The sequence below is a fragment of the Synechococcus sp. PCC 7335 genome (assembly GCF_000155595.1).
In the GTDB taxonomy this organism is placed as follows: Bacteria; Cyanobacteriota; Cyanobacteriia; order Phormidesmidales; family Phormidesmidaceae; genus Phormidesmis.
This window is the reverse complement of record NZ_DS989904.1, coordinates 3,911,799-3,969,469: the sequence shown is the minus strand read 5'-3', so window position 1 is coordinate 3,969,469 and position 57,671 is coordinate 3,911,799. Positions and strand designations below refer to the sequence as shown.

Annotated in this window: 52 protein-coding genes (2 of these 52 cut by a window edge); 20 read left to right on the top strand and 32 right to left on the bottom strand. The window is 48.1% G+C overall.

The features are described from left to right. Together S7335_RS26125 and S7335_RS16700 are read right to left on the bottom strand one after the other, a co-directional pair. On the bottom strand, positions 1-1,802 hold the start of the coding sequence (locus S7335_RS26125) for a leucine-rich repeat domain-containing protein (RefSeq protein WP_006456809.1). The gene continues 1,981 nt to the left of window position 1, outside the view; the window shows 1,802 of its 3,783 coding nt (coding positions 1-1,802); the start codon lies at positions 1,800-1,802; the stop codon falls past the left edge of the window. 66 nt (positions 1,803-1,868) lie between these two features. Further along, positions 1,869-2,111, bottom strand: coding sequence for a hypothetical protein (locus S7335_RS16700; protein WP_006456294.1), 243 nt, complete (start codon positions 2,109-2,111; stop codon positions 1,869-1,871). 151 nt (positions 2,112-2,262) lie between these two features. Here S7335_RS16700 and S7335_RS16695 point away from each other — a divergent pair, with 151 nt between their 5' ends. Further along, on the top strand, positions 2,263-6,234 hold the full coding sequence (locus tag S7335_RS16695) for a DUF2157 domain-containing protein (protein ID WP_006456665.1): 3,972 nt from the start codon (positions 2,263-2,265) through the stop codon (positions 6,232-6,234). 103 nt (positions 6,235-6,337) lie between these two features. Here the strand turns inward: S7335_RS16695 and S7335_RS16690 are convergent, their stop codons facing one another. The 4 genes from S7335_RS16690 to proS all read right to left on the bottom strand — a co-directional run bounded on the left by S7335_RS16690 (position 6,338) and on the right by proS (position 12,384). Next, the gene (locus tag S7335_RS16690) at positions 6,338-7,606 is read right to left on the bottom strand and encodes a PQQ-dependent sugar dehydrogenase (protein ID WP_006456659.1); all 1,269 of its coding nucleotides are present in this window, start codon (positions 7,604-7,606) and stop codon (positions 6,338-6,340) included. 214 nt (positions 7,607-7,820) lie between these two features. Further along, on the bottom strand, positions 7,821-9,566 hold the full coding sequence (locus S7335_RS16685; RefSeq protein WP_006456632.1) for an ABC transporter ATP-binding protein: 1,746 nt from the start codon (positions 9,564-9,566) through the stop codon (positions 7,821-7,823). A gap of 166 nt (positions 9,567-9,732) precedes the next feature. Further along, positions 9,733-10,563 (bottom strand): DUF2993 domain-containing protein, encoded by an 831-nt coding sequence (locus S7335_RS16680; protein ID WP_006455141.1) that lies wholly within the window; start codon positions 10,561-10,563, stop codon positions 9,733-9,735. A 12-nt stretch (positions 10,564-10,575) separates the two neighbouring features. Then, positions 10,576-12,384, bottom strand: coding sequence for a proline--tRNA ligase (proS, locus tag S7335_RS16675; RefSeq protein ID WP_038016437.1), 1,809 nt, complete (start codon positions 12,382-12,384; stop codon positions 10,576-10,578). A gap of 1,038 nt (positions 12,385-13,422) precedes the next feature. Here proS and S7335_RS16670 point away from each other — a divergent pair. Further along, on the top strand, positions 13,423-14,154 hold the full coding sequence (locus S7335_RS16670; RefSeq protein WP_006457632.1) for a response regulator: 732 nt from the start codon (positions 13,423-13,425) through the stop codon (positions 14,152-14,154). Between the two features lie 176 nt (positions 14,155-14,330). Here the strand turns inward: S7335_RS16670 and ybaK are convergent, their stop codons facing one another. From ybaK to S7335_RS16635, 7 genes are all read right to left on the bottom strand, one after another. Next, entirely contained in the window at positions 14,331-14,822 is a 492-nt protein-coding gene (gene ybaK / locus S7335_RS16665; protein ID WP_006453749.1) for a Cys-tRNA(Pro) deacylase, read from the bottom strand. Between the two features lie 206 nt (positions 14,823-15,028). After that, entirely contained in the window at positions 15,029-16,672 is a 1,644-nt protein-coding gene (locus S7335_RS26120) for a diguanylate cyclase domain-containing protein (RefSeq protein ID WP_006454458.1), read from the bottom strand. A gap of 287 nt (positions 16,673-16,959) precedes the next feature. Then, complete coding sequence (locus tag S7335_RS16655; RefSeq protein ID WP_006454794.1) at positions 16,960-18,228, bottom strand: SufS family cysteine desulfurase; 1,269 nt, start codon at positions 18,226-18,228, stop codon at positions 16,960-16,962. 31 nt (positions 18,229-18,259) lie between these two features. Further along, positions 18,260-19,648 (bottom strand): Fe-S cluster assembly protein SufD, encoded by a 1,389-nt coding sequence (sufD, locus tag S7335_RS16650; RefSeq protein ID WP_006455024.1) that lies wholly within the window; start codon positions 19,646-19,648, stop codon positions 18,260-18,262. Continuing rightward, on the bottom strand, positions 19,645-20,430 hold the full coding sequence (gene sufC / locus S7335_RS16645) for a Fe-S cluster assembly ATPase SufC (protein ID WP_006456876.1): 786 nt from the start codon (positions 20,428-20,430) through the stop codon (positions 19,645-19,647). The genes sufD and sufC overlap by 4 nt, the downstream gene beginning before the upstream one ends. Positions 20,431-20,454: 24 nt before the next feature. After that, on the bottom strand, positions 20,455-21,894 hold the full coding sequence (gene sufB / locus S7335_RS16640) for a Fe-S cluster assembly protein SufB (protein ID WP_006456920.1): 1,440 nt from the start codon (positions 21,892-21,894) through the stop codon (positions 20,455-20,457). A 63-nt stretch (positions 21,895-21,957) separates the two neighbouring features. After that, the gene (locus S7335_RS16635; RefSeq protein ID WP_038016434.1) at positions 21,958-22,314 is read right to left on the bottom strand and encodes a ferredoxin-thioredoxin reductase catalytic domain-containing protein; all 357 of its coding nucleotides are present in this window, start codon (positions 22,312-22,314) and stop codon (positions 21,958-21,960) included. A gap of 324 nt (positions 22,315-22,638) precedes the next feature. On the opposite strand from S7335_RS16635, the gene sufR reads away from it, so the two are divergent. The 3 genes from sufR to S7335_RS16620 all read left to right on the top strand — a co-directional run bounded on the left by sufR (position 22,639) and on the right by S7335_RS16620 (position 24,358). Beyond that, complete coding sequence (sufR, locus tag S7335_RS16630; protein ID WP_038018800.1) at positions 22,639-23,268, top strand: iron-sulfur cluster biosynthesis transcriptional regulator SufR; 630 nt, start codon at positions 22,639-22,641, stop codon at positions 23,266-23,268. Between the two features lie 25 nt (positions 23,269-23,293). Then, complete coding sequence (locus tag S7335_RS16625) at positions 23,294-23,566, top strand: hypothetical protein (protein ID WP_006455894.1); 273 nt, start codon at positions 23,294-23,296, stop codon at positions 23,564-23,566. Between the two features lie 282 nt (positions 23,567-23,848). Continuing rightward, positions 23,849-24,358 carry a hypothetical protein gene (locus tag S7335_RS16620; protein ID WP_006457200.1) on the top strand — a complete coding sequence of 170 codons (510 nt, stop codon included), beginning with the start codon at positions 23,849-23,851 and terminating at the stop codon, positions 24,356-24,358. Between the two features lie 138 nt (positions 24,359-24,496). Here the strand turns inward: S7335_RS16620 and S7335_RS16615 are convergent, their stop codons facing one another. From S7335_RS16615 to S7335_RS16605, 3 genes are all read right to left on the bottom strand, one after another. After that, positions 24,497-24,991, bottom strand: coding sequence for a DUF427 domain-containing protein (locus tag S7335_RS16615; protein ID WP_038016432.1), 495 nt, complete (start codon positions 24,989-24,991; stop codon positions 24,497-24,499). Between the two features lie 278 nt (positions 24,992-25,269). Next, positions 25,270-26,091, bottom strand: a complete 822-nt coding sequence (locus tag S7335_RS16610) for a PolC-type DNA polymerase III (protein WP_006457641.1) — start codon at positions 26,089-26,091, stop codon at positions 25,270-25,272. A 126-nt stretch (positions 26,092-26,217) separates the two neighbouring features. Further along, the gene (locus S7335_RS16605) at positions 26,218-27,399 is read right to left on the bottom strand and encodes an aldo/keto reductase (protein ID WP_006456925.1); all 1,182 of its coding nucleotides are present in this window, start codon (positions 27,397-27,399) and stop codon (positions 26,218-26,220) included. Positions 27,400-27,548: 149 nt separating this feature from the next. Here S7335_RS16605 and S7335_RS16600 point away from each other — a divergent pair, with 149 nt between their 5' ends. The 3 genes from S7335_RS16600 (at position 27,549) to S7335_RS16590 (ending at position 29,182) form a co-directional block, all read left to right on the top strand. After that, positions 27,549-28,124, top strand: coding sequence for a thioredoxin domain-containing protein (locus S7335_RS16600; RefSeq protein WP_006455483.1), 576 nt, complete (start codon positions 27,549-27,551; stop codon positions 28,122-28,124). 197 nt (positions 28,125-28,321) lie between these two features. Further along, positions 28,322-28,555 (top strand): DUF4327 family protein, encoded by a 234-nt coding sequence (locus S7335_RS16595; RefSeq protein WP_006456734.1) that lies wholly within the window; start codon positions 28,322-28,324, stop codon positions 28,553-28,555. 81 nt (positions 28,556-28,636) lie between these two features. Next, the gene (locus S7335_RS16590; protein ID WP_006453991.1) at positions 28,637-29,182 is read left to right on the top strand and encodes a universal stress protein; all 546 of its coding nucleotides are present in this window, start codon (positions 28,637-28,639) and stop codon (positions 29,180-29,182) included. Between the two features lie 625 nt (positions 29,183-29,807). On the opposite strand, the gene S7335_RS16585 is transcribed toward S7335_RS16590, so the two are convergent. The 3 genes from S7335_RS16585 to S7335_RS16575 form a co-directional block, all read right to left on the bottom strand. Further along, positions 29,808-31,547, bottom strand: a complete 1,740-nt coding sequence (locus S7335_RS16585) for a Ppx/GppA phosphatase family protein (RefSeq protein WP_006455005.1) — start codon at positions 31,545-31,547, stop codon at positions 29,808-29,810. An 80-nt stretch (positions 31,548-31,627) separates the two neighbouring features. Next, positions 31,628-32,038, bottom strand: coding sequence for a DUF1499 domain-containing protein (locus tag S7335_RS16580; RefSeq protein WP_006457522.1), 411 nt, complete (start codon positions 32,036-32,038; stop codon positions 31,628-31,630). 75 nt (positions 32,039-32,113) lie between these two features. Further along, positions 32,114-32,854 (bottom strand): fatty acid desaturase, encoded by a 741-nt coding sequence (locus S7335_RS16575; protein WP_050765910.1) that lies wholly within the window; start codon positions 32,852-32,854, stop codon positions 32,114-32,116. Between the two features lie 383 nt (positions 32,855-33,237). On the opposite strand from S7335_RS16575, the gene S7335_RS16570 reads away from it, so the two are divergent. Continuing rightward, positions 33,238-33,735: a HugZ family protein gene (locus S7335_RS16570; protein ID WP_006457016.1), complete on the top strand. Its 498-nt coding sequence runs from the start codon at positions 33,238-33,240 to the stop codon at positions 33,733-33,735. 21 nt (positions 33,736-33,756) lie between these two features. Here S7335_RS16570 and S7335_RS16565 read toward each other — a convergent pair whose 3' ends face one another. Beyond that, entirely contained in the window at positions 33,757-34,041 is a 285-nt protein-coding gene (locus S7335_RS16565) for a DUF4327 family protein (RefSeq protein WP_227500016.1), read from the bottom strand. A 973-nt stretch (positions 34,042-35,014) separates the two neighbouring features. On the opposite strand from S7335_RS16565, the gene thrS reads away from it, so the two are divergent. Further along, positions 35,015-36,871 (top strand): threonine--tRNA ligase, encoded by a 1,857-nt coding sequence (gene thrS, locus S7335_RS16560; RefSeq protein ID WP_006455201.1) that lies wholly within the window; start codon positions 35,015-35,017, stop codon positions 36,869-36,871. Positions 36,872-37,020: 149 nt separating this feature from the next. Then, entirely contained in the window at positions 37,021-37,950 is a 930-nt protein-coding gene (gene thrB / locus S7335_RS16555; protein ID WP_006456870.1) for a homoserine kinase, read from the top strand. Positions 37,951-38,459: 509 nt separating this feature from the next. Here thrB and S7335_RS28910 read toward each other — a convergent pair. The 5 genes from S7335_RS28910 to S7335_RS16535 form a co-directional block, all read right to left on the bottom strand. Then, a complete protein-coding gene (locus S7335_RS28910) occupies positions 38,460-38,633 on the bottom strand; it encodes a hypothetical protein (protein WP_006455635.1) in 174 nt (57 codons plus the stop codon). Between the two features lie 36 nt (positions 38,634-38,669). Next, positions 38,670-39,098, bottom strand: coding sequence for a hypothetical protein (locus S7335_RS16550; protein WP_006453478.1), 429 nt, complete (start codon positions 39,096-39,098; stop codon positions 38,670-38,672). Between the two features lie 160 nt (positions 39,099-39,258). Beyond that, on the bottom strand, positions 39,259-39,795 hold the full coding sequence (locus S7335_RS16545; RefSeq protein ID WP_006454365.1) for a cupredoxin domain-containing protein: 537 nt from the start codon (positions 39,793-39,795) through the stop codon (positions 39,259-39,261). A 28-nt stretch (positions 39,796-39,823) separates the two neighbouring features. Next, entirely contained in the window at positions 39,824-42,094 is a 2,271-nt protein-coding gene (locus S7335_RS16540; RefSeq protein ID WP_006455493.1) for a heavy metal translocating P-type ATPase, read from the bottom strand. 389 nt (positions 42,095-42,483) lie between these two features. Continuing rightward, positions 42,484-42,999, bottom strand: coding sequence for a DUF411 domain-containing protein (locus S7335_RS16535; RefSeq protein WP_227500015.1), 516 nt, complete (start codon positions 42,997-42,999; stop codon positions 42,484-42,486). 230 nt (positions 43,000-43,229) lie between these two features. Between S7335_RS16535 and S7335_RS16530 the strand changes: the two genes are divergently transcribed. The 3 genes from S7335_RS16530 (at position 43,230) to S7335_RS16520 (ending at position 45,898) form a co-directional block, all read left to right on the top strand. Beyond that, on the top strand, positions 43,230-43,652 hold the full coding sequence (locus S7335_RS16530; protein ID WP_006453555.1) for a heavy metal-responsive transcriptional regulator: 423 nt from the start codon (positions 43,230-43,232) through the stop codon (positions 43,650-43,652). 420 nt (positions 43,653-44,072) lie between these two features. Beyond that, on the top strand, positions 44,073-44,216 hold the full coding sequence (locus tag S7335_RS28905; protein ID WP_227500070.1) for a helix-turn-helix domain-containing protein: 144 nt from the start codon (positions 44,073-44,075) through the stop codon (positions 44,214-44,216). Positions 44,217-44,440: 224 nt separating this feature from the next. Then, positions 44,441-45,898, top strand: coding sequence for a multicopper oxidase family protein (locus S7335_RS16520; protein WP_006456383.1), 1,458 nt, complete (start codon positions 44,441-44,443; stop codon positions 45,896-45,898). A gap of 52 nt (positions 45,899-45,950) precedes the next feature. Here S7335_RS16520 and S7335_RS16515 read toward each other — a convergent pair whose 3' ends face one another. Then, positions 45,951-46,574: a TetR/AcrR family transcriptional regulator gene (locus S7335_RS16515; RefSeq protein WP_006456465.1), complete on the bottom strand. Its 624-nt coding sequence runs from the start codon at positions 46,572-46,574 to the stop codon at positions 45,951-45,953. A gap of 335 nt (positions 46,575-46,909) precedes the next feature. Here S7335_RS16515 and S7335_RS16510 point away from each other — a divergent pair, with 335 nt between their 5' ends. Then, on the top strand, positions 46,910-48,553 hold the full coding sequence (locus S7335_RS16510; protein ID WP_006455827.1) for a glutaredoxin domain-containing protein: 1,644 nt from the start codon (positions 46,910-46,912) through the stop codon (positions 48,551-48,553). Positions 48,554-48,650: 97 nt separating this feature from the next. Beyond that, positions 48,651-48,899 carry a hypothetical protein gene (locus S7335_RS16505; RefSeq protein ID WP_006457190.1) on the top strand — a complete coding sequence of 83 codons (249 nt, stop codon included), beginning with the start codon at positions 48,651-48,653 and terminating at the stop codon, positions 48,897-48,899. 14 nt (positions 48,900-48,913) lie between these two features. Here S7335_RS16505 and S7335_RS16500 read toward each other — a convergent pair whose 3' ends face one another. Then, positions 48,914-49,726 carry a TlyA family RNA methyltransferase gene (locus tag S7335_RS16500; protein WP_038018787.1) on the bottom strand — a complete coding sequence of 271 codons (813 nt, stop codon included), beginning with the start codon at positions 49,724-49,726 and terminating at the stop codon, positions 48,914-48,916. Between the two features lie 126 nt (positions 49,727-49,852). Further along, the gene (locus tag S7335_RS16495) at positions 49,853-51,403 is read right to left on the bottom strand and encodes a DEAD/DEAH box helicase (RefSeq protein ID WP_006456330.1); all 1,551 of its coding nucleotides are present in this window, start codon (positions 51,401-51,403) and stop codon (positions 49,853-49,855) included. A gap of 362 nt (positions 51,404-51,765) precedes the next feature. On the opposite strand from S7335_RS16495, the gene S7335_RS16490 reads away from it, so the two are divergent. Continuing rightward, the gene (locus S7335_RS16490; protein ID WP_006455982.1) at positions 51,766-53,181 is read left to right on the top strand and encodes an aspartate ammonia-lyase; all 1,416 of its coding nucleotides are present in this window, start codon (positions 51,766-51,768) and stop codon (positions 53,179-53,181) included. Positions 53,182-53,198: 17 nt separating this feature from the next. Here S7335_RS16490 and S7335_RS29225 read toward each other — a convergent pair whose 3' ends face one another. Continuing rightward, entirely contained in the window at positions 53,199-53,321 is a 123-nt protein-coding gene (locus S7335_RS29225) for a hypothetical protein (protein WP_006456512.1), read from the bottom strand. 222 nt (positions 53,322-53,543) lie between these two features. Here S7335_RS29225 and S7335_RS16485 point away from each other — a divergent pair, with 222 nt between their 5' ends. After that, positions 53,544-54,380, top strand: a complete 837-nt coding sequence (locus S7335_RS16485; protein ID WP_006453521.1) for an SWIM zinc finger family protein — start codon at positions 53,544-53,546, stop codon at positions 54,378-54,380. A gap of 27 nt (positions 54,381-54,407) precedes the next feature. Here S7335_RS16485 and S7335_RS16480 read toward each other — a convergent pair whose 3' ends face one another. The 3 genes from S7335_RS16480 to S7335_RS29220 form a co-directional block, all read right to left on the bottom strand. Continuing rightward, complete coding sequence (locus tag S7335_RS16480; RefSeq protein WP_006456869.1) at positions 54,408-55,199, bottom strand: HpsJ family protein; 792 nt, start codon at positions 55,197-55,199, stop codon at positions 54,408-54,410. A 138-nt stretch (positions 55,200-55,337) separates the two neighbouring features. Then, entirely contained in the window at positions 55,338-56,084 is a 747-nt protein-coding gene (locus tag S7335_RS16475; RefSeq protein ID WP_006456947.1) for a glycosyltransferase, read from the bottom strand. Between the two features lie 151 nt (positions 56,085-56,235). Next, positions 56,236-56,361, bottom strand: coding sequence for a hypothetical protein (locus S7335_RS29220; protein WP_255346465.1), 126 nt, complete (start codon positions 56,359-56,361; stop codon positions 56,236-56,238). Here S7335_RS29220 and pgl point away from each other — a divergent pair. Beyond that, positions 56,360-57,091, top strand: a complete 732-nt coding sequence (pgl, locus tag S7335_RS16470) for a 6-phosphogluconolactonase (protein WP_006453682.1) — start codon at positions 56,360-56,362, stop codon at positions 57,089-57,091. The two genes, S7335_RS29220 and pgl, sit on opposite strands and share 2 nt — an antisense overlap. Positions 57,092-57,290: 199 nt before the next feature. Next, positions 57,291-57,671, top strand: partial view of an FHA domain-containing protein gene (locus S7335_RS16465; protein WP_006454535.1) — the 5' end (the start) only. Its footprint extends 510 nt past the window's final position; 381 of the gene's 891 nt are visible here — the first part of the coding sequence; it begins with the start codon at positions 57,291-57,293; its stop codon lies beyond the right edge, outside the window.

Here is a 57,671-nt window from a genome sequence, read left to right as displayed (position 1 = left end):
AGGGTGTCTAGTTGACATATCTGACGTGGTAACTCACTCAACTGGTTATCACTTAGATCGAGCGAAGTCAAGCTTTGTAGCTGACCAATGACTTCTGGCAAAGTGCTCAGCTGATTAGAACGCAGGTAGAGCGAAGTCAAACTTTGTAGCTGACCGACGACTTCTGGCAAAGTGCTTAGCTGATTGGAACTCAGATCGAGCGAAGTCAAGCTTTGTAGCTGACCGACAACTTCTGGCAAAGTGCTTAGCTGATTGGAACGCAGGTCGAGCGAAGTCAAACTTTGTAGCTGACCAACAACTTCTGGCAAAGTGCTTAGCTGATTAGAACTCAGGTCGAGTGAAGTCAAGCTTTGTAGCTGACCGACAGCTTCTGGCAAAGTGCTCAGTTGATTGGAACGCAGGTTGAGCGAAGTCAAACTTTGTAGCTGACCAACAACTTCTGGCAAAGTGCTTAGCTGATTAGAACTCAGGTCGAGTGAAGTCAAGCTTTGTAGCTGACCGACAGCTTCTGGCAAAGTGCTTAGCTGATTGGAACGCAGGTAGAGCGAAGTCAAGCTTTGTAGCTGACCGACCACTTCTGGCAAAGTGCTCAGCTGATTAGAACTCAGGTCGAGCGAAGTCAAGCTTTGTAGCTGACCGACAACTTCTGGCAAAGTGCTCAGCTGATTAGAACTCAGGTTGAGCGAAGTCAAACTTTGTAGCTGACCAACAGCTTCTGGCAAAGTGCTCAGTTGATTGGAACTCAGGTAGAGCGAAGTCAAACTTTGTAGCTGACCGACCACTTCTGGCAAAGTGCTCAGTTGATTGGAACGCAGGTTGAGCGAAGTCAAACTTTGTAGCTGACCAACAACTTCTGGCAAAGTGCTTAGCTGATTAGAACTCAGGTCGAGTGAAGTCAAGCTTTGTAGCTGACCGACAGCTTCTGGCAAAGTGCTTAGCTGATTGGAACGCAGGTAGAGCGAAGTCAAGCTTTGTAGCTGACCGACCACTTCTGGCAAAGTGCTCAGCTGATTAGAACTCAGGTCGAGCGAAGTCAAGCTTTGTAGCTGACCGACCACTTCTGGCAAAGTGCTCAGCTGATTAGAACTCAGGTTGAGCGAAGTCAAACTTTGTAGCTGACCGACCACTTCTGGCAAAGTGCTCAGTTGATTGAAACTCAGGTCGAGTGAAGTCAAACTTTGTAGCTGACCGACGACTTCTGGCAAAGTGCTCAGTTGATTGGAACTCAGATCGAGTGAAGTCAAGCTTTGTAGCTGACCGACCACTTCTGGCAAAGTGCTCAGTTGATTGGAACGCAGGTTGAGCGAAGTCAAACTTTGCTGACCGACCACTTCTGGCAAAGTGCTTAGCTGATTGGAACTCAGGTCGAGTGAAGTCAAGCTTTGTAGCTGACCGACCACTTCTGGCAAAGTGCTTAGCTGATTGGAACGCAGGTAGAGCGAAGTCAAGCTTTGTAGCTGACCGACCACTTCTGGCAAAGTGCTCAGCTGATTGGAACTCAGGTTGAGCGATCGCAACTTCCTCAACCTACCAACAACCTCCGGTATCTCTTCAAACTGGTTGTAGGCAAGAAAGAGTGATCGCAACTCTGTCAACCGCCCAATCTCATCCGGCAAAGTCTGTAAGTTGTTTCCACGACGTCTCCGCTGCTTATCCCACAGTCCTAGTACTAAAGTTTTCAACTTCGTCAGCTTACCAATCTCCGGCGGCAGCTCATCAATTCCCATCCCTGCCAAATCCAGCGTCGACCGTCCATCCGCCGCCGCCTCGTCAATTAGCCTGAGCAATTCGTCTTTCGTCACCGCAGTTCGCCATCGTCGCTGCGGTTAGCATAGCGTAGTCAGCAAGCTAGTCTTACTACTGCAATACTACGCTGTCTCTCCATCTGCGAGCTGAGGTATTGAGGTGATCAACGCCCTCAGCACCTTATTAACCGACTCCGGTGTCGTGAATATCTGGGCGACATCTTCGTCTAGAATAACAACCCTTTTCCCTAGCGTTTTATCTTGTTTAGCAAAGCGGTTAGGCTTCGCTTGAGCGTAATCAAATCGGTATTCAAGAAGCAATTCGTCGTTGAGATTCTCCATTTTTCCAGAAGGCGTTTTTATCATGGTCATAGCTTTCTGGGCGAAAAGAATGGTAGCCGTTCTGAAATCTGGCTCTGTTTGCCTAAGATCGCGGCAAAATGTCCCTATGCTGCTGATTATGTAGTCAGCGCTACAGGCTAACGCTGCTTCAGACCCACGCTATAGAGATGTAACCATGCGGCTCAATATTCGGCTAGATTTGACCTCGCCACAAGTCAGCGGTCGGCTGCTAGAGGGGCTAGATGATTGGGTGAAACTAGGACTGCTCTCTGACGCGCAGGTACGAGAAATCGCGTCGACGATGAGCGAGCCGTTGCCGTTGGTGTACAAGCCCTTGGGTGGCGAAGCTACTGAAGCATTAAGTGAGCTAGACCCTACGACAACAGAAGAGAGTCAGCCGCTAAGTGTGCGATCGCCTAACCGAATTGCTCAAGCGGCGGCAGCGTTAGTCGAAGAAATTAGCGTTATCTGGCTGCTGTTTTTAGGTGTCTTTTTAGTTGTTGTTTCGTCGGGTGTGCTGGCAGCAAGCCAGTGGGAGTCGTTCTCACCAGTCGGACAATACTGTGTGCTGTTTGCCTATACGCTGGCGTTTTGGGGGGCGAGTCTTTGGGCGCAAAGGCAGGACAACTTGCAAAGTACTGGGCGAATGCTAGCACTAGCGACGATGCTGCTGATTCCGGTGAATTTCTGGATGATGGATCGCTTTGGTGCTCTAAGTGGTGCGATTGGCGTAGCCGTCTGTAGCGTGGCAGCGATCGCCCTCACCCTACTCCCCTTAAGTTTTTCGAATGAACTGATGCCTCGGCGCACCAATCAGATCAACCTAGTTGGACTGAGCTGGCTGCATTGGGGATGGAGCTTTGCAGCCTGGCCAGTACTCGCTACCTATATTGGCGCTATCTCAACAGCGGCTAATTTAATCTATCAAGACCGCCATGCTGCTGAAGTCGCTGATAGGTCAGCACCTGCTCCGATAGATCCAACTGTTACTTCTGATACTGTTACTTCTGCTCCGATAGATCCAACTGTCACCTCAACTACCAATACAACAATCGATACAACAGAGCTACCGAATGACTCAACTGCGAACCTAGATGGCTCATTAAATAGCGGACTGTCGTTCGATGTGTTGGCGGTCATGCTCTCTGGTGTCGTTCTGTTAGTTCGTAGCTTATTGGTTGCACAGGTGCCGCCCTATCAACTGGGATTAGCAGCGGGCATTTGTGGTTGGCTATTGATATGGCTAACTCGGCAAAAGGCAAGTCGGGTTGTCTGGGAACGCGCTGGGTTTGGTCTTCTGTTGTTGGGTTGGATAATCACAGCCGGGCAAGTACCGCCTTTACAGGCGATCGCAATCAGTGTGCTAGCGATCAACCTAATCTGGTCAAAACTGCATCGGTCTTGGACAAGAGACTACCTGCTGGCGGTCCTAGGCATTTCGCTACAGACCTACGCGCTCTTGTGGAAGGTACTACCAGCGATCTGGCGCGATCGCCTGCTGACGCTTTTATCAACTTGGTTTGATGTAGGCAACATTGAGGCTGTGGACTGGGCTAGTCTTGGCTTTTTTCCTTTTTTGCTGGGCGTGCTGGCATTCACTGTGTATCTTCGCCGCCAAGAACAGCAAAAGTTAGCGCAGCAAACAGAACAGATAGCGCTGTGGGGCGGTCTATTTCTAGCACTATTGAGTTTAGGCAACAGCTTTACCGCCGCTATCAACCTCACTTTATCGACAGCTACTTTGGCCTGGGTATTGACCCACCGACGCACGTTCTCCGACCATCTGCTGACGCTAACGCACGGGTTGGGCTTAGCCGCAGTAGCTAGCTGGATCTACTACATTGCGCTGAACCTGAGTACCTCAATTTGGGGCTGTATTGCATTAGCCGCGATGACTATAGAACTTCTTTGTCATCCGTACCTACGCAGTCAGCGACTACAGCTAAATACTTGGGGAGCAGGTCTTGGTCTAGCTGCTATCGGCTACGGTCTGCTGCTGTCGGGCTGGGCGGATACGCCCCCCTGGCTATGGCTATGGGTGCCCGCTGTGCTGACTGTAGTTGCCAACCATCGTCATACCCTGAAGCCTAGAACTACTGCAAAGGTAGCTACTCTCGGCTTTTTGATGCAGGTACCCTGGCTAATCAACTGGCCGGTTACTCTTTTTAGCTTTGCGATCGCTACTCTCTGCACGGGAATCAACAGCCGTATCTGGCGAAGTCTGTGGGCCGCTCAGTTTACCGTTGGCTTTGCGCTGCTACTAACGACTAGCCTTGTTTGGCGAGGTCTGCTAGAGCGAATGGAACATAGCGCTGGCAGGCTGACGGTTTTTTGGGCGATCACAATCTGGGCGCTGTGGTTGATACGCAGAAGACTGGCAGGGCGAACTGAAGGTGAACTAAGGCAGCTCTTTACCAAAGCCGTGCGCAACTGGGCCATGGGATTGCTGCTGATGCTATTAGCGTGGGGAACGCTTGCCACAGCAATCGCACTATTCGATTCTCAAATTGCCACTTCCAGTGAAGTTGTCTACTTCAACTATCTGCTAGCCAGCTTCATTCTGCTGATGGCTGCTTTGGCTGAACGTCTGCGTCACCGCGCCACCAACTGGCAGTATTACACTCTAGCCTGGGCTATCGAAATTGTGGTTGCCTTAGCCTTGATGCTTCAGATCCCGCCAGAAATCGAGGTTGCCTATACGCTGACGCTGCTAGGAGTCGCAACGCTATCAATAGGATTGGCTACCCAGATTGCTGGTGATGTCTGGACGCTAAAACGTCCTTCCTATCGCACTAGCTGGCATGTTATTCCCGTTCTCTACGCCGCTTTGGGACTATGGCTAGGACATGCAACTTTCACAGCAGGAACAGGCTGGCTGACTGTAGTAGCGGGCCTCGTTTTAATCGGGGTAGGCCGTAGAAGAGCTTGGGGTCAACGCAATTCCGACTTGCTGAGCTGTCTCGGACTCTTGGGCTTTTCGATAGGCGCTTATGAGCTGCTGGTCTACCGATTACTGCAACTAAGCGGTGGTCAGGTGGGTGATGGCCTGACGTTGATGGCGGTGTTAGCCCTGCTACTGACTGCGCTATACCGAGTCGCTGGGCACTGGCTAGCGAAATATTCAAAGCTTCCTTTTCGGCTAATCACGCTAGCAAATCACGGCCATTGGGTAGTAGCAGGGGTGCTCTGTGTGATCGCGCCAGTTCAAGAACTTAGTCAGCCACAGGGCATCTTGCTTTGGACGGTAACAGCGCTACTCACTTCTAGCTATGCGGTGGTCGTGGGTAATCGCCTATGGACACCGCATCCATTAATCGCTAATCATACTACTTGGACAAGACTAGGCCTTTTGGGAGGATTACTGTGCGTAGCCTACGACCGATTCGCATGGTTTCCTAACCAAACCGGATTGTTGGTCTGGGGAGGGGCGATCGCCTGCGGTATCGGTTCTGTGCTCTATGTCATATCGTGGGAGCGACTGGGCTGGAGAGATGAAATTCGATTGCTTGGCCTTTGGCTGCCGCTACTGACCCTTAGCATCACGCTGCTAGAGGTTCAAACTCTAGGATTGTTGATCATCGCTGCCTTTTATGCGTGGATGGCAAACCGAACCGATAGGATCAGACTAAGCTACATCGGTATGGCTTTATTTGATCTCACGCTGCTGGACTACTTGAACGGTAGAGAATGGCTCACTGCTGTGACCTTTAGTCTAATCGTCTCACTTTCAATTTTATACATAACCGAAGTAGAGCCGTATCTTCGCAACGGCTCGAAACGACAGCAAAAGCACTGGATCAGGATACTTGCAAGTGGGATAGTTGGTGTCAGCGCTCTATATCAAACAGAAGTTTCCGAGGCGCTGCTGGTGTTTGCGGCTGTAGCGATCGCAATTGGAATTCTGTTCATCTTTGCAGGACTTATTTTGAAAGTTAGAGCCTTTTTGTACGTCGGTACGGCTACTTTTGTCCTACAGATTTTGCGGGTGCTGTGGCTGTTCATCAGCGCAAACTCCCTATTGCTGTGGGCGGTAGGTATTGTGTTGGGGTTAGTCTTTATCTGGGTAGCGGCGACCTTTGAGTCTAGGCGATCGCAAGTCTCTAGTCGACTGTCTTCTTGGACTGCAGCGTTAGAAACCTGGGAGTAGCACCAAAGCAGACAAAGTACTTGTTAGAGCATAGCTCGCCTGCGCTTTCGTTTCCCCAGTAGCTACTCTTAGCTTGAGCAGGTTTACTGAGCAGAGTTGTCTTCTAACTAGGTTCTAATCGTATCAAGCGGCCGCTAGGTTCGTCTGTCAGAACATAGATCTGTCCGTCTGGGCCTTGAGCAACGTCTCGCACCCTTTGTCCAATGTCGATAGGCGTTTGGCCAAGTATAGTGCCTGAGTCATCTAGCTGAATGTGTTGAACAGATTGCGAGACAAGCCCACCGGCGAACAAATCACCCTGCCATTGGGGAACCAGTTCGCCTCTATATACCATCAGACCAGAAGGTGCGATCGCAGGCGTCCAAACAACTAAAGGATCGATCATACCGGGACGCGATCGCTCTGATGAAATTTCTCCACCCGAATACTCACGGCTATGGGTGACAACCGGCCAGCCATAGTTCTCTCCAGGTGCTACCTGATTCAGCTCATCTCCGCCTCTAGAGCCGTGCTCTGTAGCCCATACCTGGCCTGTCGCGCTGTCTATGGCCACCCCCTGGATGTTGCGATGGCCATAGCTCCAAATAGCTGGATCAGCTTCAGACGTATCCACGAAGGGATTGTCGGCAGGAATTGAGCCATCGTCATTAATCCGCACTATTGAACCTAGATGAGAGCTGAGATTTTGGGCTTGATTACGAATCAACTCCCCTTCTAGCGATACCGGTGGATTACCTCCATCACCGATCGAAACCAGCAGTGTGTTGTCCGGTAGCCAAGCTAGACGAGAGCCAAAGTGCTGAGTCCCTTCTTTGGTCCGGTTTGTCTCAAAAATGACCTGCCACTCAGAAAGAGTACGCCCATCAAAACGAGCACGCGCAACCCGCATACGGTTAGCCGAGCCGGTACCATCGGCGTAGGTAAAATATACCCATTGATTTTCTGCAAACTGAGGGTGGACAGAGACATCCATCAAGCCGCCCTGCCCTCTATTGAATACTGTCGGTAGACCATCTACAGGCGTTGGATCAAGTACTCCATCTTTAAAGATTCGTAGTCGCCCTGGTCTTTCGGTTAACAGCGTGGTCCCGTCAGGTAACCAAGCTATACCCCACGGATGCTCTAACGAATCTACTAGGGTAACTAGCTGTGGCGTAGGGGACTGGGCAAGTAGTTCCGCTGATCCACTAACTGATGCGTCTGCTGATTCATCAGGTGCGATCGCAGAAGATGTCTGATCTACTTGATCCAAAGGTGCGGTTTGCTCCAAAGGTGAGGTAGCAGGCGAGGCACATCCAGCTATCATCCAGCCTGCGGCTAAAGCCCTAGCTAAATTAGCTAAATAGAAAAAATAGTTTCTAGCACTTGCCATAATTTGGACCAAATCGACGTTGGGTTGAAGCCAAAATCACCTTCATCACAGGCTCAATAGATCATCAGATAGACCATATACCCGTCTTCTCCACACCCATTCTATTTGCTTTGCATAGAGTCATTGAAGAGCAATACATTGTTTTGATTAGATTAATAGATGGCATAGAAGCCAGATGCCATGAAAACCTCTAATTCAGATCATTAGGTGAAAGCTATTGCAAAACTTCTTTTAGCTTATGTTGGTTCCATAGCTCTTGGTACAGACCAGACTGGCTAATAAGCGCATCATGGGTGCCAGATTGAACAATTTGGCCTTGATTCATAACTAGAATGCGATCGCAAGCTGCTGCTGCTGACATCTGATGCGACACAAAGATCACTGTCTTCTTTCGAGTATCACTCGATAGGCTAGCCAAAATCCGAGTAGCTGTCTGGTTATCTACGCTAGAGAGCGCATCGTCTAGAACTAGGATTGGTGCATCGACTAGCAGCGCTCTTCCCAAGGCGGAGCGCTGACGTTGACCGCCTGATAGAGTAATGCCACGCTCACCAACGATCGTTTCGTACTGCTGAGGAAAGGTAAGGATCTCACTGTGCAGTTGGGCTTCTTTTGCAGCGGATTTGACCTCGGGTGTGCCAGTAGCTGGGTCGCCGTAGCGGAGGTTGTTTTGAATAGTTGTGCTAAAGAGGAAGCTGTCTTGGGGGACAAAGGCGATCGCGCCGCGTAAATCACTCAGCCTAATCTGCGTCACATCATAGTCATCTAAAAAAAGCTGCTGAGGATCAATTTCTAGCAGTCGAGGTAAGGCCATGGCTAACGTAGACTTGCCAGCGCCTATGGGACCTACAATAGCCACCGTCTGTCCTGGTTCGATCTGAAAACTAACATTATCTAAGGCAGGGCTTTTTGAACCTGGGTAGCTAAAGGTCAGTCCTTGGGCACGAAGATGTCCGATGGGGTTTGGTAAAGCAACAGCGGTTGAAGCATCACGAATCCGAGGTTGTGCTTCAAAGATAGCTTCAATTCGATCTAGGCTAACCTCACCCCTTTGATAGGCTGTGATGGTGAAGCCCAAAAGCGCCGTTGGAAAAACAAGCTGCTGAATATACAGAATAACCGCGACAAAATCTCCAGGCGTCAGCCTACCTCGAATAATTGCCTGAGAACCAATTGCCAAAGCAATCACCAGACTCAGGCTAGCAAAGCCACCTAATAGCGGGAATAGGGTATTTCGCGTTTTTGCCAATGCAAGGTTTGCACTCAAAAGATCTTGGTTGTGGCGAGCAAAAGCGCGACGTTCATTCTCTTCTTGAGCGTATATTTTAATGAGAGAAATGCCACCCATATCCTCTTGAATCAAATCGCTCAGGTCAGAGATCTCTTCTTGAACATCTAGCTGCTGTCGGCGTAGACGATTGCCAAACACGGCTACCACACCAAACATAACTGGATAGACTGCCAAAGAGAAAAGCGCTACGCTGCCATCTAAGCTCACCATTGTTGGCACGATCATCACATAGGCAAACAGCGTATTTGCCATACTAAGGACGGCAAAGCCCAACAGGCGACGGATATTATCAACATCGCTAGTCGCTCGGTTGATCAGATCGCCAATCGTGTTGCGACCAAAGTAAGCCGGCTCGAGCTTTAGTAAATGGTCGAAAATACGCTGCTTTAAATCGAACTCGACCTGCCGACCAGCGCCAAACAAGAAGATCCGCGAAGCCATGCGAATTACCCACATGACGCTAGCAAGTACTAGTACTAAAAGCACATAGAGGGCCAATCGATTGAACGTAAATGAAACTGATAGCTCATCGACGATGTAGCCGATAATTAGTGGAATCGTTACGCCTAGCGCATTGACAATTAATAGCGATAGTAGACCCAAGCTCACCGGTTTCCAATGAGGCCTAAGATAGCCGACTAGGCGCATGAATTTAGAAGATTGAGCCATATAGAAGTGATCAGCCGTAGTGAGATATTAAGTCGAGATAGCAGGTCAAACAGCGAGTTGCTTACGAGAGCACAAAGTCCTTCATTATGTTGTAGAAGTCCTCTTAACATCCTACCTTTTTGCTTATCCCACCTTCTTACCAGGCAAGCTTCAATTCGACTTGCCTTCATTCGTTAGTGGCTAGGGCAGTAAAGCTAGGGTCAACTCGAACCCAAAACGCTAAATCTAGAGCATCTGCCTTTATGTCAAAGTTGATAATTCTGACGATGACACCGCTCTCATCTAACTGCTGTAGGGCGAGGCGATTGTTCAACCCACCCAACACTATGTTGATCAAACGCGGATCGACTGGATTGCTATCGACGACGACGATAGGATCAATCAGCATGAGGCGATCGCCTGCTGATATGGCCAGTCCTGTCTCTATCTCTACTGCAAAGCTAGCCTCTTCTACGACATCTTCTAGCGCTGCCCTGAGTCTGATACGATCTTCCCCCTGAGAGGCTCCTCCGTCGTTTAGAAAATCTACGCTTGGACTATTGATACGATAGCGAGCGCTTTCCCGTGCCTGTGCTGGATTAGTCGCTAGAGCACCAATGTTCAGATTGTTTAGCCTTTCGGCTACAAAAGGAGAGCGCAAGAAGGCATTTACATCCGCTTCGGTCAGTACGATATGCGCCGCGCCCTGAAGTGCTTGGTCTAGAATGACTTCGCCTTGACGTAAGCGATTAAAATCCAAGTCAATCGGATCACTCTCAAGCTCAGCAACATCGATTCGCAGTCCCAAGATAGGTGAAATTCCACGTCCAACAACGCGCACTTTATCAACTTTCCCTTGCAAAAGCTGGTAAGAGGGGCCGTTGTCAATCCGAACGTCTAGGCTTTCGGCTCTAGCTAGGCGATCGCGAATCGCATTTTCTGCTACGTGATCTAGCACCATACCCACTGGCGAAATCAACAGCAGCAAACTAGATAGAAAAACAGTAACTATTTCCATTATCTTTGGCTATTACTTTTCGATGGCGGCGCTCACCCAGCCCTTAATTGTATGAACAGCTTCATCTAGCGCAATTTCTTCCACCTCTCCGTTAGCGCGTTTGGCTACTTCCACTTTGCCTTGTTTGAGCGATCGCCCTGTTACCACTCGAAAGGGGATACCCACCAGTTCAGCGTCCTTGAATTTCACGCCTGCCCGTTCTTTGCGATCATCTAAGAGTGTCTCTACACCAGCAGAATTAAGGTCATCGTATAGCTGCTTAGCCGCCGCCATCTGGTCGTCATCGCCAATATTAGGCACCACCACGATGGCATGATAGGGCGCGATCGCTACCGGCCAAATAATCCCATTTTTGTCATAAGACTGCTCTACTGCAGCCTGCGCCAGTCTAGAAACGCCCACACCATAGCAGCCCATTTCCAGTGGCACTTCTTTACCTTGCTCGCTGGTATAGGTCGCCCCTAATGCTTCAGAATACTTGTGCCCTAGCTGAAAGATATGACCAATCTCAATGCCTCTAGCAGTTTGAATGATCTGAGTTGGATCATGGACGGCCCGGTCACCTGCGATCGCTGTTCTCAAATCCATTCGGCGCTGTGGTAACACAAACTCCTTTCCCCAGTTCGCACCGACAACGTGAAACCCACTCTCATTGGAACCTGTCACGAAATTCTTCAGCTCAACCGCCGTTTCGTCGACTATCCGCAGGAATTCAGAGGCTAAGCCTTCTGGCTTACCGATGAGATCATCTGATAGATCGGGCGCAATATAGCCCAGTGGCAAAGGTTTAGTCGCCCACTTTGCCTGCGCTTCTGCATCCGGTACTTCCAAAGCTAGTACCGTATTTGCTTCGTACTCACCCGCTAGATTTGTCAGCGCATTTTGTAGCTTCGTCTCATTGACATCTTGATCGCCGCGAATACTCACTAGGACCAGTACCCGCCGTCCGTTGTCGTAACTCACCTGGTACAGCACATTTTTTACGATTTGCGTCGGTGAGCACTCTAGGAAATCGCACAGACTAGCAATCGTTGGCGTATTGGGCGTATCGCGTTTCTCATAGGTCGAAAAAGGAGAAGGCATCGCATCGGGTGGTAACGAAACCGCTTTCTCTACATTGGCAGAATAGTGACCGTCCTCGGTATAGAGCACTTCGTCTTCACCCGCTTCGGCTAGGACCATAAATTCGGTCGAGCCTGAGCCACCAATCGCACCAGAATCTGCCTCGACTGCCCTAAACGCCAGCCCTGTACGACGTAAGATATTGCTGTACGTCCGATACATCTGGTCATAAGTAGCCTTTAGACTCTCCGCATCAGTATGAAAGGAATAGCCGTCTTTCATGATGAACTCGCGGCCACGCATCAGACCAAATCGAGGGCGAATCTCATCGCGAAATTTGGTTTGGATTTGATATAGATGTAGCGGTAATTGCTTGTAAGAGCGGATCATGTCACGGGCGATCGCCGTAATCACTTCTTCATGCGTAGGGCCAAGCGCCAGCTCTTGATCTCTGCGATCGCCCAAGCTAAACATAATTCCTTCGGCTTTAGTATAGGTATCCCATCGTCCGGACTCCTTCCAAAGCGAAGCAGGCTGTAGCTGCGGCAGCAAGCACTCTTGAGCGCCCGTCGCATTCATCTCCTCGCGAACAATTGCCGATACTTTATCGAGCACGCGCTGTAGCAAAGGCAAATAAGCGTACAAACCGCTAGCGATGCGGCGCATGTAGCCAGCCCTTAGTAATAGCTTATGACTTGGTATTTCCGCTTCCGCCGGATCTTCTCGTAACGTGACAAAAAGCATCTGAGACAGTCGCATAAGTCTGAAATTCCCTTTATATCAGCAGCCTGAAGCTACTACAAAAACTGACAAGGATAAGCCACGAGCCAAAAGCCTATGCGATCTCTAAAAGGGCATAAGCTCAAAAGCAAGCGCTATCGATCTCAGATTAGTCTAGAGCATCAGGTCACGAGAATTACAGTAGCGATGAAATGCATTGGGTTAAGGGAATGATCAAACGTTATTAGAACAAATAAGCAAAGCTACAAGAGGAACTTGGAATAGCATTCGCTTGAGAGAAGAAGCAGACACACTGAAACAGTAACGATCTTTCACAGGATGAAAGACTATCCAAACGAAGCAGTAGAGCAGCCGACAAAGACGGCAGCACTCCCACTGCGTCATTCAATACATAAGTGACACAGTGCTCAATTTAATAAAAGACCATGGCCAAATCGAGAAGACGAAATATTACGTTAACTTTGTATCTAAATATTAAGAGTTCTAATCTATCTACCATAAGCATGTAGAGCTAGAAATTAGAGATTCCTCTGTATAGCAAGGTTCAGGTGCTTCCTAAAGCCTTTGGCTCTAAGGTAATAATGATAAAGATTACAATAAAGCGATCAAAATCTTATCTTTGGGTAAATACTTGCGAACTATGGTAAGAAAACGGTTTTTACGTCGATAACTTTCAAAAGAGGTTGTTTTAATGACCGGCTATAGCTTTATATAACTATAGGAACTTGTAATTGATAGCGTTAAAAGAGGTGTCCGTACCAATATGCCATTGATGGCACATTGCTAGAAGGCATTGATGGCAGACTTGGAATCAAAAAAGCAGTGACGAATTTGCTTAAGTTCTGCTGAAACAGAAGCTTTAGAAAACCTCCTATTCGTTCGAGTAATTAGTTCGAGCAACATCAGGATCTTCGATCTGTTAGATCGACGACTCTCTGCCGAGCTTGAGCTGTTGTACTTACTAGCGTTAGTGAATAATCCCTTTACTCATTTTTCGGAGATTGCACTTCTGATAGGTCCCCAGTCAATTTTTCCAAGATCCATAACAAATGCTTTTTGATAGTGAGTAAGTTAAAACAGACCATTCTTATCGCTGAAGACGATGAACGCACTAGAACAGCACTAGTCAAAAGTCTTGAGGCTGCTGATTACATCGTTATTGCCGCTGCGGATGGTCAAGCAGCGCTGCAGTGTTTTCAAACGGCATCTGACATCATCGATCTGGTCGTTTTAGACGTGATGATGCCGAAGCTGGATGGCTTTCAGGTGTGTCAAAGGCTTAGAGCCACTTCTAATGTTCCGATTATTATGGCAACCGTTCTAGGCAGCTCGTCAGACAGAGTGACCGGTCTAGAGATAGGTGCAAATGATTACATAGTCAAGCCCTTTTCCACCAAAGAACTAATCGCTCGTATTCGCTCTATCCTGCGCCGAGCCGCTAGGAGACAAGAGCATGTGTCGGGTGTGGTTCACCGGTCTGCTATCGAGATTGGCCAGTTCGTAATTGACTCTAGTACTCGTAGAGCCTACATAGAGGGACATAATCTGCGGCTTACCGAAATTGAGTTTCGTTTAATTGAATTGCTTGCTAGCAGGCCAGGACATATCTTCTCACGGGGAGATATTCTCGAAGCGCTGTGGGGATATGACGCTAACAGTGCAGCTGATACTAAGACGGTCGATGTTCACATCTCTAGGCTGCGAATCAAGTTGAATGAGACAACGCATAACCCAAAATACATCGTGACGATTCGTGGGCGCGGATATATGTTTCTAGTTCAGCGCTAGTCTTCATAATCGGCTGATTGACTAAGCTATAGCAAGTGTCTTGATCACCAGGTGACTTGATAGTCGTGTTGCCCGCTGCCATATAGCTGCCATGCAGTGTTTCCAACTGATGAATCTGCCCTAAGCAACTCGCCAGATGCTGTAGCTGACAGCTTGGATATAGCTAGTTGACATAGCTAGCTTCTTTGAGTTAGCGGTTCTTGAGAGATCCATCCGACAGTGGCGCTAGTTGCTCTGATGTAGTCTGCGGTTCGGAGCAGAATCATTAAGCCTCGCATGCCGCCCGAAATAGCGATTTGCTCGTATGCCTGTGCCCATTCGTCTAGAAAAACTGGGTAAGGCTTTTTGCAAGCTAGGGCAGTAACTCCCCCTCGAATATAACCAGTGAGCGGCTGAACCTGTTTGAGTAAGACAGTCTTCATAGCGCGGTCGCCACTCAGTCTGGCTAAGGCTTTTAAATCTAGCTGATAGTTACCGGGTACAACAGCTAAGGCAATTCCTTTGCGATCGCCATTGACAACCAGCGTTTTAAACACTTGATCTGTAGGTAAGCCAAGCTTCTGCGCAGTCGTAGTTGCAGATAAGTCGTTAGGATCTACGAAGTAGCTTAACAACTCATACTTAATGCCTAGGCTATCTAGGACACGAACGGCATTCGTTTTCGGCATCTATCTTCAGTCTTGATCTTTCGCGTTTCCTATAGGCATTGATTAGCGAACATTTATAGCAGTTTTCACCTAGGTTGCACTGTAATCGATGGCTATAGCCCTTATCAACCTAATGGTATGCGAAGCTAAGACTGGCTTGGTCTAGATCTAGGAAAAGTGCATTTAGGAAAACTGCATCAAGAGCAAGAGGACAGAGCATGAAGTCGTCAGCGTTCTATAGCACCGACACAGAAGCAGTCGCGTCCGCTAGATTTGGCATCGTATAAACCTTGGTCAGCGGCGGCGACCAACTGATCGAGTTCAATCTTTTGGGGTGAGCTAATAGAAGCAATGCCGAGACTAAGTGTGACGCGATCGCTTACTTCGGACGCACTGTGCATAATATTGAGCTGTCTAACCGTCTCGCAGATATCTTCAGCCACGCGCTTTGCGCCCGAGACATTGGTATCGGGTAAAACCACCGCAAACTCTTCACCACCATAGCGAGCAACTAGATCGGTGTTGCGTTTCACCGCCTGCTCAATTGCCTTAGCAACCTGCCTCAAGCAGAGGTCTCCTGCCTGATGCCCATAGGTGTCGTTGAACCTTTTAAAATAATCAATATCACAAAGAATCAGCGACAGCGAGGATTGCGTAGAGTCGACATTGCTCCACACTCGCTCCATATACTTATCAAAAGAGCGACGATTGGCCACCTGTGTCAAGCCGTCCATCTTAGCGAGTTGTTCAAGCTCCTGATTGAAGTTTTGAAGTGCAACTTCAGCCCGCTTGCGATTGGTAATTTCGGTTGCTGTTCCAAATACCTGAACAGGACGACCCTCAGAGTCACGTTGAAAGATAGTCTCACGGCATAGTAGCCATCGCCAACCTCCCTGACGATGCCGAAGACGATATTCGTTTTCGACGATTTCGCCATCTTTGATTGTCGATAGCCGCTGTCTTTGCTCTATCATCATTTCTTTCTCATCAGCATGCACCAATTTTTCTAGGTAGTGATCGCCTAGCCGCTGCATTTCATAAGGTTCGTATCCTAGTACATTCTCAATCCACCGATTGACGTAAAAGTTACGGCCATCAGCAAAACTGTCTACATACAAAATGTTAGTACTTGCGTCAATCAGTCTCTGAATGAACTGTTGGCTTTCCTGCCAAGCTTGCTCAGCTTGTTCTCTTTCAATTGTCTCTCGTCTAAGCTTTCGATGCTGCTGATCTAACTTGTCGTTGAGTAAACTGCGCTGCTGGTTGTTGATAGCGATCGCCGCAAGTAGCGTAATAGAGGTTGCATTAGCGTTTTCTAACGCAGTCCACTGCCGAGCCTGCCTATGCTCACACCACAGCACACCGACCACAGCACTTTGACATCGGAGCGGCAATTCTAGAAAAGCGCCTGAACGTTGATAGATAAGGCCTTTCTCAATCAAATAGCTGATCGAAGCAGGTGGCTGGGAGATATCTTCAACGATTAGTCCCTGACGACAGCCTAGCGTTTTGAAATAAGGGAGATGTTCCTTTGGATTTAGCCGAGTGCCTTGATAGCGAGTATCTGATTTCCTGTCATATCTATCAAGCAAAACAAAAGCGTCCGGCATACTGTAAAGCCAAAGACTAGCCCTATCAATCCCAAGTATATAAGTGGCAGCTTGAGTGATCACACGGGCAGCTTGTTCTAGATCACCACTATGTAACCCGGGGTGCTGCGATAATTGTTGAAGATAGTGCTGGGGTAGGTGCCCTGGCGAAAAGACGTCTGATGGTAGCTGTTCGATATCTAGTTTAGCTTGAGCAAGGCTAGATACTGGAACAAGTGTCTCAACTAAGGCGCTTCCCTGTGAAGGGTTGATTGGCTCCATATTTTGAGTAATAAGACTTGAGGCGACGAATTGCTCTGAGAGAATTGAGAACCTATTCACTTGAAAGCAACCACATCTAGCACTAACTTAGTGCTTCTAGGGTTCCCGTCCCCTTCTATAAACGTTCAAGGCTAGGTTGTACGCATGACAACGCTTCTGTTGGAATTGATTGGTTGGGATTGATTAGTTTACAAACGCCCTTTGATGCAGGCAGATAGTCTCGAAGCAACAGTAGGAATCCGACGACTGCCTTTAAACCTAGTTACACATAGACCTTTGAGACTGTGCTACTCAAAGATACGGCCAAAGAATTCAATTGTTTCTTCTAAAGATGAAACAAAGGCATCAATTTCTGCAGGGGTATTGTAAAAGTACAGACTCGCCCTGGCGGTGGAGTTGACCCCAAGAATATGGTGCAAAGGCTGCGTGCAGTGATGGCCAGAACGAATGGCGATACCCGATTGATCCAGTAAGGTTGAGAAATCTTGAGCGTGAATCCCCTCTATTGTGAACGTGGCGATCGCTGCCCTGCCAGATCCGTCTTTTTGTGGTTTCGGCCCGTATAGCCTGACCTGTGGCACTTTGCTAATCTTTTCATACAGATAGGCGGTCAAAAAGTGCTCATAATCCGCAATCCGATCCATGCCGATCTTGCTGAGATAATCGACGGCTGCACCTAGGACAACAGCTTCTGCGATCGCCGGTGTGCCCGCTTCAAACTTGTGAGGCAGCTCGGCGTAGGTAGCATGATCGAGTGATACCTCTTGGATCATCTCACCTCCACCTAAAAATGGCGGCATGGCCTGAAGCACATCTAGTTTGCCGTACAAGAAGCCAGCACCCGTCGGTCCACACATCTTATGACCAGAGGCCACTAGCCAGTCACAGCCTATCGCCTGGACATCTACCGGCATGTTTGGCACGCTTTGACAGGCATCAATCAACACCCGCGCGCCGTATTTATGGGCAGTTTCGACAATCTCACGCACCGGGTTTATACAGCCCAAGGTATTAGAGACGTGGTTTACAGCAATTAGCTTAGTTTTGTTGCCCACTAGCTGATGAAACGCCGCTAGATCAAACGTTTGTTCATCGGTTAAAGGCACGTGCTTTAGGACCGCGCCTGTCCGCTGAGCAATTAGCTGCCAAGGTACTAAATTACTGTGATGCTCCATCACGGTAAGTAAGATTTCATCCCCTTTTTCTAGATTGCTTAGCCCCCAAGCATAAGCCACCAAGTTAATCGCTTCACTGGCGTTACGAGTAAACACAATCTCATCGCGAGCAGACGCATTGATAAAGGCCGCAACCTTATCACGAGCACCTTCGTAGGCTTCTGTAGCCCGTGCACTGAGCGTATGCACCCCCCGATGGACATTGGCATTATCAGCTTCGTAGTAGTGAACCATCGCATCTAGAACAGCTCGCGGCTTCTGTGAAGTGGCCGCATTATCTAGATAGACTAGCGGTTTGCCATTGATGCTTTGATGGAGAATAGGAAAGTCAGCGCGGACTTCATTAGCAAGCAGAACTGGAGTGATGGTGGGGACTGTCATAGGGCAAAGATAGTTAGTAGTGAGTGCTCAGCTAGCTCGCCCAATCTCTTAGGCGTACACTCAAAGCCTCTTTAAGCGAAGGAACAGAAACCTTTTCAACAATTTCCATCCCAAAGCCATAAAGCAATAGGCGCTGCGCTTGTTCAGCGCTGATACCTCGGCTTTGAAGATAAAAGACTTCATCGGACTGAAGCTGACTGACAGTAGCACCATGGGCGCATTTGACATTATCAGCGATAATGTCTAGCTCGGGCTTAGTATCTACTCGCGCTTTAGTTGAAAGCATGAGGTTGCGGTTGAGCTGCGAAGCGTCAGTCAACTGGGCCTCTTTTGAAACATAGACTTTACCGTTAAAGACACAGTGAGACTGGTCGTCTACAATATTTTTTTGAATCTGGGTAGCACTACCGTAGGGGTAGGTAAGGGCCAGCAGACTATGGGTATCCGCTAGCTGGCGATCGCCTAATGCACTCAAACCATACAGCTTGGTATCTGTCTGTGCCCCAGACTGATAAACCTCTACGTGATGACGTGATAGCTTTGCACCCAAATCAACCGCTGTACATTGGTACTGGCTGTTTGCTGCTTGATCCACCGCGGTCTTTGCCAAGTGGAAGGTATTGGCGCTTTCGTCTTGTACTCGAATGTGATTGACCTGGGCACCTTCTGCTAGCCAGATCTCGGTAACGCTATTGTTACAGCAAGTCTCAGTTGGCTCGTCTTGGCCAACACTACATTGAGCGTTTGTAGCCTCGGCTGGACCAAAGAAAGATTCGACTAGGGTAAATTTAGCGTGCCTTTCGGCAATGACGAGCGATCGCACATGCGAAATAAACCCACCTTGCGAGCCTCGGGCAATATAGATAGGCGCATCGACTACTTGGTCAGCCTGCACCCAGACCACCATCACATCCGCAAACCCAACGGTGTTTAGCGCTGTAAAAACTTCGCTCCCCCCCTTTATCTGAGCCAGCTTATCTTTTAGGATGGGCCCTAGCTTTTCAGCATAGTCGGAATTTTTCAATAGCTCGGAGAGCGGTCCGACAATCGCTTTATCTGTACTCTGATCTACTTCCCTAGAAAGGGATGAATCGTAATGACCGTTGATGGTAGTCAGACAAGTGCCGTCTGATAGTAGCTTCAGGTGAGCATTCCAGTCGTCAGCCTGGGAATACACTGGCTGCGATCTTTGGAACGGCTGATCTAGCATCTTAGAAAGATCGGTGAAGCGCCATTCTTCGTCTTTGCCAGAAGGGAAAGAGCGTTCGTTAACCAAGGCGATCGCCTGATCACGCAAAGCCTTTAGGCCTAAGGGCGACTCGTCCGCTGCTGCCGCGGCTTGAGTTAGGAGATGCTTAAGATAGGTCTCACGGTTGACCTTAGCAGCAGAATTCGATGCTGAACTTACAGTGTTTGTCATGACTGGGCTACTGCCTCCTCAGCCACAATCCAATCATAGCCACGAGACTCAAGCTCTTGAGCCAGTTCCTTACCACCAGTCTTCACGATTCGCCCTTGTGCCATCACATGTACGTAGTCTGGCACGATGTAGTTGAGCAGCCGCTGATAGTGCGTGATCAAAATAGACGCATTCTCAGGTGTACTGAGCTGATTGACGCCGTTAGAAACAATCTTGAGCGCGTCAATATCTAGGCCGGAATCCGTCTCATCTAGAATTGCTAGCGTCGGCTCTAGCAGTGCCATCTGCAAAATCTCATTGCGCTTCTTCTCACCGCCCGAAAATCCCTCATTGACACTGCGATCCAAGAAGCTAACGTCCATTTTTACAACATCGGAGCGTTCTTCAACTAAATCATCAAAGTCAAAGACATCAATCTCTTCTTCGCCGTTGGCTTTACGATGAGAATTGTAGGCAACTCTCAAGAAGTCGCGATTACTGACGCCAGGAATTTCTAGCGGGTACTGAAATGCAAGAAACACACCTGAGTTCGCCCGTTCATGAGGCTCTAGCTCCAGCAAGTTCATGCCCTGGAAAATGACTTCTCCAGCGGTGATTTCATAGTCTGGGTGGCCAGCCAATACCTTCGAAAAAGTGCTTTTGCCAGACCCGTTGAGGCCCATGATGGCGTGGACTTCTCCGGCCTTTACCTCGAAGTTGACGCCTTTAAGAATTTCTGTGCCGTCGACGCTGGCATGAAGATCGCGAACAGAAAGAATAGTTTTAGCAGTTTCGTTGATCATCTGTATATTTCTTCTAGGGCCGACTTAGCCGACCGAATTTTCTAGTTTGAGGCTAAGGAGCTTATCAGCTTCAGCGGCGAACTCCATAGGCAGCTCATTAAAGACATCACGACAGAAGCCACTGATAATCATCGAGACGGCATCTTCAGGCGAGATGCCACGCTGTGCAAAGTAAAAGAGCTGATCTTCCCCAATCTTCGAGGTAGAGGCTTCGTGCTCTACTTGAGCAGAGCTGTTTTGCACCTGGATATAAGGGAATGTATTAGCGTTTGAGGCATCACCTAGCAGCATAGAATCACACTGGGAGTAGTTCCGTGCTCCTTCTGCCTTCGGATTGACTTTAACCAAGCCGCGATAGCTGTTTTTTGATTTACCCGCAGAGATCCCCTTAGAGATGATAGTGCTGCGAGTGTTTTTGCCCACATGAACCATTTTGGTGCCAGTGTCTGCCTGCTGGTAGTTGTTAGTCAGTGCAACTGAATAAAACTCACCGACTGAGTTGTCACCTGCTAGGACGCAGCTAGGGTATTTCCAAGTAATCGCAGAGCCAGTCTCTACCTGAGTCCAAGAAATTTTGGAGTTATCACCCTTACATAGTCCGCGCTTAGTCACGAAGTTGTAGATTCCGCCTTTGCCATTTTCGTCGCCAGCAAACCAGTTTTGAACTGTGGAGTACTTAATCTCAGCGCTGTCTAAAGCAACGAGTTCGACAACAGCCGCGTGAAGCTGATTGCTGTCGTACATAGGTGCAGTGCAGCCTTCTAGATAAGTCACAGAGCTACTCTCTTCCGCTACAATCAGCGTCCGTTCAAACTGTCCAGAATCGCCATTATTAATTCGAAAGTAGGTAGAAAGATCCATCGGACACTTAACGCCCTTTGGAATGTAGACGAATGACCCGTCAGAAAATACGGCTGAGTTCAGCGCCGTGAAGTAGTTATCTCCAACCGGAACAACCGTGCCTAGATACTCTTTAACTAGCTCTGGATGTTCTTTGACCGCTTCTGAAATAGAACAAAAGATAACGCCATGCTTTGCTAGATCCTTTTTGAAGGTAGTGGCAATCGAGACACTGTCAAAAACCACGTCTACTGCGACATTGGCTAAGCGCTTTTGCTCATTGATAGAAATCCCTAACTTATCAAAAGTATCTAGCAGAGCTGGATCAACTTCATCCAGACTACCTAGCTTCTTCTCAGACTGTTTTGGCGCTGAGTAATAAACAATTTCGTTGTAGTCGATTGGCGGATATTTGACATTCGGCCATGTCGGCTCCTCAAGCTCTAGCCAACGACGATACGCCTTGAGGCGAAAGTCGAGCATAAACTGCGGTTCCTCTTTCTTAGCGGAGATGGCGCGAACGACATCTTCACTGAGACCGCGCGGAAGACTATCGGATTCAATATCAGTGACAAAACCGTACTTGTATGGCTGACTAACTACAGACTGAACGCTAGAACTCATGGAGATTAACAGACCTGTCTAAGGGTGGTGTAGGTTTCAAAAGGTGAGGCTAGAAGAAATGATCTACTTATCAGTCACTTCACGAATCTGTTCAAAAGTAATTTCTCTTTCCGTCCCCGAGAAAGGGTTATCTTCAGTCAGAAAAAGCATGCAGTGACATTCCTGACGCTCTTGCATAGGCACACAAGGACAGTTCCAATAGGTTGCTTTGACCTCGGCTTCTTTATCTTCGTAATGGCGGCAGGGGCATAGCGGCGCACCTAAATCATCCTTATGCTTAGCTAGCCCTTCTAGTACAACCGCAGTGACCCCTAGATCTTGGCAAAAATACGTGCCGGTACGTTTGGCATAGCTTTGAGCAAAATTCCGCATAATTTCAAGACTTTTATCAGAACCTTGCGTGGTGTTGGGGGTACTCATCGTGCCTATGTTGCCTCTCTCTCTATGTTCCTAAGGTTTACGAATGGCTTACTAGAGCCAAATCTGGGTAAGCGGGTGCTAAGCTTTGATAACTAAAGCAACATGCGTGTTGTTTAACTAATTAAATAAAGGTTACTGTAATAGGACAGGTTTTAGCAACAAAAGTGTTTCTAAAGTATTATTAACTTAGTGCTCGACTTGCTGTCCGGTTTGCTGTAGGGATTTGAAGGGAAACTTGTGCGCCAGAAAGTAACTTCTCAATCGACTTCTCAACCTTCTACTAAGGTGACTGCTTCTAGGGTCTCTACGGGAGGATCTTCTTCTATGCGAGAGGATATTTTGCGCTTTCTATTGAAGCGAGGGACAGCGACAGCAGGCGCGATCGCCCGTCATTTAGATATCACCCCTCAAGGTATCCGTCGCCATCTAAAGAATTTAGAGACTGACGGGCTCATAGAACACCAAACTAGCCAAGCAGGCATAGGACGGCCGAATCACGTCTATAAGCTTAGCCGCAAGGGGCGAGAGCAGTTTCCCGATCAGTACGATCAGTTTGCGCTGTCGCTGTTAGATACGGTGGCGGATACGCTAGGGCCTGAGCATGTCAGCAAGCTGCTAAGACATCAGTGGCAGCAGAAGGCGGCAGAGTATAGAAAGCAGCTAGGCGATGCTCCACTTAATGAACGAATGCAGACGCTGGTGAAGCTGCGTCAGGCCGAAGGATATATGGCAGAATGCTATCCAGCGGATGATTCTACGGATGATTTAGCCTTTGTAATCACAGAGTATAATTGCGCGATCGCCCACATTGCCGAATCCTATCCGACGGTATGTGGTCACGAGCTAGCGATGTTTGCTCTGGCCTTACCCGATTGCTCTGTAGAGCGCACTCATTGGCTAGTTGATGGTGAACATCAGTGTGGCTATCTGGTCAAAATGAGAGTTAGTTCCTAAATCCTCTTTCTATCGTGATCGCTCCATGTCTTTACAGTTTCTCACTGAAGAAGAATCCGCTGCCGTAGACGCAGCCTTACTAACGACACCTGAGAAGTTTCTCACCCGCCTCACCCTTTCTACTGGCAAGCTGCTTGTCTACATTGCCAAAGACTTAGGCACGACAGTAGAAGCGCTAGACAATCAGCAGATTATCGCCTGGTTTGAAGCGGACTCCAAGCGTAAGCAGCTAGAAGGGATACAGTCCTCGGTGCTAAAGTGGGACGCCAAAAACCTTACTGACTTGCCTAAGGAATGAAATGGCCCAAAAAATGAAGTAGCCCAAGGAATGAAGTGGCCTAAAGAATTAAGTAGGAAAGAATTAGATAGGCGAAAACTAAGCTACTGAATGTCTAATCTCTGCTGATTTGTGACGCTATACGTATGATGGGTAGATAATATTAAGCAAGCTGGGTATGCCTAGTTAATACTAACTGAGATTAAACAGGTTAGAGTTGAATAATAGAGTCGTTGGACAGAGTCGTTAGAACGACCCTCTATTCCTGATTGTTTTGCCCTGTCCTGATAGCAACGTGATTCGATGAAACAAATCTTTTCTCGCAGCAAGTTTTTGATGCTCGTGGCCGTTTTAGGGATGGCGATCGCGCCTACCAAAGCAATGGCACATCAGGTTCAAACCAACTATATCCTTGATTCTCAATCGGGTGACCGCATCCAGCTACGTACCACTTTCAGTAATGGTCAGCCACTAAAAGGTGCCAAAGTTACCGTCACTTCCCCTAATCAACCCTACCGCATCCGCACCGTAGGCAAGACTGACAGTCAGGGGCGCTTTACCTTCGTTCCCGATCAGTCAATCAGCGGCGATTGGGAAGTGAACATTAAGCGCGAAGGTCATCAAGATATCTTGACTGTGCCTGTAACTGAAACAGGAATTGATCTCGATCTGATGGCGCAAAATGGCCTAGAACAGGTAGGGAATAGCGATGTGCATTATGCGAGTTCGCCATTCGCTATAGCAGGTGGCCTAGCGATCGCCGCAGCTAGCTTAGGTTTAGCCCGAGCCACTAGCAAAAAACAGGCTAAGTAATCGCAGTTAGCTGAGCTAAACTTCTTGCTTAAATAGTCGCTAGACCAATTAGGCAGTCCTAAGATCAGTTGGCCTAAAGGCTTTCTAGTAGAACGCTTAGCCTTCTAACTTCTGCTTTTATTGTTAGCGGTGTACGGCCTACCAACCCCAGGTGCCAGCGTCACCTTTGAATGGTCCGACGATATCACTGGTGATCCATCCCGCATAAAAGTTGCCAGCCTGAGGCTTCACTTTCTCATCATCTACATAGCAAGCATCCATCGGTCTGGGATAAAATCCCACGTATTGGCTCAGCTCTTCATACTCAGGAGAAATGTTGGGGTAGTACCAAGCGGCATTTTTGGCCTGCCGATGGCCAATCTGCACCGTGTAGTAACTGGCCTGTCCCTTCCACTCGCAGTAGGTAGAATGTGAGCTTGGCGTTAGGTACATCATCTCGATGTCGGCGAACGAGATGTAGTAGTTAGGGGGATGACTAGTCTCTAGAATCCTTTTGGCACGGTGAGTATCGGCGATTAGCTTGCCGTTGAAGATAATTCTAATGTGTTTGAACACGTCCTCAATCCTGGGTGGCCGAGGATAGTCCCATACGGATTCTTGACCAGGTTTAGGAGTGATAGGTTCAGGGTGCATGAGATTCGTTCGAGACCTTCGTAGCAGATCTTTAGCGGTAGCCTAGTAGGAAAAGCCTGCGACGAATAGCACAACAGTCAAGACACCAACTAGAACCATAAGCGCAGTTCCTGCGTCCCAGCTACCTTTCCAAGAGTAATTTTTGCTATCTTTCTCAGACATAATCAACGACCACGACAACTTTACTTGACTTAGCATAGCGCCAGAACCGAAGCGTTTCTATCTCCCCTGAGAGAGGCAGTCGTAACAAACTATCAGGGAACAGGGAAAAGTTGATTTCATAACAAGGACATCTGCTGTCCCTGTTGGGCGTAGTAGAACTGCTCCACGCCGCAGCGTCGATACATAGGTAGCTTTCGCTTGAACGATAGACGAGTTTCTACGTTAGCGGTCTCTAGCTTTTGCTGAGCGTCTTCTTTTCGACAGTTCAATATCTTGGCGGCATCTTGTAGGCGTATCCACTGCTGACCAAAGCGTTTAAGTAGGGTCTCATCGTCTTCGTTCTGAATTTGGGTGAGTAGAGTTTTAGCGAGTAGCCAACAGGCTTTGGTGTCAGCTTCAGCGCGGTGAGAAGTGTCGATATCAAAGTTGAAGTGCTTGATTAGGTTTGGCAGACTGCGAGAGGGCAGATCGGCAAGCAGCATTCTAGAGAGGATAACGGTACAGAGTTTTTGGAGCGGAGGCTTGTAAAAACGGATGCCAAGTCGTTTGTATTCGGTGCGCAAAAAGGAATAGTCAAAATCAAGGTTGTGAGCGGTAAACACGCGATCGCCTTCTAGCAAAGGTTGACATTTGGGCCAGATCTCCTCGGGTGGCGGCGAGGAGTAGACCATTTCAGGGGTAATGCCGGTGATCCTGGTAATATATTCGGGGATTTTGACTTGGGGGTTAATTAAATAGCTTTCTTGATGTTCTAGTCCATCGGCAAGGCTGGCGTGAAGAACAGAAACTTCGATGACGCGGGCATTGTGTCCAAGGGCTCCGGTCGTCTCGACATCAACGACGGTGAGTGGCGAAGCGCTGATCTGGCGATAGTAGCTCAGCAGTTCAATAGATAGAAGCGCGGATTGTCCCTGAAATTTTGCAGCGTGAGCAACCATAAAAAGAGGTATGAGTGATGAAATCTGAATAACGAAGCGAGGAGGCAGGCGTTACAGATGAGTGGGTTATCTAGTATGTCTGTCTAAATTTATCGTTCGTATTTCATCGTTACGTGTTTGCAAGCATCACTGTTGGGATAGCCTTTTGACATCTTCGCCACCAATCTTTTCATGAATTCTGGCAAGACGGTCAGGAATGGTCTGGGAATGAGGACTGTTTTTGAGGCTATCCGTGAGGTCGAATTGGCTGAGGTTGTCGGCTTTGTTCCCAGGAAACCAATGGCTAGCACCGCCAAGTAGGTTGTAGCGAGACTGGGCGTATTCAACCATATCGAAGGCTTCAACCAGATTACCGAGCCAAAGGGCGATCGCAATATTGATCTGTCCTGGGGTTGATTGCAAGTCGGGGAGACCTTCTTGCCACGTGTGATACCAATGTTCTCCTAGGGTGGCGATCGCCCGCTTTTCCAAGCGTTCTAGAATAGGCGCCAGCAGTTCATCTGCCTGATCGAGCAGGGGCAGCACTTTCATATGCTCATCGAAGTCAGACGGACAAGCAGCACCCAAACTTAGCGTATGCACCTGCGGATGGCTGAGGCAAAACAGATCGTTGAACACCATCGGACTGAGTGGCTTGCACAGCTCTACTAGTCTGGGCGGTGGACTATATAGGTTTCCGCCTTTATTAGAAGGACTGATAATAAAGACACCCATATCTCGCCGCGCTGCAGCTTCAATCGCGCGCCAGTTGTCTTGAAAAATGTAGTACCAGTGAATGTTTACATAGTCAAACAGATCGCTTTCAATAGCATCGACAATGACTTGGGTTGGGCCGTGAGTAGAAAACCCAATATGACGAACTTTGCCCTGTGCTTTTAGCTTCCTAGCGGCGTCCATACAGCCGCCGGGTCGAATGCTGTAATCCAACGTCTCAGCGTTGTTAACTCCATGAAAACCTAGCAAGTCTAGGTAGTCTAGATTCAAATTAGAAAGCGAAAGCTCAACGGTTCGGGAGAATTCAGTGGGATTGGCTCGGGGTGAGACTTTCGATTGAACAATCAGTTTACTACGCTCGAAGGTTGGTAGCACCTTACCTAACTGAATTTCCGAGGTGCCATAGCCCCTAGCTGTCTCAATATGATTGATTCCCAGTGAGAGCGCTCGGCGGATAGTTGCCTCTAGATTTTCTTGATTTTTCTGAGGGATAGTATCCGGTGGTAGGTCCTGCCAGGAGTGTTGATATCGCATGCCGCCACAGGAGAAAACCGGCATTTGTAGTTCGGTACGGCCAAAGCGGCGATAGAGCATTCGAGAAAGCGCAGAGAAAGAGTTTAGTCAGTTTTGATTGTAATCAATTGATTGGTCAATCAGCGCAAAATTGAGCGGAGGATGAATTGTCAAAGGCTGTGCTGGTATGCAAGGATTTTGGGAGTTCTTAGATAGATTTTGCTGCTCATATGTCTATTCCTGTTCCGTCTCGTCGTAGTGGCTACCGTATTGGCAATGCAAATGCGCCAATTATGGTTGAAGTGTTCTTTGATCTCGAGTGTCCTTTCTCTAAAAAGTGCTGGGACACTGTGATGCAGGTAAAGGCAGCCTATACAGCAGAGCAGCTCTATTGGGTGTTTCAGCCGATGTCGTTGGGCAACCATCGACAAAGTTGGGATGCGACCAAAGCAGCGATCGCGGTCTCTGATGCAGATACCCAAAAGTTTATTGACTTTGTTAGCTATTTGTTCGGCAAGCAGCCAGAGTTTGCTAATGAAGCCTGGAAAGATAAAACCCAAACAGAGTTTCACACCTTTCTAGCTGAATGCGCCGCTGAGGCGACAGCGTATAAAGACAAAGAACAGTTTCTCAAGTTGCTAAGTAGTAAAGAAATCTACGCTCAAGCTCGCATCCCAGCGCGCTTTGCGATTGTACGCGGTGTTTGGTCTACGCCAACGTTCTTTATCAACGGCGCAGAAGCCACTACCCTATCATCTAGTTCTAGCGTGCAAGACTGGCGTTCTGTCATCGATGATCTTCTGTAGATATCATCCTATCTACTTGTAGAGGTTTGTCTTGTGAGCCCTCATCTAGACTAGCTACACAAACTCATCAGCAGAGAATTAACTGTAGGAAATAGCCGGAAAATTGTATTCATCGATACGGTTTCTCCATAATTTCGTCAACATTGTTCTGTACTCTCAGGCGTAGAGAAAAGCTGATCTGAATTAGGGATTGCATTATGGCTACTTCGCTTCAAAGGAAAGTCTATACGCTTGATATGCTACGCGACGAGACTAGAGCGCTTGTATACAGAAGAGTTGTCGATCGTCAGCAGCCTATCTACGGGCTATCTCACCATATCCCAGACCATAGATGGGAGTGCTTCAAGTTAGAACTAGCTAATAATGAGTTTTTACTGCGCGATCGCATTATCGATCTTCTCAGCCAGGATCGTTGGGAAGAAGATACATAAATAACTAAGTTTCCTTCATCTTCACAGTTTCTTCACACCCTACCGCTAAAAGAAAAGAAGACGAGATGTTAGGAGATCACCATGATTAATAAGATCCTGGTTGCGCTAGATACCAACGAGTCTTATGAAGCGGTGTTTCAAGTAGCCCTTGATATGGCTAAAGCAGAAAGTGCAGAGCTAACGCTCCTAAGCGTTCTCTCAACCGATGGAACGGGTGAACTACCCACGATGGCCTATCCCAGCCTAGCCGGCTACCCGTTTGCAGTCCCTGAGTATGCCTGGGATGCCTACCAAAAACAATATGACATGTGCAAGCGAAGGGGATATGAAACGCTTTCTAAACTAGAGCATAGAGCAACAAAAGTGGGCGTGCGGGCTAGGGTCTTTCAAGACGTAGGCGATCCAGGAACCCTCATTTGCAATCGCGCAAAAACCGAGAAAGCCAGCCTAGTGGTAGTAGGTACCCATGGACGCAGGGGCATCAACGAACTACTCATTGGTAGCGTCAGTAGCTACGTTATGCACCGGGCTCCCTGCTCAGTGCTGATAGTTCGTGCTCAAACTGCCAATACAGAAGCAGCAGAGTCTGAAGCTTTTACTCAAGACCATAAGCTGACAGCTGCATAGATACAGTGGCATAGAGACATACCTATGGGACTAATCAGTCCTAAGGTTTTGCCCTTCTATTGGTTCTATGGGGTAGTTCTATGGGGTGATTTGAAGCGGCTGTTTGGCTAGCCCCTTCCAGAGAGAGAACACACACTGAACCCACTGTGAAAAGTTAAGAATACATCCCTATTTTGCAATAGCATTTTTGCATTTAGCTTGAACCCTGAATAAACGTTTGATCCTGGTTCCACGAGCTGCTAAGTGCATAGTTATTTGCTAATGCATCAGTGGATGACTATGTTATGAGGTCTACTGATCATGAGTTATTGCCTTTGTTGTAATAGTTGTTTGTTGCGCCATATCCGGCATGGGGAAGTGCGCTGGTTTTGCCCAAGCTGTCGGCAAGATATGCTTGGTCGTGAAGATGCCTGTTGTGCGAGAAGTCTCCACAGAAGTGCTATAGATAAGCACCTGCCTGCTGTTATAAATAGAGTTCCACTTCAAGACACCGTACTTTTGCCGGCCTGATATCTCTGTTATTTTGGAGCAGCAATAGAATTTCTCCAAGCTTTGGAAGTTTTCTATCGCTCCTGCTGGTTGGTTCTGTAGTGGTCTATCGATGCTTCTGAGCTGATGCTTCTAGTTAGTTGCCGACTACGGAAACTGTAGCGTCTAGGCTGACTCCAAATACCTCTTCAAACCAGGCTTTCTTGTAGCCGATGTTCCAAAGCTCCAGCTCACATTTGTTGTTTGCATCGTCAGGCGTGAGCTGCAGCGTCAGCGTTCTGCTTTGATCGTCAAAGATGGTTTCGATAGATGTAATCGCCTGGCTGCGTGCCCTATCTAGGGCTACTGCCACTCGTAGTATTGCCCCTAGCTGATCGACTAGCTTGCGCTCGTACTTCCCTGGCAAATTGTTGTAGTTGTCGTGTCGCCTTTTAGGTAGATTCTTGCGATGGTAGCGAGCAATATTTCCGATAATTTCTATCTCAGTCTCTGTGAAGCCTAGTAGCCCACCATTGCGAATTAGGTAATAAGAATGCTTGTGATGCGCAGAATGACTAATATAGTGGCCGCTATTATGTAGCATTGCCGCTGCCCACAGATATTCTCGCTCCAGCAGCGATAGGTTATGCAACACCCCTTGGGTTTGATCGAATAGGCTAGTTGCAAACTGGGCAACGGTGTCGCCATTAGCTTTGTATTTATTTGCAAGCTTTCGCACAGAGCGATCGCGAATCGAGTCTTGAAATGCCATGCGATCTTCGATCAGGCCGTTGATCAGCATCCAATTGACGACTACGCCCTCCCGTAAGGCTCTTTCACAGACCTTGAGCTGCGAGATGTTCAAAAGCTTCATGACCGTCTGCAAGATAATTGCACCTGGCACCACAATCTCTGCTCGTCGCTCAGACATCCCTGGCAGTGCTAACCGCTCTGTATAGCTCATCTTACGGAGCTGATTAATCCGAGCATCTAGCTCACTGCGTGTCAGCAAACAGCCGTTGATTGGATCGGGCTCTGATCCGGTTTTATCAATCGCTTCAAGCGCAGCTAAACACTCAATCGTGCCAGAAGTGCCAATCATGCTCAGCGTCATATGCTCGTGCGCTGTCCCTGCTAGCTTCTGCCTTAGCTTAGATCTAAGCGAATCTATGGTGGGTTCTAGCATGCCTCGAACGTAAGCTTTTAGATACGTATACTCCTCTTTGCTAATGGGATCAGTCGTCACAAACTGTGATGTCAGGCGTACCGCGCCGACCTTAGTACTACTTAAAAAGTCATGACGCCCCCCGCGACCCGCAATAATCTCCGTAGAGCCACCACCAATATCTACAATCACGTGAGGCTGACCTTTTAGCTCCATGCCAGAAATCACGCCTAGATAAATCCGCCTGGCTTCTTCCTTGCCAGCAATCAGATTAATCGATAGGCCAACCTCTGTCTTGACGCGATCAATAAATACTTGGCCATTGACCGCTTCACGTACAGCGCTAGTCGCTACGGCGACAACATCATCCGCTTGAAAACGCTCAGCAATTTGCAAGCAGCGCTTGAGCGAAGCAATGCCTCTTGTCATAGCTTCTTCTGTCAGGCTACCGGTTTCTTCGCAAAAGTCTCCGAGTCGAACTGTGTCTTTTTCTTTGCCAATAATGTTGAAAGAAGGTAGCGTTGCGTCAATTTTGACAATCACCATATGAATAGAGTTAGTGCCAATATCTATAGCGACTAGCACCAGCTCTGGGCGACCCTTGCTTAGCAACCTTTCTTGCAAGGTAAGGTTGAGTGCGTCTTCTATTCTTCCTATGGATAGAGACTCGTCTAAGTCCTTTGAGGTTCGTTCATCGTGGACAGACAGCTCAGCTTCAACAGTATTTACCATCGATGGTTACACAACTTCGATTGTGTCCAATTTCCTCACTCATACTACAGTCTGAGTGCCTCTAGAAAGGGAGCTATCTGCTAGCTAGCTGTGAATTTTTTACGAATTTCCTCAGTTCGCTTGCGGTTCGCCCCTAGATCAGACTTGCCAAGGCGGGCTGCACTGCGGGTATGAATGACTGACTCACCGGCTGGCACGTAGAATTCTACATCGTCGACAAAGCCCATCAGTTTACTAGAGAATTCTGCGTAGAGATAGTCATCGCTCACGGTATTTATCTTCGAGCGTTCCATCCCTTCAATGATGGTTTTGAGCCGAGCGATCGCGTCCTTAGCTGAGCCAGTAAAGGTAAGGGGCGAAATCGCATGCTCCGTATCGTCAGTAGGCGTGTGAGAACATACACAGTTAGGTGTACCCGGACACGCCTTTAGTCGTCCGTCTTTTACCCCCAGATCGGTAGGTGGCGTACCCGAAAAAGAAAATAAACCCATAGCGACTCCCCTCAAGGCCCTTCCTCGAGCTTTCAACAGCTTGGTACTACTAAACAGATTACTACCAATAGATGACTACTGCTGGTGCATAGATGGCAGCTTGTACCAAGGCAGATGCGGATACTCGTGATGTTCCCAATGGTAGTCGAAGTGGTAGCAACTCAAGAATGATAGAAGCGGCGTAGCACGACTACTATTGGCCCGATGAACGTTAGTATGACCGCCATCTGGGCGCTTATGGGGACGATAGGTGCCAAAGTAAAATAGCTGCCAAGAGCTTAAGGCTTGGGGTAACAGCCAAAACAAAACTGCGTTGAGAACAGGTACACCTAGACCCAAAACCATTGGATAAAAGAAGGCAGACATCCCCCAAAAGATTGTCCAGCCCTGCCCACCTTTGATATAAACCCGCATAAATTTGAAGTACCAGGGCCAGAAGCTGCTCGGATAGAAGTCTGGATCAGCAGTCTGGGCCGGGGTACGGTGATGCTGGTGGTGGCACGCCTGCATCATGTCAAAAGATAGAAAACTGTATATCCACAAGATGACTTGCCCAGCTCTATCATTCAGCTTTGGGTAGGCAGGCATCAGCGTGCCGTGCATTGCGTCATGCGCCAAGATGAATAGGCCCGTATGCAGAAACGACCGGATGACAATAGTTGCTAACACGACGCCTATAGAGAGTGTTTGGGCGTCAGGTAATAAGAATAGACTGGCGTAAGCAGTTGATATCCAAAGGAGTACAATCAGTGTAGCAATAGAGATAGAGACAAAAGATTCTCTAATTAAGGCGGTAGATAAGGATCGAGCAGTCATGCAGTAAGAGAATCTATCAATAGTATTGAAAGTTTGTATCGAAATGTAAAGTTGAACTTCGTCTACAGTAGCAGGGTTCGTAGATTCTGAATAACTACCTATTGACTGACTTCTTAGCAAGCCCAACTGGCAGCAGGGTATCACTCCAGCGTAGCTATAGAAAAGTAGGAACTACAGCAAAGTGAGGATATATGCTCCCTTTCGTTTATCAGGCTCGCTTAGTTGACTGCTGCCAAATTAGGCTTTCAAGGCGTCTAGTATCCTTGATTGGACTACCTTAGTTGACCTATCAGAGGCATTAAAACCCTCAAACTATAGTCAGCGTCCAAGTAGTCTTAAAGCAGTACTTTGGCTCTTCTACCCCGAGAGGAACATTTCAGACTATGCAAGGCTTATCCCCAGAGAAACTTCAACAAATCTATCAGGCGTTTCCCGACCAATTTGAGAGCGTCATTCTAGGAACCACTAGTTTAGATTCTCAACCTCAGGCCAGCTATTCACCTTGTATTGTGGATGAAGCGAAAAATATCTATATCTTCGTTAGCGGTTTATCTGCGCACACCGACAACCTAACCACAACTCAAAAAGCAAGTGCGCTGTTTATAGAAGACGAATCAAAGACGACGCAGATGTTTGCTCGCAAGCGCTTGAGCTACAGCTGCATAGTGACTTTGCTAGACAGAGATAGTGAGCAGTGGGGAGCGATCGCGCAAGCATTTGAGACCCGCTTTAGCAATATCATCGACCTTATGAAAGGCCTACCTGACTTTCGGATCTTTCAATTGCAACCTCGCTCAGGTCGATTTGTTCTAGGATTCGGCAAAGCGTACGATATCGATCCAAACAATCTAGACCAGCTGATACACAAAGGTGAGTCCTAGACGCAGAACTCCCTCTAACGCCTACGCTTCTATCAGGTCTTCGTCCTCTTCCCAACAGTCCACAGCCAGCAAGTCGTCGATAGAATCTTTCATCGTAAAACCAAATGATTCTAGTTCAGACTTCCAATGCGCCCACTTATCGCTAAAGATAAAAGCAATCTTCCATAGGCTATCAGAAGGCTGAATAGCTTTGGCATCAACTAGCGATCGCACTTTACGTTGAAACTTGACCATTGGATGTTCAGTCACTAACTTGTCAGCCACCGAGTTGGTTAGTGGTGGCACAGCAGTCGATTGAGTTGTCATAAAATTCAGTTTTGAGAATACTCAGCTTGGAGGATACTTTTTCAAAAGATTCGAATGGTATAGCAAAGACCAACCTACTGTCAGCTACTTACCGCATGAGGCTCTGTACAGTTGCCCTAGCATGCGCGTTCCAACACATAGTTTCGACATATATCAGCTTAGGCAAATCGCCATATGCCTTAGGCCTTTGATGAAGCCAGACCAGGTATCTCTCTAGTCAGTTGCCATAAGTTTATAGCGGATAAATAGAGCCTTTACTTACGGTGTTAATCTTTCGTAAGAAGATTCTATCTAGTGCGTCTTACTAGAGTCATCTATCCTTAGATATCAGCCAAACGAATGAGATTGAGTGATAGCTTAGGCTTCTGACATCTCGTAAGTACTCGCAAGTATCAGTCAGGCTGTTTAGCCTTGAACTGTTTAGCCTTGAGTGTATGGCTTTGCTTGCAGGCTCTACAGCCTATCAAGCATCGCTTACAAATACATTACCCTCTACATACGTTGAGTTTGTATGCGTCGAACAATGATACGGTCAACAGTTATAAGCCTTGTAGCCCTTATGGTAAGTGACTTCTTAGATAATTTGCCCTAACAAAAGCTCCTGCTCGTTAGCTTATATGCTGTGGGCTGGTCTTTTTGCTTCAACCGAGGTTTAGTATAGCAAGTAATTTGTTGATCTATCAAGTTAGTCCTTTCCATGCATATCAATTTGATTCTTTCCATTCAATCGATAGCAATGATCGATAGAGAAAGCTTCGCGCTACACTAATTCAGCACGAATATTCAGTACAAAGTCAGGCTGGGTTAAAATTCGGCATTCAAATCTAACTCAAAGCTTAACGCCAGTCGAGCAGTGCTGCTCAAGCAGTGCATCGGCCGATCGAAAGCTTGAACAGGCGTATTGCCTTGATAGCTGGGTTATGTTTATTGCTGAGCATGGTTGTCTTCTGTACGTTTCACTCTTGTTTTTCCTATGGTGGCCTCCCAATCTTCTCAAGCTTCTACATCCGGAGCAAATTCAAATCCAGCAGCTCCGGTCGCTACACCAGAGACCCCAATCAAGCTACTACGTACCGACGAATCAGAAAAATTAGAGCGGATTCGCCATACCTTCTCTCATGTGATGGCTATGGCCGTACAGCGCTTGTTTCCTAAGGCGCAAGTCACTATTGGCCCTTCGATTGACTATGGTTTCTATTATGACTTTGATGCTCCTGAACCGTTCACTGATAAAGATCTGAAGTCCATCAAAAAAGAGATGGTCAAAATTATCAAGAAAGGGTTACCTGTCATTCGTGAGGAGGTCAGTCGAGAAGAGGCAAAGCGTCGGATAGAGGAACTTAAAGAACCTTATAAGCTAGAAATTCTAGAGCGTTTAGAAGAGCCGATCACGCTTTATCACCTAGGCGATCAGTGGTGGGATTTGTGTGCGGGCCCTCATATTGAAACAACTAAAGATCTCAATCCCAAGGCTTTTGAGCTAGAGAGCGTTGCAGGAGCCTACTGGCGTGGAGATGAAACCAAAGCGCAGCTCCAGCGAATTTACGGTACCGCTTGGGAAACGCCCGAAGAGCTTAAAGAATATAAGCGTAGAAAAGAAGAAGCGAAACGCCGGGACCACCGCAAGCTTGGCAAGGAGCTAGGACTGTTTATCTTCTCCGATGAAGTTGGACCTGGACTACCCCTATGGACGCCAAAAGGCACCGTATTGCGCTCTACTCTAGAAGACTATCTGAAAGGAGAGCAAGTGGCCAGGGGATATTTGCCTGTTGTGACACCTCATGTAGGCCGAGTCGATTTATTCAAAACCTCTGGCCACTGGCAAAAGTACAGTGAAGATTTGTTCCCGATGATGGGCGAAAGTGAAGACGAAGGGTTTGTGCTCAAGGCAATGAACTGTCCTTTCCACGTACAAATCTACAAAAGTCAGCTGCGTTCCTACAAAGAGTTACCGATTCGGTTAGCTGAGTTTGGCACTGTGTATCGCTATGAGCAGTCTGGTGAGCTAGGGGGTCTTACTAGAGTGCGTGGCTTTACCCAAGATGATGCCCATTTGTTTGTGACGCCCAATCAGCTTAATGATGAATTTCTCAAAGTGGTTGATTTGATTCAGGCGACCTTAAAGGTGTTGCAGATGGATCAGTCCTTCAGAGCGAGGCTGAGCTTTCGTGATCCTAAGAACAAAAGTAAGTATATCGGCTCAGATGAAGCTTGGGAGAAAGCGCAAAGCGCCATTCGCCAGGCGGTGGAGACGATGGGCATGGACCACTTTGAAGGAATCGGTGAGGCAGCTTTCTATGGGCCAAAGCTGGACTTTATTGTGCGTGACGCACTTGATCGAGAGTGGCAGCTAGGGACTGTGCAGGTAGACTATAATCTGCCAGAGCGCTTCAATCTGGAATACGTGGCAGAAGACGGTAGTCGGCAGCGCCCAATCATGATTCATAGAGCACCGTTTGGTTCTTTAGAGCGGCTGATTGGTATTTTGATCGAGCAGTATGCTGGGGACTTTCCCCTGTGGCTTGCGCCTGAACAAGTGCGGCTGTTGCCGGTAGCCGAGAGCCATTGGGAATATGCCGAGCGGGCGGCGATAGACATGCGTAAACTAGGAGCGCGGGTCGAAGTAGATAAAAGTGGTGAGCGGCTGGGAAAGATGATCCGCAATTCTGAGAAGGCTAAAATTCCGGTAATGTCTGTAATCGGTGATCAGGAAGTCACGGACAATACTTTGAGTATTCGCACACGAAAAGAGGGAGATTTGGGAGCGATCGCTTTGCCTGAAGTCCTCAGCCGCATAAAAGCCGCCTTGGAAACCCGTAGCGATTTCTAAGTAGGTTTTTATTACAAGGTGCTGGTTCTAGCAACGCAGCGCGAGAAATTCTAGTCAAGCGTTCTATGCGGAGATTTTAGAGAAGGACACTTAATTGGGCGCCCTCTAAACGATAAAATGGCTCACTGTGTTTAGGACTCTGTTTTTTTGTGCCTTCTACCGTTGCTGTTACCGTTCCCGCTACAACTGCCAATATCGGCCCTGGGTTTGACTGCCTAGGCGCTGCCTTCACACTCTACAACCGCTTTCACTTTACGCCTTTTACGCCACTATCTGATAGTGAGCCGTTTCAAATTACGGTTGTAGGCACCGAGTCCAAACGGGTTAATAGTGGTGCGAGCAATCTTGTTTATCGGTCTTATCTAAAGTGCTATGAACGCATAGGGATATCGGCACCGCCTGTTCATATCAAGATCAATCTAGGCGTCCCACTTTCTCGAGGCCTAGGTAGCTCCTCAACGGCAATTGTCGGCGGTATCATTGGCGCGAATACGCTAGCCGGTTCTCCTTTAACCAAAGCAGAGATAGCAAGATTAGCTAACCAGATAGAAGGACATCCAGACAACGTGGTACCCGCTCTATTTGGGGGCGCGCAACTAGCCGTCGTCACCAGGGGACGGCTGCAAGTTTGTCATCTGACTTGGCACGAGACGGTGATGCCTGTTGTGATTATTCCTGAATTCGAGCTATCTACAGCCGATGCACGGCGGGTACTACCAGCTCAATATAGCCGAGCGGATGCAATCTTTAATACAGCTCATATTGGACTGCTGCTACAAGGGCTAGCAACAGGAAATGGCGATTGGATCAGCGGCGGGATGAGCGATCGCATTCATCAGCCCTACCGTAAAAAACTCATTCCCGGCTATGATGATGTGCGCCGTGCCGCCATGAAAGCCGGAGCCTGGGGCTTAGTTATCAGTGGAGCCGGGCCGACTTTGCTAGCCTTAGCGCCGCCCGATGCAGCCGATGTTGTTCGTGAAGCAATGGAAACGGCTTGGGAATCTCAGCCATTTGCGGCCAAAGCTTACTGTCTGAAGCTTGACACGCAAGGGGCTGTATCAGAAGCCATCGGCTAGCTATAGCAATCTGCTCAATGCATTCAGCAGATTGCTAAGCACTTAGCTTTATCTATCAAGGGTTGTAGCGCTTGGTGATAGTGCAAGCCAAGTGCGGATTGCTATAGTCTGAAAAGCTAGGGTGACTGTCTGTTTTATCTCGTATAAAACTGAACCCGGGTAAGGCGCTTGCGCTACGACGCTTTTCACAATCAGCTGTCTAACTTTGCAGCTTCACTAGGTTGATGACTACAAGAATCAGCGAAGCTATGGCAGCAGCTATGACAGTGCGAACACACTCGGCTCTTAAAAAGCCGCTAAAACAAGAGGCTGAGCCATCAGACACAACCCTTCATTTCTTTACTGCCAACCCTTTATTTCCTAACTGGTAGAGTTCTGTTATAGCAAACAGAGGAATTCTAGTTACTTCTCTTTCTACTAGGAGACTGATACCACCTGATTGAGCCAGTAATGATTAGCGTCAACAAGCCGAGCGCATTAAGAACTGGATATAGAAACTCTAAGTTTATCTAACCGAACTTGCCCCGGTGTAGATCGAGGAGCCATAGGAAGTCGTTAGCGCGATCGCCTGCTACTGAAAACTGAAATAATGTTCCTGTCGTCAGCGTTAACAACAGCGGTAGCACCATAGAAGGGACAAGTGCCCTATGCAGCTGACGCAAACGGACTCGATTAAATGTCATAGTTGACTCCCCTGTTATTTTCCTTGAAAAGTAATATCAAGACTTTGTCCTCTTCCAAGCGCATAAGACGAACGGCGCTGCTATCAGCATCGCTAGTATGGATTCGCCTAAGCCTATAGTAAATCCATCAAACAATCCAGACTTAGAAGTTGAGGCTGGCTCTTGAGATACTGGAATCTCCTCAACGATCGGTTTATGCTTCTGTTGGTTGTCGTCTGACAGGGCATTAGCATCGGAGTCAATCTTGTTAGCCGAAGTTGCCTCCTGCTGAGTGGTATCAAAGAGATCTGTCGCCTTAGAGGAGAGATCAGGCTGCTGGCTATTTGGAGGAGATGTCTGCTCAGGTTGTGATGATTCATAGTGATTAGAATGAGCGATCGCCTCTTTAGCGTTCAGGCCGTGAGCGCTAGTCAGAAAGGCTATACCTAAAAAAGCGGCGCGGTGAGAAACTGATAAACAGGGCATAGGCTCAGACTTCCTCCGAGTTTTCTAAAGAGGCCCGTAGTCAGTGTTGCAAACAAATATGAAACAGGAATGAAATCGACCCATCTCATAGCCAGCATTGGTGTCGTTTATCACTAGCGCATTATAGCCACAAACTTTCACAGATACCTTTCACAAACACCTATTGAACGTTGGCTTTCACCGTGATCGAGCCACGAAACATGTTCATACCGCAGTGAAATGTGTAATCACCTGCTTTTTCAGGAACAACCTCCAAGGTTACAGTTTGATTAAGCGGCAAATCTACTGCTTTATTAAAGTCAGGTAGAATAATCCGCTCTAAACAACTACTAGGATCTTTGCGCAGAAAATTTAGCCGTACTAGCTGGCCTGCTCGAACCATTATCTGATTGGGAGAGTAGCCGCCATCTACCGTTATATCTATTGACTGAATGCCGTCAGCAGTCTGGGTAGTTTGAGCGTTGGGTTTGCTCAAGAGGAACCACCACAGCTCCAAGCCAATGAGTCCAGCCCCCGCCACAGCCACGCCCGCCTTGAGACCCAATGGCTGCTTAATACGGAGAAATTCGCCAGTATCGGCTTCAGAAATTCGAGCACGAGCAGTGAGCGTACTTCCGGCTACCATGCCAATGGTCAGAAGACTACATAGTAGCCATTGATAGCGAAGTCGTCGGTTTTGAGAGAGCTGTAATTGCATCAGTTTATTCTCCACTCCAATGCGATGGTCAGCGAATATCCATACCTTCAGGCTGAAAGTTTCGAAGACGAAGCGCGTTCGTAACAACAGAAACAGAGCTAAAGGCCATTGCCCCGCCTGCAACAATAGGATTTAGCAACCATCCAAAGAGGGGATAGAGAATACCAGCAGCAATCGGGATACCCGCCACGTTGTAAATGAAAGCAAAAAACAGATTTTGCCGAATGTTGATAATGGTGGCTTTACTGAGCTGAATAGCGGTAACAATGCTCCTAAGGTCGCCAGAGATAAGCGTGATATCACTAGCAGCGATTGCCACATCTGTCCCGGTTCCAATCGATATTCCTACGTCTGCTTGAGCTAACGCCGGCGCATCATTAATGCCATCTCCTACCATCGCTACCTTCCCTTCAGACTGTAGCTGTGTAATCTGCGCAGCTTTCTGGTCGGGGCGTACTTCTGCAAATACGCGACGGATCCCAACTTCTTGGGCGATCGCCTCCGCAGTCTGTCGATTATCCCCAGTCAACATCACCACTTCCAAGCCCATCGCTTGCAACGCGCTTACCGCCTGAGCAGACGTTTTCTTCAGCGCATCAGAAATACCCATTAGCCCTTCGGCTTTACCGTCTACCGCAATCCAGGCCGTAGTTTTTGCCGAGGCTTCCCAGGACTGACGCTCAGATTGAAGCGCCCTCGTATCAATGCCTAAGCCTTGCATCCAACGATCAGTACCAATTTGCACCAAACGGCCATTAATTATTCCTTGAACGCCTCGGCCCGTAACCGCATCAAAATCTTGAACGCTCGTTAGCTTCTTCTTTTCAATACCTTGAGAGGCGGCATAATTCACCACTGCTTCAGCCAACGGATGTTCTGAACTGCGCTCAACCGCTGCTGCCATTTGCAACAGTTGAATCTCGTTGCCGTTGGCTGTTCCTTTGACTGTCAAGTAATCAGTAACCGTCGGCTTACCCTCGGTCAGTGTCCCCGTTTTATCGACAACAATAGTCTGAAGCTTGTGAGCGCGTTCTAGGCTTTCAGCATCTTTGATCAAAATGCCGTTCTCAGCCCCTTTGCCTGTACCGACCATGATAGAAGTCGGCGTAGCTAGTCCCAGAGCACAAGGGCAGGCGATGATGAGTACGCCAACCGTCGTCAGCAGCGCCAACGTAACGTTGCCCACGAGGTTGAACCACAGGACAAATGTGGTGATGGCAATGGCAATGACTACCGGCACAAACCATCTGGTCACCTGGTCAGCCAGCTTCTGAATAGGCGCCTTTGAGCCCTGTGCATCTTGTACAAGCTGTACGATCTGTGCGAGTACAGTATCTTTGCCAACCCGCGATGCTCTAAATCTGAAGCTTCCTGTCTTGTTGATAGTTGCCCCAATGACTTCCTCACCCGGTTCCTTTTTCACCGGAACCGGCTCGCCTGTTACCATCGATTCATCGACAGTAGAGGTACCCTCTGTTACTTCACCATCAACCGGAATCTTTTCACCAGGGCGAACAATAACAATATCACCGACAACAACGTCTTCTACCGGCAAATCAACGTCCTCTCCTCGCCGAATCACCCTCGCCATGTTTGCCTGTAATCCCATAAGCTGACGAATCGCATCGGAGGTCTGTCCTCTCGCTCGGTTCTCTAAGTAGCGGCCCAGTAGCAGCAGTGCGATAATCACAACTGCGGCCTCGTAGTAAACGTCGGGTGCGAGCCCTTGTGAAATGAGAAAGCCAGGGTACAGCGTTACGAAAACAGAGTAGACATAGGCAGCGCCCGTTCCCAACGCGATTAACGTATTCATATTGGCAGCACGGTGGGTGAAGGCTTTCCACGCACCCATGTAAAATGACTTGCCGCACCAGAACAAAACAGGCGTTGCTAAAACAAGCTGTAGCCATGGGTTATGTAGAAACATCGGCCAGCCGGGAATATCTATACCCAACATCATCGGTAACGTGCCTAAAATCAGTGCCACCCCAATAACGCCGCTGACGCCCGTTTTAATAAGGAGCGATCGCTGCTGCGATTTACGCTCTTCTTGCGCTTTGGCGTCTGTCTCACCAATGCTCAAATCTTCTCGTTTACTCGCTTCGTAGCCAGCATCAGCCACCGCGGCCTGAATTTTCTCAAGACTGGTACTACCCTCATCGTATTCAATGCTGGCTAGCTCAGCCGCAAAGTTAACCTGAACCTCGCGAACTCCTGGCACCTGATGAATAGCCGATTCAATACTGGTGGCGCAGGCGGCACAGCTCATGCCCTTGAGTTTTAGGGTAGTGGCGGTCATATAAGAAGTCTCTTAATTAGCTGAAGATGACTATTTGGCAGTTTAGACAGACTTTTCATAGCTGATCGGCTCAGTGCTATTAGCGTAAACCCTCTAGTTAAGGAGAGAGTCAAGGGGGCTAGAAGTATATCTTCAATCATGTAGATATGCCTGAGATGGAAACATCTCGCGTTTGCGCTCTGCCAGTAAGAGTTAGCTCTAACAGATCTGCTTACGGCGGATATACACTAGCGTCACTCCGCTGGCTTATTGCGGGCTGTATTGTTGCGATCGCATTGAAAAAGGAGCGGCTTGAAACATGAACGGCACCCTAAATACAGCAGCCACAATACAGCAGCCATAAGTCTGATGAACTGATGATCAAACTGGTAACGTTTTATTGACTAGCGCTACGAGTGCTCAGCAAATGCAGCCGTTTCGCCTGATTCTGTAAACGAGAAGACAGTGTAAGGTTCTGTATAGTCGCCTGATTCCATACCGGGAGAGCCAATAGGCATTCCTGGCACGGCAATTCCGGCCACGTCTGGCTTTTCAGCCAGCAGTCGTGCTAAATCTTCAGCAGGCACATGTCCTTCTACGATGTAATCACCGGCTACCGTTGTATGACATGAGCTCAGATTCGTAGGAACACCATACTGTTGCTTAATTGCACTCATGTCTTCGGTGATCTCATCTTTAACCTTAAAGCCAGCGGCCTCGGCGTGCTCTATCCACTGACCGCAGCACCCGCAAGTAGGACTACGAAAAACAGTGATTTCGCCGATCACAGCCGCCTGAGTAGCCATAATCTCTTGCGGTGATGACCCCATTCGCGCATTGTTGGTAGCCGTACAGCCAGCTAGCACTGAGCTGACTGCCGCTAAACCGACCACAAATATCTTGAATTTGGAGAAACGGTGAGTCATAGAAACCTCTTTGTACATTAATAGAGCTGTTACGAGTAATAGTTTGGCTGAAGCTGGGGTTTGATCTGTGGGCTACGTCCATTCAAAGCTAGAGCTTAGCGCTGAAGGTAGCTACCTCGCTAGATTCACTACATTGACAGTTAATTGTGAAATGAGGATGAAACAGAAGTTGACCTTATAGCTTGGTAGAGAGTTTACGATAGAAACAGTTGACGAAGAGGCAGTTGAAGATGGCCGTTTCAACACGATTAAAAATTGGCGAAGTGTCTAAGCAAACCGGTGTGGCAGTAGGTGCACTGCGCTATTACGAAAGGTTAGGCTTACTCGAATCCGAGCGTGGAGAGAATAGTTACCGCTATTATCCTCCAGAAGCGGTGCGACAGGTTCAGTTTGTAAAGAGAGCTCAGTCTTTAGGATTTACATTAGAAGATATTAGCGAAGTGCTAAATGCGCATCAGCAAGGAGATATGCCCTGCGATTTAGTGCAATCAATTCTGCAAGAAAAAATTGAGAAGATCGAGGCTCAGATCAAGGAAATGAAGTCGTTTAAGAAGGGACTTGTAGAATATCGAGATAGCTGGGCTGCCTCTAAACCACATCCTCAACCCGGAGATATTTGTCCTCTCATTGAAAAGATTCCACTAGATTCGTAGGCTTGAACCAGTGAAAAAAATCATTCTAGCTTCAGATTGCCATACTATTTTCTGTTGTATCTATTCTGTGTCCAAGTGTTTTCAACTGGGCATAAACTTTTCCTTCTTTTAATATCGCTTGACCTTGAAGTTAGGTATAGAGTTTATGCTGAGTTCTATCAAGGATTAGGGGTGAGTTTTTATGAGTAATCTGTTGATACCTGTAATCGCAGCGAAACTTGACGAGAGGAAATCTATGGGAGTTTTGCTTGCTGATGATTCTGAGCTATTTGCAAGGCTCAGGGCGCTTAGAAGGCGGTCATCTGAATTTGAGCCTGCATTTAAGACTACGCAAATACACATTGGAAATGCGTTGGGAAATTGCTACTTAGTTGCGACCAACGTATATCTGTTCTTCCAATTCTCTAAGATGAAGAACAGATATACGTTGAACTCACTTGGAAAGAGTTTTTATTGCTGAGATACCTTATGAAGCATCCCATTCAGATTATGACTAGTGACCAAGTACTTAATCAGCTGTGGACATTTAAGGCTGAACCCAACAGCAATCTAATAGCCGACTAAATGCAATTATTACGCCGTAAGTTAGGAGAATACAGCAGTCTAATCAAAACTGTTTATGGTATGAGATAAGAAGACATGATAAGACTAAATGGCACGATACCAAATCAGGGAAGTAGCGAGCTACAGTTAAGGGATAGCTAGTGGTGAGAATACCTCTGATGGTGAGAGGCCATTACCTTTGCAAAGGTGTCACAATCAGTTGATAAAAATTTAGCTAAAAACACATGAGAGTGATCAAACGAAGAGACTTTTTACGGCTGAGCGCAGGCACGACAGCGTCCATGTTGTTGACTCAGTGCGCCAGATTTCAGCCTCTCTCTTCTACACCTGTTTCTGCGCCGATTCAGCTTCAAACTTACAAGAGTAAAAACGGTTTGCTCAGCTTAGATTTAGAAGCCAGAGATCAGTCTGTACAGTTAGGAGATCGCACTGCCAATCTACTTGCCTACAACGGCAAAGTCCCTGGTCCACTTCTAGAAGCAAAACCTGGCGATCGAGTACAAATTCGTTTCACCAATCAACTCAACCAACCGACAAACATTCACTATCACGGCCTGCATATTCCGCCAACCGGCTCAAGTGACAATGTATTTTTAGAAATCTCTCCTGGCGAAAGCCACACATACGAATATCAGATTCCTGAAAATCATCTAGCGGGAACCTTTTGGTACCATCCTCATAAGCATGGACTGGTGGCCGAGCAACTCTTCGGCGGGCTGGCTGGGCTTTTCATTGTTCGTGGTGAGCTAGACGAGATTCCTGAAGTTAAAGCTGCTAGAGAAGAGTTCCTAGTACTCAAAGACTTTGCCTTAGATAGCAATGGCAACATCGCCGATACCGGACACATGTCTGCAATGACCGGACGCGCCGGTGGGCTGCTGACAGCTAACGGACAGCTCAACCCCGCAATGAGCATCTCTAAAGGTGGCCTCTTAAGATTACGACTGTTAAACGCCGCCCCTTCCCGTTTCTTTCGCCTATCGCTAGCAGACCATACAATGCACCTGATTGCGACAGACGGGGGGGCTATCTCATCACCTGTTGAGATAAGTGACGTTGTGTTAGCGCCTGGTGAGCGAGTTGAAGTCCTGATACAGGGAAACAAAGCATCCGGCAATTATCGCCTGATTAACCAACCTTTCAACCCTGCGCAAGGCGGCATGATGGGTGGAATGATGCGCCAGAACCAATCTTCAGATCGTGCCGAAACGGTGGCAACGCTCACTTATGACGGAGAAACTGATGAGATGAGCTTACCCAGCCAGCTCATTGCAGTTGAGTCCTTACCGGAGCCGCAGGTGACCCGAAAATTTGCACTGAATCACGGTATGGGCGGCATGATGGGTAGTGGCATGGTGTTCATGATCAATGGTAAAGCTTTCGATCCTAGCCGCGTTGACACTCAGGTAGTGCTAAATGCAGTTGAAGATTGGGAGGTGACCAATACAGGTTCAATGGCACACCCTTTCCATATTCATACCAACAAGTTTCAAATCATTAGCCAGAATGGTCAACCTGCGCCCTACGTAGCTTGGAAGGATGTGGTGTCAGTGAGTCCTGGAGAAACTGTTCGCATTCGGATGGCTTTTCGTGACTACACAGGTAAAACGGTCTACCACTGCCATGTGCTCGATCACGAAGATCGCGGCATGATGGGGATATTAGAAATACAACAAGCTTAAAAGCTGTAGGAGGGACAGATTCTAGCGGACGAGGTGATGAGGCTGATCATAGCTACCTACACACGCGATAAGCCCTTAAGAAAACATCAACGGCGCTATTTGCAATTCGTTTAATTTCTTCTGGCGTTACAGAAAGCTTGACTTGAAAGAGACACTTCTCAAACAAATCGGCTTTGCAGAGCTGGGCAAAGTGATGTGCCGCCATGTCTAAATCGTCAATTTTCAAGTCTCCTTTAGCAACAGCGCCTGCTAATAGCTGAACCATCCGACGTGAAGCTAAGTCTGGGCCAGAGTCGTAGAACGTGCGCGCTAGAGCTGGAAAGCGAGTGGCTTCTGCTAAGGCGAGCCGGTAGAGGCCTTGGATAAAAGCGGACGGACACATTTTTACGTAGTTGTAGGCAATCTCTCGTAGTACGGTTTCAATATCAGCGGATTGATCCTTAACCTTAAAGATTAACGCTGCCTGTTTACGACACTCCCCTTCAACGAAGGCGATAAAGAGCGTTTCTTTATCAGGAAAGTAATTGTACAGCGTTCCTTTCGATACACCAGCAGCACGAGCAAGCTTATCGGTGCTAGCACCTTCATACCCCATATCAAGGAAGACGTCACGTACACCCGTTAGAATCTGCTGAGCTTTAGGACTGTTCACATCAACTGAAAGCGGAGTTGCCATCTAATTTTCCTGACTGAACTGTTTAGTCATTTGACAATATCTTACCATGCGCGCTATCAATTAATGGTGACTGAACAGTTCAGTCATACCGTGTTATATACGGATGAACGTACATAGACTGTCTATTTGTGAAGGATCAGGTTCACATAGGAAACAAAAGCTCTAGCTCTTGACCTCCTGTGAGATCGTTTTTCTAGGATTCTATGATCTTTCTATTGTTTTGGGTATAGAACGTGGGAGTAAACCCATGCAAGGCAACTAATACCTTCAATAATGACCGAACGGTTCAGTCATCAAAACTACTCAATCAGGTAAACATTAGAGGATTTAAAACAATGAGCAACTATACGACAATCAGAATATTCACAAAGTCAGGGTGTCCTTACTGTGCTAGTGCGAAGGCGGTGTTAGATGAGGTGGGTCTACCGTATGTTCAGCACGATGTAAAAGCTAGCCAGCGCAATGCCGATAGCAGTCTCTACGCTTCAGGCGTTGCTACCGTACCGCAGATCTTTTTCGGTGATTACCACATCAATGGTGCTGAAGATATAGCGGCGCTTCAGCAGGCGGGGCGCTTGACAGAGCTAGCGCAGGCAATGGCGGGCCGCGACCTTGGCCTAGAGGCTCTCTCTGATGCTGAGCTGGCTCAAGGGGCAGAAGATACGCTTTTGCGGGAGTACATTCCGGCTAGCGACGGTTCTCGCGATGATGATCCTGAAGCTTGGCCGCTACTGCGCTTTTATAAGCAGTTCTTTGGCTTCTGGCCTAACTGCTTTGAGTACATGCATCAGTGGCCCCAGGCGTACAAGCTGTTTGTGTATTGTCACAACATGTCGGCGGTGAAAATGGCAAAGGAGTTTCTAGGCGATACGATGATGTACGTCTCGGGCTTTGCAACGTCTAACGCTCACGGCTGCAACTACTGCCAGGTGCATGCAGCAGCGACGGGCGATGAAGAATCTGTCGGGGTGATTAGGCAGCTTAAGGCAGCTCAAGCAGGTAATTTCGATGGGTCAATTGGCCCTTTTGAGGTGGCCCTGGCAGAGCTGGCCGCAGCCGCAACCACGAATCAGGTCACGCCTGAACTAATAGAGCGTATTCGAGCGCTGGCCCCACAGGCTCGCGGCCCGGTAAAAGATGCTGATAAAAACCTCCTGGGCATCAGCCTAATCGTGGCGGCTTTTGGCTATCTCAATGTCTTCAACGATCTCACTAGCGTTGAGATCGAAGGCGACTGGATGCAGAAAGGACAAGCAGCAGGTGTAGAGGCGGGTCGGCATGGCTCAAGCGAGGCTAATCCTTCTAATCTGGACTACGAGATTCCAGAGGGCGGCCCTTCGATTCCGGAGCTATTTGCTAAGTATGAGGCGGCAGTGGGTGACTTGGATGCCTATGCCCAACGTGAGTTTGGCGCAATGCCAATCTGGTTCGAGACCTTTCCAGCACCCGTGCGTAAGCGTCATGCCTATCTGTATGGAGAGCTGTTAGGAGAGAAAGACCACACACTGTTCTCTTCTGAACTCAAACATTTGATGCTGCGGGTTTCTGCGATCGCTCGTAGTCATGATGCGGTGGCTGCCAATGAAGCTTTCATGGCCCACCACACTAGCGAAAACAGTCAGAAATCGCTCGAACGCATTCGTCATTGCTTCGCTGTCGCTACCGGACGCGCAGAGGCAGAAGGCGTCTTCACCGCTCAAGAGAAAGCGGCTTTGCAGCTGGCCTGGGTAAGCGCACAACAGCCGCTAACCACACCGCGTCGGTTTGTTCAATCGGCGATGGATACGTTCGATCCTGTTGAGCTAGTTCATCTGATTACCGTATGTTCTATGGGTTCGATGATTCAACGATTCAGTGCAATCACCCAGCCAGAGATAACGTCTAAAGTTGCGAGCTTTATGAATACCCACGGATTAAAGACTCAGTCACTGGTGCTTCGCTACCCAGTACCAACGAAGAGTTTGGCTGGAATTGCTTAGATTATTGTAGGTTTGTTGGCGATCATCCAGGACTATAGCAATCCGCGCTTATCTTGCACCATCACCAAGTGCCACAACCTTTGATAGATAAAGCTAAGTGCTTAGCAATCTGCTGAATGCATTTAGCAGATTGCTATACATTCTCTATGCGATCGCCAACAAACCTGCGCAGTATCGCCAGCTTTCTAACGTTTCAGAACCATCACTCAAAACAGCGCTTCAAAAATCCCGTGAAATAGACAAGGAAAGGCGAAACAACATGACTGACTCAGCTTACGCTCTCGTTGTGATTGGCAGTAGAACTGGCGGCGTGGCCGCTGCCAAAGGAAAAATTGTTCGCAGTTAGGCTTATTCTCGTATCTAGGTGAGTATTTGTTTTGCGCGGCGAGTCAATTCGCCTACTTCCTCGACATTTGGCCAGGGCACTACTTTCTCATCGTCTCGCAGCCAAAGCAGATATTCAATATTACCTGCTGGACCTACTGTATCTGACCAGGTAAGCCCTCGATAGTGCCAGCCTAACCGCTTAGCCACCTGAATTACTTGTAGGATAGCACTAGCTTGATCTTTTGAATCTCTCACAACGCCTTTCTTACCTATCTTCTCTCGACCCACCTCAAACTGTGGCTTGACTAACAGAACAACTTCCCTAGGAGAATCTAATAAAGCCCAAAAAGCAGGTAGCACTTTTGCAAGAGAAATAAAAGAGACATCCATTACACCAAGTGTGGCAATCTGCTTGTCGTCGTAAAGTTCTGATGATGTCAAATGACGAATGTTTGTTCTTTCTTTTAGCGTCACTCTAGGATCTTGCCGAATTTTCCAGGCAACTTGCCCGTAGCCAACGTCGACGCCATAGACTCTTCGAGCATTAGCCTGTAGCAGGCAGTCAGTAAAGCCGCCCGTTGAGATGCCGCCATCTAGACAAGTTTTCCCTTCTACTCGAACATTAAATGTTTTCAGGGCTTTGGCTAGCTTTTCACCGCCTCTAGAGACAAAGGGTGGCTTTTGCTTTAGCTCTATCACCGCATCTGTGGCTACTAGGGTACCCGGTTTATCAATTATCTGTTGAGCAATTTTCACCTCTCCAGCTCTAATCAAACGCTGGGCCTGTTGTCGTGATGGACACAGACCTTGTTCTACTAAGAGGATATCGATACGCTGTTTAGCCAAAGCTTGAAGCAGAATGAACAGTGTCGATTGTATCGTCAAGTTGTTTCAAAAGGGTAAACCAACCAGCAGAAGTGGCAGAGTAGATATCAATAGCTAAAAGCTCTTCTCCGTATCGCCAGGAACAGGCTAAGTTTTTTCATCATCCTCTGCATTATTGTCTTTCCAAGTAGAAGATTCCTCTGCAGCAATAGGTATTTCGCTTTGTCTCACCTTTTTTGGCTTTAGATAGGGCGATCGCGGTCTAGCTCTTGGTTGCTTTGCCAAATCAGGAACCAATGAAAGCTGCTGAGCCTCTGATAATACGGGTTCGACAGTTGGCTGCTGCTTTCTACGCTTAGAGACCCCTTCTTCACTGGTTTGCTCGGCTACCACCTCATATAGCAAAGCCACTTTACCGTCGTTTCCCTTGCGCAATACCCGGCCTAGCCGCTGAATATATTCACGCGTAGACCCACTGCCAGAGAGCAAGATAGCAATTCGCGCATCCGGCACGTCGACACCTTCGTTGAGTACATGAGAAACCACAATTACGCTATAGTCACCGCCACGAAACTTTTGCAAGATAGTATGCCTTTCCTTGACCGGTGTTTGGTGTGTGATCGCTGGAATCAGAAATTCCTGCGAGATCTTGTAAACCGTAGCGTTATCGTTAGTGAAGATGAGAGTGCGTTCTGGATAGTGCTGCTTGAGTAGTTTTTCTAGTAGAGATAGTTTGCCGGCGGTCCCTAGCGCAATATTTTTGGCCTCTCGGTGAGCGATCATAGCGCGGCGACCGGCAGGAGATTGAGCGCTAGCCTGAACAAATCGCTGCCAACCTTGAGCGCTGCTCAGCCAAATGTTAGAAGCTTTAAGAAAGTCGTTGCGTTGCTGCTGTAGGCTGTCGTAGCGATCGCGCTCCTCTTGGTTAAGTTTCACCTTTAGCTGCACAACCTGATAAGGGGCTAGCGCTGTTCCTGAAAGCTCTGCTGCCGTTCGCCGATAGACCACCGGACCTAGTAATTCGTCTAGATCTTCGTGGCGACCATCCGTTCGCTCGGGCGTAGCTGTTAGGCCTAATCGATAGGGCGAGATTGAATATTCGGCAATGCAGCGGTGAAAGTCACTCGGTAAATGATGGCATTCATCGCATATCAGTAGCGCGTATTGACTGCCTAGATCTTCGGCGTAGATAGCGGCGCTATCATAAGTAGCCACGAGTATAGGGGTGCGATCGCGTGAGCCACCACCTAGCAACCCTACCTCCACCCCGGGAAAGGCCGCTTCTAAATCCGCATACCATTGATGCATGAGATCTAGCGTCGGTACCGTGATCAAGGTCCGTCTTGGGGTAGCTGCGATCACCATATGGGCCAGGTAGGTCTTTCCTGCCGCTGTCGGCAGAACCACTACGCCACGTCGCTGCTGCTTCCAAGCGTCTAATGCTTCCTGCTGATGGTCATAAGGCGTCAGAGTCAAATTATTCTGCAAGTCTAGCGGTTGAACCGCCTCGACCTTGTCTTCGAAACGTACACCTTCAGCTCGCAGCGCCGATACTAATCGCCGATATTTATCAGCAGGTACCCGAAAGCGCTCAATTCGATCGTCCCAGATTGCATAGTCAATCCACGCTTTTCCTCTAGGTGGCGGATGCAAAACTAGCGTCCCACGATCAAACTTTAGGGTTGGCATTCTGGCCATAGAATTCGATCAGTTCCACTTGATAGCTTTAGTTATTGCTTTAGTCACTTAGCTGGCGACACTCGCAACCGCTAGCGCTTTTATATACAGCGGGCTGAGTGACGTACAAACGGGAAATGTAATCCGAAGCTTGCTATAGCAGCTAGTGCAGCACCTGTAGCATAGCGTCTACTGACTATTCATACTGATCATACTGACTAGCTGCAAATCCTACGGTACGTGGATAATAAAAAGACATTAGCAAATACAGCAAAGTAAGGCTGTATTCTTACTTTGCTATAGAATCTGAAAGGCGATTACCTCAGCCAAGAACTCGCCAAGGCAATCGCTAAAGTTTCGCAGTTAGAATTTACTCGTTAGTCATGGTAGAAGTCGCTTCTGGCAAAGCTCGTATTGAAAAAGACTCTATGGGAGAGCTTGAGATTCCAGAGGACGCTTATTACGGGATCCAAACCCTGCGGGCTATCCAGAATTTCTCAATTAGCGGACTGCGACCGCTGCCTACTTACGTAGATGCCTGTTTGCTAATCAAAAAGGCAACGGCGATCGCCAATCGAGAACTAGGCTGCATTCCCGCTGATATTGGTGAGGCCATCGTTCAGGCCGTAGACGAAATCCTTAAAGGCGACTTGCGCGATCAGTTTGTTGTGGACGTCTACCAGGCAGGCGCAGGTACCTCGCATCATATGAACGTCAACGAAGTGCTCGCTAACCGCGCTTTGGAACTACTCGGTGATACCAAAGGAAACTACAGCAGGGTGAGTCCAAACGACCATGTGAACTATGGTCAGTCGACCAATGACGTGATCCCTACAGCTATTCGAGTGGGGGGGGTTCTGGCGCTAGAACATTCGCTATATCCGGCTTTAGAAGGGGCGATCGCTACCGTCAAGACCAAAGCTATCGAATTTCAAAACATCGTTCGCTCTGGCCGCACCCATATGCAAGACGCCGTTCCGGTTCGTCTAGGCGAAGGTTTTCGCGCATGGGAGCATATCCTCAGCGGACATCAGCAACGAATTCAAACTGCCGCTGCTGAATTAGCTGTTATTGGTTTAGGCGGTAGCGCAACCGGTACCGGACTTAACACCCACCCAGACTATCGCTTGCGCGTGGCTGAAATTTTGAGTGATTACCTGAAGCAGTCCGTTACCAGTGCTCCGCATCTGATGGCCGCGATGCAAAGTATGGCTCCTTTTGTCGCTCTTAGCAGCACCTTGCGTAATCTGGCTCAAGACCTCGTGAAAATCTCTCACGATCTGCGCCTGCTCGACTCTGGACCAAAGACCGGGCTAAAAGAAATCCAGCTACCGCCTGTGCAGCCGGGCTCGTCAATTATGCCGGGTAAGTACAATCCAGTGATGGCCGAGATGACCTCGATGGTGTGCTTTCAAGTAATGGGCTACGACCAGGCGATTGCACTGGCGGCTCAAGCGGGTCAGCTAGAACTCAACGTGATGATGCCGTTGATTGCCTATGACTTGATTCACAGCATCGAGATTCTTGGAAACACCGTTGAAGCTCTAGATACGAAATGCCTTCAGGGAATTACCGCCTTCCCTGAACGCTGCGCCGACTATGCAGAAGGCAGTCTGGCTTTGGTGACAGCGCTGAATACGCATATTGGCTACTTGAATGCGGCCGCGATCGCTAAGGAATCGCTTGAAACTGGAAAGTCTCTTCGCCAGCTGATATTAGAGAATGAGCTGATGGATAAAACCACACTCGATAGGGTTCTCGATTTACAGAAGATGAGCCAGGTCATCGGCAGTAACTGAATAATCCTAAAAGGCCTCTAACTTGGCAAGACTGACAACCTTCGGGCAACTAAGATAGTTTGAGTCATCCAAATATTTTGATAGGACTTGTGATCACCTGGTGCGATCGCCTGGTCAAAAGCCTGGTCAAAGTAGCTCACAAGTCAGACAAAGTAGCTTGTGGTATGAAGGTCAGCTAAAGTAATCAGCAAAGCCGTAAGACTGCTTAGGTTTGGTACAGAACTTTGGTACAAAACGCTTGGGCCTAACCAATCTGCGTAGCAACTAATCGCTCAACTAAGCATCTGCTAAGATCTTATCTTCATAGATTTTGTACGTTCATATCTGCCTGTTCAATAGTTCAATACTAGACTCATTCACCTATGACCTATAGTGCTCCTCAACCCGTCACTGCTCAAGAAGATGCTTGGTGGGTACAGCAATGGGTAGACCTGCTTAATTCTTATCGTTTCAAAAAACGGCTAGAAAGAGGGCGAAACTATGCACGGCAGGGGAATATTCTTTCGCTTGAGTTTAGAGACTCAAAGGTACATGCCACCGTACAGGGAACGGCTAATGAGCCGTACCAGCTATCTATTTGGATAGAGCGCTTTACTGATGAGGACTGGGGCTTTGTGATCGATACCCTCAGTCAAAAGGCGTTATATTCTGCGCAGCTATTGGCGGGTGAAATGCCAGACTCAATTGAGGCGGTGTTTACCTCGAATGGTCTTAGCCTGTTTCCCTTTACACTAGCTGATGTCAAATCCAAATGTAGCTGCCCCGATCCCAAAAATCCTTGCAAACATATTGCGGCTGTTTACTACCAGCTAGGCGATGCCTTCCGGGAAGATCCTTTTGTTTTGTTTCAGCTACGAGGTCGGACCAAAGAACAGATTCTAGAGGCGCTGCGACAGCACAGACAGCAGACAGCTGGTGAAGCAACAGGTTCTGAGGCTGAGCTAGCAGACGAACCCAAAGAGATACTCCCTTCTGAGCCTGCCGCAAAAGCGAAAACGACTCTCCCGATTGAGACTTTTTGGACATACGATACGCCCATTGATCCCTCGCTCGTGGTGATTACACCGGCGGAGCAGACTGTGCTAGAGGTCATTGGTGATATGCCCTTGCCGACGAGCGAAGCGCAAATAGTCATGGCTCATTTCAAAACGCTCTATCAGAATGTTGCTCAGCAGGCGATGATAACAGCACTTAGCTAAGCAAAAAGCTAGTCAATCTATTGTCAGCTATCTCACCATTGCGAGCAAACGCTTTAGACCTAGCCAGCCGATGAGGGTGTAGCCAACTGCTAGCAAGAGGCTGCTTAGCGTCACTCGAAGTGTGGCTTTTGTAGCTTCGGATTTAAGTCTTTTGGTAGCGTCTTCTCTTTGATCACTGATTTGAGTTTGTAGCTCGGTCTGAGCTTCGCTAACTTGAGAGTTTAAGAAACTATCTAGCTCTTGTGGGTTGCTACGAAAGCGCTCGATTTGGGCCACTTGAGCTTCGTCTAAGCTACCGCTGGCGATCGCGGCCTGTAGCTGACTTTCATTTTCTAGCAATGCATCAATCTGGGCTCGGCGCTGAGCCAGATCGCTGTTTAGCTGCGTCTCTAGGTCGGCGGTGGCCTGCTCCGCTTCTGCTGCTACTTGAGCTAAAGCATCACGACTTTGAACGCGAACATTGTTAGGATGGAGCACCGTTGTGACTAGAAAGATCAGCCCTAGTAAGCACGAAAGCAAACAAGTCCAGAACCGGGCATCTAGAAATAAAGTGGACTTCCTGGCTGATCTTCCTAAGCTAGTGTCAATCCAGTAGCCTGTGAAGAGTAGTGCAACACCTACAAGAGGAACAAGCCCTCTATCTACTAAGCCAGTAACTGTAGATAGCTGCCATGCTCGGTTGCTAAAGTCTGGTGGAAATAGCAGTGTCAAAAAATCAATCAGCGCCACTAGGATAGCGATCGCTCCTACTAGCTTGAGTGAGATGGCCGCTAGCGGTGACGGCACAATAACGCTGTCATTCGGCGAAGTCGTTGTCATAACAAATTAACTAGGTGCAAGCAGCTACACCATATTTCCCCTTAGTGTGTCCAGAGTTACTCAGTGTTCACAATAGCGTGATGTGCCGTCAAGAATAAATCAAGTCGAGGAATTCATGACTAGTCTTAAGTCACTCCTTCACTTCTCTTGTTCTGTGTAGCTCACGTTGATCTGGCTTTTTCTTTCATATAGCCAGTTCAACCGCTGAGGATCTAGCTTGGCATAATACATTAGCTTCAGCATCTGGTTGACTAGGGCTTGCCGATAGATTCCGCGATCACGAAACCGTCTAGCTGAGGTCGTCACCTTACCAGAGGCGATCGCCGCTCTTCCGTTGTGTTTAGACGCCTTGCCAAAATCGCGCAGGGCAATACTTAACGCCGTATCTTCAAAAATGTCGATGTCTGGGACGCCACCTACGGCGGTAAGTGCTTCCCTAGTGGCAAAAATACAGTGGTCCAGATAGAGAATGCCTTGGCGCGATCGCATGCTAGTTGAATACCAAGAGGTGAATCGCAGTAGCCAGTGATCCATATCAAAGCTATGAATAAATCCCCCCCACACAGCGCAGTGCTGCTTCAACGCGGATTCGGCCTGCCAGAAAGCGTTATCTTCTGGCAATAGAGTTGCTGGATGATGTAATAGAACGTATTCACCTTTGCTAGCTTCGATGCCTACATTCAGACGCTGTGCTCGGTTACTCGCTGTTGTTTGGATAATCTCTATCTCGGGAAATCGCTGAATGATAGCAAGCGTATCGTCCTGACTTGGGCTGACAACGGCGATTAGCTGCTTTGGGCCACTTTGCGATCGCAAATTCTCTAAGATCTGGGGCAAATACCCATGGCGCGACTCATTAAAACAAGGCAAAACAACAGAGAACATTGCGAAGTAGCCCGTACTTTGCTCACGTCAATACTAAAGGCTACACCGCTAACCTAACAATGCAAAGCCTGATGAGTAATGCATAGTCTAGGTAATGTAGAGCCTAGACAAATAGCTTGGAAACAGCTAAAAAAATCAGCAGTAGCGCTTGTTAGCGCACACCGGGTACTTCAGCTTTTTTACCTTCTAAGGGGCGCCACTCCATAGCCTCTCTATAAGTACTCGAACGAGTCAAAATATCTAGGGTAAGCTGGTCAGAGCTAAAGGAGTGATTCATGATAGCCCCAACAACTGAAATTCTTGCCGACAAAACTGCGCTGATTGATCGCGCCTATGATTTAACCGTCTCTGTGGTCAAAGAAGCAATCGCCTCTAGTGATCAAGCTACCCTCGCACTTTCTGGTGGCAGTACCCCAAAGCCGCTATACGAAGCGTTAGCCAAGGCCGATTTACCCTGGGAGAAAGTCTATATTTTTTGGGGTGATGAGCGCTACGTACCGCACGATCATCCTAAAAGCAATGCTCGGATGGCGAAAGAAGCTTGGCTCAACCACGTTCCTATTCCAACTGAAAACATCTTTCCAATCCCAACTAGCGCTGGCGACCCTGCGACTGATGCTGCGGCTTACGAAAACCAACTCAAGGACTTTTTTCAACTAGCTGAGAACGAACTACCTGCCCTAGACTTTGTATTGCAAGGGATGGGAGATGATGGACATACGGCCTCGTTATTTCCTCACACAAAAGCGCTTGATGTGCGCGATCGCCTAGTCACCGTAGGTAATCACGACGGTGAACCCCGTATCACTTTCACTGTGCCACTCATTAATCGAGGACGACGCGTTGTTTTCTTAGTCGCTGGAGAAAATAAACAAACAGCGCTTGCTCATATCTTTTCTGACGATGCCGATGGTCATACTTACCCTAGTAAGCTGATCCAACCTGCCGCTGGAGCCCACTGGCTGTTAGATGCGGCCGCAGGCAAAGGAGTGCCGGAGGGGATGTAAAGTCGCTAATGCATCAGTCTGATCGGTCAAAATTGACGAGTGGCTCTCTTTGAAGGGGGCCACCAAACGAAGAGTTTGACCAAAAGTTGGGCAGAGCAGCTAAGCCGAGCAGCCACAATGAACGTTTTATATCCTTGATCTTCTAGGTCTTGCTATCAATCTTACCTTCAAGCGAAATCGTCATTTTATTGAAGTCCTCATGATTACCTGTCCTAACTGCAACCACCAAAACCCAGACGGCGCACTTCAATGTGAAGCCTGTTACACGCCGCTGCCAGCCTTAGTTACCTGCCCTAGCTGTCAAGCACTCGTGCAAGCAAACTCTAGCTTTTGCGGTCAGTGTGGCCACGACCTAAGGGAATCTGCGCAGCAAGAGTCTGCTGAACCTGGGCCAGCTGAGAGCTTCTCACCAGCTAACACAGAAAGCGCTATGTCTGAGGTTGCTTTGCCTGAACCAAATTCACCAGAGCCTGTAACAGCGACACCGACGGTCAATGCGTCATCGGTAAATGCGTCAATAGATCAGCCGGACTCTGAATCGTTCAGTGAGTTTAGTCAGTCTATAGACTTTGACGAATCT

Bases quoted from the DNA above. Each gene is read 5' to 3' on its own strand.
- S7335_RS16550 (WP_006453478.1), bottom strand. From the start codon at position 39,098: ATGCCCTGTTTATCAGTTTCTCACCGCGCCGCTTTTTTAGGTATAGCC.
- S7335_RS16575 (WP_050765910.1), bottom strand. From the start codon at position 32,854: ATGACTGCTCGATCCTTATCTACCGCCTTAATTAGAGAATCTTTTGTC.
- S7335_RS16535 (WP_227500015.1), bottom strand. From the start codon at position 42,999: ATGACTCACCGTTTCTCCAAATTCAAGATATTTGTGGTCGGTTTAGCG.
- S7335_RS26120 (WP_006454458.1), bottom strand. From the start codon at position 16,672: ATGGAGCCAATCAACCCTTCACAGGGAAGCGCCTTAGTTGAGACACTT.
- S7335_RS16615 (WP_038016432.1), bottom strand. From the start codon at position 24,991: ATGCACCCTGAACCTATCACTCCTAAACCTGGTCAAGAATCCGTATGG.
- S7335_RS29220 (WP_255346465.1), bottom strand. From the start codon at position 56,361: ATGAATCACTCCTTTAGCTCTGACCAGCTTACCCTAGATATTTTGACT.
- proS (WP_038016437.1), bottom strand. From the start codon at position 12,384: ATGCGACTGTCTCAGATGCTTTTTGTCACGTTACGAGAAGATCCGGCG.
- S7335_RS16510 (WP_006455827.1), top strand. From the start codon at position 46,910: ATGAGCAACTATACGACAATCAGAATATTCACAAAGTCAGGGTGTCCT.
- S7335_RS16605 (WP_006456925.1), bottom strand. From the start codon at position 27,399: ATGCTCTATCGCCGCTTTGGCCGTACCGAACTACAAATGCCGGTTTTC.
- S7335_RS16690 (WP_006456659.1), bottom strand. From the start codon at position 7,606: ATGGCAAGTGCTAGAAACTATTTTTTCTATTTAGCTAATTTAGCTAGG.
- ybaK (WP_006453749.1), bottom strand. From the start codon at position 14,822: ATGCCGAAAACGAATGCCGTTCGTGTCCTAGATAGCCTAGGCATTAAG.
- S7335_RS16620 (WP_006457200.1), top strand. From the start codon at position 23,849: ATGAAACAAATCTTTTCTCGCAGCAAGTTTTTGATGCTCGTGGCCGTT.
- S7335_RS16700 (WP_006456294.1), bottom strand. From the start codon at position 2,111: ATGATAAAAACGCCTTCTGGAAAAATGGAGAATCTCAACGACGAATTG.
- S7335_RS16600 (WP_006455483.1), top strand. From the start codon at position 27,549: ATGTCTATTCCTGTTCCGTCTCGTCGTAGTGGCTACCGTATTGGCAAT.
- S7335_RS16495 (WP_006456330.1), bottom strand. From the start codon at position 51,403: ATGGCCAGAATGCCAACCCTAAAGTTTGATCGTGGGACGCTAGTTTTG.
- S7335_RS16540 (WP_006455493.1), bottom strand. From the start codon at position 42,094: ATGACCGCCACTACCCTAAAACTCAAGGGCATGAGCTGTGCCGCCTGC.
- S7335_RS16595 (WP_006456734.1), top strand. From the start codon at position 28,322: ATGGCTACTTCGCTTCAAAGGAAAGTCTATACGCTTGATATGCTACGC.
- S7335_RS16480 (WP_006456869.1), bottom strand. From the start codon at position 55,199: ATGACAACGACTTCGCCGAATGACAGCGTTATTGTGCCGTCACCGCTA.
- S7335_RS16565 (WP_227500016.1), bottom strand. From the start codon at position 34,041: ATGACAACTCAATCGACTGCTGTGCCACCACTAACCAACTCGGTGGCT.
- S7335_RS16515 (WP_006456465.1), bottom strand. From the start codon at position 46,574: ATGGCAACTCCGCTTTCAGTTGATGTGAACAGTCCTAAAGCTCAGCAG.
- S7335_RS16695 (WP_006456665.1), top strand. From the start codon at position 2,263: ATGCGGCTCAATATTCGGCTAGATTTGACCTCGCCACAAGTCAGCGGT.
- S7335_RS16685 (WP_006456632.1), bottom strand. From the start codon at position 9,566: ATGGCTCAATCTTCTAAATTCATGCGCCTAGTCGGCTATCTTAGGCCT.
- S7335_RS16530 (WP_006453555.1), top strand. From the start codon at position 43,230: ATGGCCGTTTCAACACGATTAAAAATTGGCGAAGTGTCTAAGCAAACC.
- S7335_RS28910 (WP_006455635.1), bottom strand. From the start codon at position 38,633: ATGACATTTAATCGAGTCCGTTTGCGTCAGCTGCATAGGGCACTTGTC.
- S7335_RS16680 (WP_006455141.1), bottom strand. From the start codon at position 10,563: ATGGAAATAGTTACTGTTTTTCTATCTAGTTTGCTGCTGTTGATTTCG.
- S7335_RS16635 (WP_038016434.1), bottom strand. From the start codon at position 22,314: ATGAGTACCCCCAACACCACGCAAGGTTCTGATAAAAGTCTTGAAATT.
- S7335_RS16580 (WP_006457522.1), bottom strand. From the start codon at position 32,038: ATGGGTTTATTTTCTTTTTCGGGTACGCCACCTACCGATCTGGGGGTA.
- S7335_RS16545 (WP_006454365.1), bottom strand. From the start codon at position 39,795: ATGCAATTACAGCTCTCTCAAAACCGACGACTTCGCTATCAATGGCTA.
- sufB (WP_006456920.1), bottom strand. From the start codon at position 21,894: ATGAGTTCTAGCGTTCAGTCTGTAGTTAGTCAGCCATACAAGTACGGT.
- S7335_RS16570 (WP_006457016.1), top strand. From the start codon at position 33,238: ATGCAAGGCTTATCCCCAGAGAAACTTCAACAAATCTATCAGGCGTTT.
- sufR (WP_038018800.1), top strand. From the start codon at position 22,639: ATGCGAGAGGATATTTTGCGCTTTCTATTGAAGCGAGGGACAGCGACA.
- S7335_RS16655 (WP_006454794.1), bottom strand. From the start codon at position 18,228: ATGACAGTCCCCACCATCACTCCAGTTCTGCTTGCTAATGAAGTCCGC.
- sufC (WP_006456876.1), bottom strand. From the start codon at position 20,430: ATGATCAACGAAACTGCTAAAACTATTCTTTCTGTTCGCGATCTTCAT.
- S7335_RS16485 (WP_006453521.1), top strand. From the start codon at position 53,544: ATGACCTATAGTGCTCCTCAACCCGTCACTGCTCAAGAAGATGCTTGG.
- thrS (WP_006455201.1), top strand. From the start codon at position 35,015: ATGGTGGCCTCCCAATCTTCTCAAGCTTCTACATCCGGAGCAAATTCA.
- S7335_RS16490 (WP_006455982.1), top strand. From the start codon at position 51,766: ATGGTAGAAGTCGCTTCTGGCAAAGCTCGTATTGAAAAAGACTCTATG.
- S7335_RS16610 (WP_006457641.1), bottom strand. From the start codon at position 26,091: ATGGTTGCTCACGCTGCAAAATTTCAGGGACAATCCGCGCTTCTATCT.
- S7335_RS16475 (WP_006456947.1), bottom strand. From the start codon at position 56,084: ATGTTCTCTGTTGTTTTGCCTTGTTTTAATGAGTCGCGCCATGGGTAT.
- sufD (WP_006455024.1), bottom strand. From the start codon at position 19,648: ATGACAAACACTGTAAGTTCAGCATCGAATTCTGCTGCTAAGGTCAAC.
- S7335_RS16520 (WP_006456383.1), top strand. From the start codon at position 44,441: ATGAGAGTGATCAAACGAAGAGACTTTTTACGGCTGAGCGCAGGCACG.
- pgl (WP_006453682.1), top strand. From the start codon at position 56,360: ATGATAGCCCCAACAACTGAAATTCTTGCCGACAAAACTGCGCTGATT.
- S7335_RS16585 (WP_006455005.1), bottom strand. From the start codon at position 31,547: ATGGTAAATACTGTTGAAGCTGAGCTGTCTGTCCACGATGAACGAACC.
- S7335_RS16590 (WP_006453991.1), top strand. From the start codon at position 28,637: ATGATTAATAAGATCCTGGTTGCGCTAGATACCAACGAGTCTTATGAA.
- S7335_RS16625 (WP_006455894.1), top strand. From the start codon at position 23,294: ATGTCTTTACAGTTTCTCACTGAAGAAGAATCCGCTGCCGTAGACGCA.